The sequence below is a fragment of the Parenemella sanctibonifatiensis genome, assembly GCF_002250565.1.
Classification (GTDB): Bacteria; Actinomycetota; Actinomycetes; order Propionibacteriales; family Propionibacteriaceae; genus Parenemella; species Parenemella sanctibonifatiensis.
The window spans coordinates 56317-112927 of the sequence record NZ_NMVJ01000006.1; the positions used below are offsets into that span (position 1 = coordinate 56317).

General features: G+C 68.2%; 52 protein-coding genes, 1 tRNA gene, 1 other RNA gene and 1 pseudogene. 36 read left to right on the forward strand and 19 right to left on the reverse strand.

Annotated features, from left to right (window positions below; all coding sequences use genetic code 11):
* The first annotated feature begins 34 nt into the window (after positions 1 to 34).
* The gene (locus CGZ91_RS04915; RefSeq protein WP_229116438.1) at positions 35 to 1765 is read left to right on the forward strand and encodes an MDR family MFS transporter; all 1731 of its coding nucleotides are present in this window, start codon (positions 35 to 37) and stop codon (positions 1763 to 1765) included.
* Here the strand turns inward: CGZ91_RS04915 and CGZ91_RS13995 are convergent.
* Together CGZ91_RS13995 and CGZ91_RS04920 are read right to left on the reverse strand one after the other, a co-directional pair.
* Positions 1686 to 1979, reverse strand: coding sequence for a hypothetical protein (locus CGZ91_RS13995; protein ID WP_144276786.1), 294 nt, complete (start codon positions 1977 to 1979; stop codon positions 1686 to 1688). The two genes, CGZ91_RS04915 and CGZ91_RS13995, sit on opposite strands and share 80 nt — an antisense overlap.
* A 22-nt stretch (positions 1980 to 2001) precedes the next feature.
* A complete protein-coding gene (locus CGZ91_RS04920; RefSeq protein ID WP_094453120.1) occupies positions 2002 to 4695 on the reverse strand; it encodes an acyl-CoA dehydrogenase family protein in 2694 nt (897 codons plus the stop codon).
* A gap of 98 nt (positions 4696 to 4793) precedes the next feature.
* Between CGZ91_RS04920 and CGZ91_RS04925 the strand changes: the two genes are divergently transcribed.
* From CGZ91_RS04925 to CGZ91_RS04935, 3 genes are read left to right on the forward strand one after another with little or no spacing between them, the layout of a single operon-like run.
* Positions 4794 to 6089, forward strand: coding sequence for an acetyl-CoA C-acetyltransferase (locus CGZ91_RS04925; protein ID WP_094453122.1), 1296 nt, complete (start codon positions 4794 to 4796; stop codon positions 6087 to 6089).
* Entirely contained in the window at positions 6089 to 7414 is a 1326-nt protein-coding gene (locus tag CGZ91_RS04930; protein ID WP_094453124.1) for a 3-oxoacyl-ACP reductase, read from the forward strand. The genes CGZ91_RS04925 and CGZ91_RS04930 overlap by 1 nt, the downstream gene beginning before the upstream one ends.
* A complete protein-coding gene (locus tag CGZ91_RS04935; protein ID WP_094453126.1) occupies positions 7414 to 8286 on the forward strand; it encodes a MaoC/PaaZ C-terminal domain-containing protein in 873 nt (290 codons plus the stop codon). Before CGZ91_RS04930 ends, CGZ91_RS04935 begins: the two co-directional genes overlap by 1 nt.
* Here the strand turns inward: CGZ91_RS04935 and CGZ91_RS04940 are convergent.
* Complete coding sequence (locus CGZ91_RS04940; RefSeq protein ID WP_094451539.1) at positions 8258 to 8692, reverse strand: winged helix-turn-helix transcriptional regulator; 435 nt, start codon at positions 8690 to 8692, stop codon at positions 8258 to 8260. The two genes, CGZ91_RS04935 and CGZ91_RS04940, sit on opposite strands and share 29 nt — an antisense overlap.
* A gap of 85 nt (positions 8693 to 8777) precedes the next feature.
* Between CGZ91_RS04940 and CGZ91_RS04945 the strand changes: the two genes are divergently transcribed.
* Together CGZ91_RS04945 and CGZ91_RS04950 are read left to right on the forward strand one after the other, a co-directional pair.
* On the forward strand, positions 8778 to 9860 hold the full coding sequence (locus CGZ91_RS04945; protein WP_094453128.1) for a dihydrofolate reductase family protein: 1083 nt from the start codon (positions 8778 to 8780) through the stop codon (positions 9858 to 9860).
* The gene (locus tag CGZ91_RS04950) at positions 9860 to 10528 is read left to right on the forward strand and encodes a DNA alkylation repair protein (RefSeq protein WP_179229222.1); all 669 of its coding nucleotides are present in this window, start codon (positions 9860 to 9862) and stop codon (positions 10526 to 10528) included. Before CGZ91_RS04945 ends, CGZ91_RS04950 begins: the two co-directional genes overlap by 1 nt.
* Before the next feature lie 61 nt (positions 10529 to 10589).
* Here the strand turns inward: CGZ91_RS04950 and CGZ91_RS14530 are convergent, their stop codons facing one another.
* On the reverse strand, positions 10590 to 10913 hold the full coding sequence (locus CGZ91_RS14530) for a hypothetical protein (RefSeq protein WP_229116439.1): 324 nt from the start codon (positions 10911 to 10913) through the stop codon (positions 10590 to 10592).
* Between CGZ91_RS14530 and CGZ91_RS14930 the strand changes: the two genes are divergently transcribed.
* From CGZ91_RS14930 to CGZ91_RS14940, 4 genes and pseudogenes are all read left to right on the forward strand, one after another.
* Entirely contained in the window at positions 10907 to 11263 is a 357-nt protein-coding gene (locus CGZ91_RS14930; RefSeq protein WP_407670837.1) for a hypothetical protein, read from the forward strand. The genes CGZ91_RS14530 and CGZ91_RS14930 overlap by 7 nt on opposite strands.
* Before the next feature lie 48 nt (positions 11264 to 11311).
* Positions 11312 to 11692, forward strand: a complete 381-nt coding sequence (locus CGZ91_RS14935; protein WP_407670838.1) for a plasmid mobilization protein — start codon at positions 11312 to 11314, stop codon at positions 11690 to 11692.
* Positions 11623 to 11799 (forward strand): MobC domain-containing protein, encoded by a 177-nt coding sequence (locus CGZ91_RS14000; RefSeq protein WP_179229223.1) that lies wholly within the window; start codon positions 11623 to 11625, stop codon positions 11797 to 11799. Before CGZ91_RS14935 ends, CGZ91_RS14000 begins: the two co-directional genes overlap by 70 nt.
* Positions 11800 to 11895: 96 nt before the next feature.
* Positions 11896 to 12264, forward strand: a pseudogene (locus CGZ91_RS14940) (relaxase/mobilization nuclease domain-containing protein); the annotation flags it as partial.
* Between the two features lie 138 nt (positions 12265 to 12402).
* Here the strand turns inward: CGZ91_RS14940 and CGZ91_RS14540 are convergent.
* Entirely contained in the window at positions 12403 to 12588 is a 186-nt protein-coding gene (locus CGZ91_RS14540; protein WP_229116441.1) for a hypothetical protein, read from the reverse strand.
* A gap of 28 nt (positions 12589 to 12616) precedes the next feature.
* Between CGZ91_RS14540 and CGZ91_RS14545 the strand changes: the two genes are divergently transcribed.
* The 4 genes from CGZ91_RS14545 to CGZ91_RS04980 all read left to right on the forward strand — a co-directional run bounded on the left by CGZ91_RS14545 (position 12617) and on the right by CGZ91_RS04980 (position 16222).
* Positions 12617 to 13489: an AAA family ATPase gene (locus CGZ91_RS14545; RefSeq protein WP_229116442.1), complete on the forward strand. Its 873-nt coding sequence runs from the start codon at positions 12617 to 12619 to the stop codon at positions 13487 to 13489.
* Positions 13490 to 13577: 88 nt separating this feature from the next.
* On the forward strand, positions 13578 to 13946 hold the full coding sequence (gene cmtR / locus CGZ91_RS04970) for a Cd(II)/Pb(II)-sensing metalloregulatory transcriptional regulator CmtR (RefSeq protein WP_094454062.1): 369 nt from the start codon (positions 13578 to 13580) through the stop codon (positions 13944 to 13946).
* Positions 13943 to 15907: a heavy metal translocating P-type ATPase gene (locus tag CGZ91_RS04975; protein WP_094453132.1), complete on the forward strand. Its 1965-nt coding sequence runs from the start codon at positions 13943 to 13945 to the stop codon at positions 15905 to 15907. Before cmtR ends, CGZ91_RS04975 begins: the two co-directional genes overlap by 4 nt.
* Before the next feature lie 12 nt (positions 15908 to 15919).
* The gene (locus CGZ91_RS04980; RefSeq protein ID WP_007321360.1) at positions 15920 to 16222 is read left to right on the forward strand and encodes a hypothetical protein; all 303 of its coding nucleotides are present in this window, start codon (positions 15920 to 15922) and stop codon (positions 16220 to 16222) included.
* A 148-nt stretch (positions 16223 to 16370) separates the two neighbouring features.
* Here CGZ91_RS04980 and CGZ91_RS04985 read toward each other — a convergent pair whose 3' ends face one another.
* Positions 16371 to 16622, reverse strand: coding sequence for an LLM class flavin-dependent oxidoreductase (locus tag CGZ91_RS04985; RefSeq protein ID WP_094453134.1), 252 nt, complete (start codon positions 16620 to 16622; stop codon positions 16371 to 16373).
* Positions 16623 to 17085: 463 nt separating this feature from the next.
* On the opposite strand from CGZ91_RS04985, the gene CGZ91_RS04990 reads away from it, so the two are divergent.
* A complete protein-coding gene (locus tag CGZ91_RS04990; protein WP_179229225.1) occupies positions 17086 to 17922 on the forward strand; it encodes a CPBP family intramembrane glutamic endopeptidase in 837 nt (278 codons plus the stop codon).
* 19 nt (positions 17923 to 17941) lie between these two features.
* Here the strand turns inward: CGZ91_RS04990 and nadE are convergent, their stop codons facing one another.
* The gene (nadE, locus tag CGZ91_RS04995; protein WP_094453138.1) at positions 17942 to 18766 is read right to left on the reverse strand and encodes an ammonia-dependent NAD(+) synthetase; all 825 of its coding nucleotides are present in this window, start codon (positions 18764 to 18766) and stop codon (positions 17942 to 17944) included.
* Positions 18767 to 18855: 89 nt separating this feature from the next.
* Between nadE and CGZ91_RS05000 the strand changes: the two genes are divergently transcribed.
* From CGZ91_RS05000 to CGZ91_RS05010, 3 genes are all read left to right on the forward strand, one after another.
* On the forward strand, positions 18856 to 19359 hold the full coding sequence (locus tag CGZ91_RS05000; RefSeq protein ID WP_094453140.1) for a flavin reductase family protein: 504 nt from the start codon (positions 18856 to 18858) through the stop codon (positions 19357 to 19359).
* Positions 19360 to 19647: 288 nt separating this feature from the next.
* On the forward strand, positions 19648 to 20733 hold the full coding sequence (locus CGZ91_RS05005) for a hypothetical protein (RefSeq protein WP_144276788.1): 1086 nt from the start codon (positions 19648 to 19650) through the stop codon (positions 20731 to 20733).
* Between the two features lie 8 nt (positions 20734 to 20741).
* Entirely contained in the window at positions 20742 to 21233 is a 492-nt protein-coding gene (locus tag CGZ91_RS05010) for a hypothetical protein (protein WP_094453144.1), read from the forward strand.
* 119 nt (positions 21234 to 21352) lie between these two features.
* Here the strand turns inward: CGZ91_RS05010 and CGZ91_RS05015 are convergent.
* Positions 21353 to 21426, reverse strand: a tRNA-Val gene (locus tag CGZ91_RS05015).
* 88 nt (positions 21427 to 21514) lie between these two features.
* Here CGZ91_RS05015 and CGZ91_RS05020 point away from each other — a divergent pair.
* Positions 21515 to 23500 (forward strand): alpha-galactosidase, encoded by a 1986-nt coding sequence (locus CGZ91_RS05020; RefSeq protein ID WP_094453146.1) that lies wholly within the window; start codon positions 21515 to 21517, stop codon positions 23498 to 23500.
* A 76-nt stretch (positions 23501 to 23576) separates the two neighbouring features.
* Here CGZ91_RS05020 and CGZ91_RS05025 read toward each other — a convergent pair whose 3' ends face one another.
* Positions 23577 to 24071 carry a DUF6328 family protein gene (locus tag CGZ91_RS05025; RefSeq protein WP_144276789.1) on the reverse strand — a complete coding sequence of 165 codons (495 nt, stop codon included), beginning with the start codon at positions 24069 to 24071 and terminating at the stop codon, positions 23577 to 23579.
* Between the two features lie 97 nt (positions 24072 to 24168).
* Between CGZ91_RS05025 and CGZ91_RS05030 the strand changes: the two genes are divergently transcribed.
* Positions 24169 to 27660 carry a proline dehydrogenase family protein gene (locus CGZ91_RS05030; RefSeq protein ID WP_094453148.1) on the forward strand — a complete coding sequence of 1164 codons (3492 nt, stop codon included), beginning with the start codon at positions 24169 to 24171 and terminating at the stop codon, positions 27658 to 27660.
* Here CGZ91_RS05030 and CGZ91_RS05035 read toward each other — a convergent pair.
* From CGZ91_RS05035 to CGZ91_RS05045, 3 genes are all read right to left on the reverse strand, one after another.
* Entirely contained in the window at positions 27584 to 29179 is a 1596-nt protein-coding gene (locus CGZ91_RS05035; RefSeq protein WP_179229226.1) for a sensor histidine kinase, read from the reverse strand. The genes CGZ91_RS05030 and CGZ91_RS05035 overlap by 77 nt on opposite strands.
* Positions 29176 to 29913, reverse strand: a complete 738-nt coding sequence (locus CGZ91_RS05040; RefSeq protein ID WP_094453150.1) for a response regulator transcription factor — start codon at positions 29911 to 29913, stop codon at positions 29176 to 29178. Before CGZ91_RS05040 ends, CGZ91_RS05035 begins: the two co-directional genes overlap by 4 nt.
* 82 nt (positions 29914 to 29995) lie before the next feature.
* Positions 29996 to 30655: a hypothetical protein gene (locus CGZ91_RS05045; protein ID WP_179229227.1), complete on the reverse strand. Its 660-nt coding sequence runs from the start codon at positions 30653 to 30655 to the stop codon at positions 29996 to 29998.
* Positions 30656 to 30782: 127 nt separating this feature from the next.
* Between CGZ91_RS05045 and prfB the strand changes: the two genes are divergently transcribed.
* The gene (gene prfB, locus CGZ91_RS05055) at positions 30783 to 31898 is read left to right on the forward strand and encodes a peptide chain release factor 2 (protein WP_094451542.1); all 1116 of its coding nucleotides are present in this window, start codon (positions 30783 to 30785) and stop codon (positions 31896 to 31898) included.
* A 106-nt stretch (positions 31899 to 32004) separates the two neighbouring features.
* Here the strand turns inward: prfB and CGZ91_RS05060 are convergent, their stop codons facing one another.
* Positions 32005 to 33072: a GNAT family N-acetyltransferase gene (locus CGZ91_RS05060; RefSeq protein ID WP_094453156.1), complete on the reverse strand. Its 1068-nt coding sequence runs from the start codon at positions 33070 to 33072 to the stop codon at positions 32005 to 32007.
* Between the two features lie 170 nt (positions 33073 to 33242).
* Here CGZ91_RS05060 and ftsE point away from each other — a divergent pair, with 170 nt between their 5' ends.
* The 4 genes from ftsE to smpB all read left to right on the forward strand — a co-directional run bounded on the left by ftsE (position 33243) and on the right by smpB (position 37097).
* On the forward strand, positions 33243 to 33929 hold the full coding sequence (ftsE, locus tag CGZ91_RS05065) for a cell division ATP-binding protein FtsE (protein WP_094451490.1): 687 nt from the start codon (positions 33243 to 33245) through the stop codon (positions 33927 to 33929).
* Between the two features lie 48 nt (positions 33930 to 33977).
* On the forward strand, positions 33978 to 34895 hold the full coding sequence (gene ftsX, locus CGZ91_RS05070; protein WP_094453158.1) for a permease-like cell division protein FtsX: 918 nt from the start codon (positions 33978 to 33980) through the stop codon (positions 34893 to 34895).
* A gap of 41 nt (positions 34896 to 34936) precedes the next feature.
* On the forward strand, positions 34937 to 36406 hold the full coding sequence (locus CGZ91_RS05075; RefSeq protein ID WP_094453160.1) for a M23 family metallopeptidase: 1470 nt from the start codon (positions 34937 to 34939) through the stop codon (positions 36404 to 36406).
* A 214-nt stretch (positions 36407 to 36620) separates the two neighbouring features.
* Positions 36621 to 37097 (forward strand): SsrA-binding protein SmpB, encoded by a 477-nt coding sequence (smpB, locus tag CGZ91_RS05080; RefSeq protein WP_094451493.1) that lies wholly within the window; start codon positions 36621 to 36623, stop codon positions 37095 to 37097.
* A gap of 48 nt (positions 37098 to 37145) precedes the next feature.
* Here the strand turns inward: smpB and CGZ91_RS05085 are convergent, their stop codons facing one another.
* Complete coding sequence (locus tag CGZ91_RS05085) at positions 37146 to 39998, reverse strand: cation-translocating P-type ATPase (protein ID WP_229116443.1); 2853 nt, start codon at positions 39996 to 39998, stop codon at positions 37146 to 37148.
* Between the two features lie 137 nt (positions 39999 to 40135).
* Here CGZ91_RS05085 and CGZ91_RS05090 point away from each other — a divergent pair, with 137 nt between their 5' ends.
* From CGZ91_RS05090 to CGZ91_RS05130, 6 genes are all read left to right on the forward strand, one after another.
* Positions 40136 to 40849, forward strand: a complete 714-nt coding sequence (locus tag CGZ91_RS05090) for a DUF1707 and DUF4870 domain-containing protein (protein ID WP_094453162.1) — start codon at positions 40136 to 40138, stop codon at positions 40847 to 40849.
* 63 nt (positions 40850 to 40912) lie between these two features.
* Positions 40913 to 41280, forward strand: a transfer-messenger RNA (tmRNA) gene (gene ssrA / locus CGZ91_RS05095).
* Between the two features lie 143 nt (positions 41281 to 41423).
* Positions 41424 to 41987, forward strand: a complete 564-nt coding sequence (locus tag CGZ91_RS05100; RefSeq protein WP_324252652.1) for a YqgE/AlgH family protein — start codon at positions 41424 to 41426, stop codon at positions 41985 to 41987.
* 100 nt (positions 41988 to 42087) lie between these two features.
* On the forward strand, positions 42088 to 42900 hold the full coding sequence (locus CGZ91_RS05105; protein WP_144276791.1) for a hypothetical protein: 813 nt from the start codon (positions 42088 to 42090) through the stop codon (positions 42898 to 42900).
* Positions 42901 to 42917: 17 nt separating this feature from the next.
* Entirely contained in the window at positions 42918 to 44348 is a 1431-nt protein-coding gene (locus CGZ91_RS14235; protein WP_179229228.1) for a hypothetical protein, read from the forward strand.
* Positions 44349 to 44377: 29 nt separating this feature from the next.
* Complete coding sequence (locus tag CGZ91_RS05130; RefSeq protein ID WP_094453170.1) at positions 44378 to 45265, forward strand: hypothetical protein; 888 nt, start codon at positions 44378 to 44380, stop codon at positions 45263 to 45265.
* Positions 45266 to 45326: 61 nt separating this feature from the next.
* Here the strand turns inward: CGZ91_RS05130 and CGZ91_RS05135 are convergent, their stop codons facing one another.
* The 5 genes from CGZ91_RS05135 to CGZ91_RS05155 form a co-directional block, all read right to left on the reverse strand.
* Positions 45327 to 46619: a DUF58 domain-containing protein gene (locus CGZ91_RS05135; protein ID WP_094453172.1), complete on the reverse strand. Its 1293-nt coding sequence runs from the start codon at positions 46617 to 46619 to the stop codon at positions 45327 to 45329.
* Between the two features lie 4 nt (positions 46620 to 46623).
* Entirely contained in the window at positions 46624 to 47553 is a 930-nt protein-coding gene (locus CGZ91_RS05140) for an AAA family ATPase (RefSeq protein ID WP_094454072.1), read from the reverse strand.
* A 227-nt stretch (positions 47554 to 47780) separates the two neighbouring features.
* Positions 47781 to 48971 carry a DUF4350 domain-containing protein gene (locus CGZ91_RS05145; RefSeq protein WP_094453174.1) on the reverse strand — a complete coding sequence of 397 codons (1191 nt, stop codon included), beginning with the start codon at positions 48969 to 48971 and terminating at the stop codon, positions 47781 to 47783.
* Positions 48968 to 49642, reverse strand: coding sequence for a DUF4129 domain-containing protein (locus CGZ91_RS05150; protein WP_094451500.1), 675 nt, complete (start codon positions 49640 to 49642; stop codon positions 48968 to 48970). Before CGZ91_RS05150 ends, CGZ91_RS05145 begins: the two co-directional genes overlap by 4 nt.
* Complete coding sequence (locus tag CGZ91_RS05155; RefSeq protein ID WP_094451501.1) at positions 49639 to 50700, reverse strand: hypothetical protein; 1062 nt, start codon at positions 50698 to 50700, stop codon at positions 49639 to 49641. Before CGZ91_RS05155 ends, CGZ91_RS05150 begins: the two co-directional genes overlap by 4 nt.
* A 293-nt stretch (positions 50701 to 50993) precedes the next feature.
* On the opposite strand from CGZ91_RS05155, the gene mtrA reads away from it, so the two are divergent.
* From mtrA to hpf, 5 genes are all read left to right on the forward strand, one after another.
* Entirely contained in the window at positions 50994 to 51695 is a 702-nt protein-coding gene (gene mtrA, locus CGZ91_RS05160) for an MtrAB system response regulator MtrA (RefSeq protein ID WP_094451502.1), read from the forward strand.
* 63 nt (positions 51696 to 51758) lie between these two features.
* Positions 51759 to 53270, forward strand: a complete 1512-nt coding sequence (gene mtrB, locus CGZ91_RS05165; RefSeq protein WP_324252655.1) for an MtrAB system histidine kinase MtrB — start codon at positions 51759 to 51761, stop codon at positions 53268 to 53270.
* Positions 53267 to 55024: an LpqB family beta-propeller domain-containing protein gene (locus CGZ91_RS05170; RefSeq protein WP_179229229.1), complete on the forward strand. Its 1758-nt coding sequence runs from the start codon at positions 53267 to 53269 to the stop codon at positions 55022 to 55024. The genes mtrB and CGZ91_RS05170 overlap by 4 nt, the downstream gene beginning before the upstream one ends.
* 3 nt (positions 55025 to 55027) lie before the next feature.
* Positions 55028 to 55717: a ComF family protein gene (locus CGZ91_RS05175; RefSeq protein ID WP_094451504.1), complete on the forward strand. Its 690-nt coding sequence runs from the start codon at positions 55028 to 55030 to the stop codon at positions 55715 to 55717.
* A gap of 223 nt (positions 55718 to 55940) precedes the next feature.
* A complete protein-coding gene (gene hpf, locus CGZ91_RS05180; protein ID WP_094453178.1) occupies positions 55941 to 56582 on the forward strand; it encodes a ribosome hibernation-promoting factor, HPF/YfiA family in 642 nt (213 codons plus the stop codon).
* Positions 56583 to 56611: the final 29 nt, after the last annotated feature.

A 56611-nucleotide genomic window follows, 5' to 3' on the forward strand; every position in this document is an offset into this window, starting at 1 on the left:
TCCGTCAATGACCTCATCCTCTCGGGGCGAAGCTGTGTCGCGATCGACGACTGATCCGGCACCCTCGGCCGACGGCGAGTTCACCGGACTTGGCCCCACCGGGATGCGGGTGTTCATCGGCCTGATGCTGGGTATGTTTGTCGCCTCGATCAGCCAGACCATCGTCGCTCCGGCAATGCCGCGCATCGTGGCTGAGCTGGGCGGCATGGAGCACTACTCTTGGCTCGCCACCGCAGCCATGATGATGTCGGCGGTCACCGTGCCGGTCGCAGGCAAGCTGTCCGACATCTACGGCCGACGCACGTTCTTCCTCGGGGGCGTGGCCATCTTCATGCTGGGCTCGGTGATCTGCGGCATCTCGCTGGACTTCTGGATGCTGGTCGCTGGCCGAGCCGTCCAGGGCTTGGGCATGGGTGTGGTGATGCCGCTGTCGCAGACGATCATCGGCGACATCATCCCGCCCCGGCAGCGCGGGAAGTACCAGGGCTGGATGGGAGCCGTCTTCGGTGTCAGCTCGGTTGCCGGTCCGCTGCTGGGCGGGTTCATCACCGACAACCTGCACTGGCGGGCGCTGTTCTTCGTGACCCTGCCGATCGGTCTGATCGCATTCCTTTTCATTGCCCGCTTCCTGAACCTGCCGCACACGCCGCGCAAGGCAAAGATCGATTGGCTCGGCATCGGGCTGCTCGCCGTGACCCTGGTGGTGCTGTTGCTGGCGACCTCCTGGGGTGGCACCACCTACCCGTGGAGTTCGCCGGCCATCATCACGATGTACGCCGTCGGCGCCATTGGGGTGACGGCCTTCATCCTCGTCGAGCGTCGGGCCGAGGAACCGGTGATCCCGCTGCGCCTGTTCAAGATCCGCACCATCGCGTTGGCGATCCCGGCCAGCTTCCTGATCGCGGTGGCAATGTTCGGGGCCATCTTCTACGTGCCGGTCTATGTCCAGGCCGTGATGCAGGTGAGCGCCACGGAGTCGGGCCTGATCACCATGCCAATGATGATCGCGATGGTCCTGACCGGCATCGTGATCGGCAACCTGATCAGTCGCACCGGTCAGTACAAGCCCTTCATGCTCGGCGGCATCGTCCTGATGCTGGGGGCGGTCACGATCCTGGGCACCTTGGCGTACGGGGACTCGCCGCTGAAGGTGGTAGCGGCGATGCTGGTCTTTGGCCTCGGGCTGGGGGGCTGCATGCAGCCTTTCCTGCTGGTGGTCCAGAACGTGGTTGCCCCCAGTGAACTGGGCGTCGGCACCGCGGCCGTCCAGTTCTTCCGCAATGTCGGCTCAACCGTCGGCGTCGCCGTGCTGGGCACCGTGATGACCACCTCGGTCGCACCGGCGGTGCTGCGGCACTTGCCACCGGGGGCGGACCCGAGCGCTGCCGAGGGCCTCGACGCCGGCGCCGTGCTGGATCCGAGCGTGCTCAGCGCGTTGCCGGGCCCGGTGGCCGAAGCGGTCCGGATGGGCGTGGCAGATGCGCTGCACACCGTCTTCCTGACGGTGGCGCCGGCGCTGGTGATCGCCCTGATCCTGACCGCCTTCATCCCGCACGTCACCCTGCGCGACAAGCTCTACCTGAAGGTCGAGTCCGAGAAGCCCGAGGGCGCATCGGCTGACGGCCATCCCACCCCGGCAGCCATTGCTGATGCCGCCGCGGCTGCCGCGCCGGTCGATGGCACCCTCAGGCCGAGTAGCGACCCCGGCGCCCCGGCTGGTCGCGGGCCTGCGACAGGCGCTTCTGGTGCAGAAGGATCCGCCTGACCACCACCGCGCCACCCGTCAGCGTGACGACGGCAATCAGGATCAGCCCCGTGTTCTCGCTGATGACTTGGGCGACGAAGGTCGCCATCACCAGCACGGCCAACAGGGCCCCCATGATCGTGGAGTAGGCGATGAAGAACCGGGTCATCTCCTGCTGGGCGTCCCTGTTGGCCGCCGCGGTCCGGGCTCGGGTCCGCTGCTCGTCGCTGCTCATGTCGGCAGGCTAGTGGGTCGAGTCAGTCGCTCAGCATCTCGGCCTTCAGCCACGCTTCGGGAATCCCGAAACCGTCGATCAGGACGCCCAACTGGGCGCTGGTCTGCTGCGAGAGCCGATTGACCTCGGCCACGACATGCTTGGCGCGTTCCCCGCTCATCCGCCCCCGCTCCAGATACCAGGCGCGATGCTCCTCGATGGTGGACAGCGCGTAGAGGTCACACAGCTGGCCGAGCAGGTCCCTGGCGGGACCCTCTGGAGTGGCGTCGACCCCGTCGGCGAAGGCCTCCAACACCAGCCGCTCGACATGCGCCTGGGCGGTGGCGAGCAGGTGGTCCTGACCGTCGTTGAAGACCTCGAAGGCGTCGACGTCGGGTCGCTGCGCCCGGCGCATCCGCATTCCCAAGGTCTCCAGCATCCGGGTCTCGCGCTCGGTGAACAGGCGCAACTGCTCGGCGCGAACGGTGATGGCGTGGGTGCCGGGCCACAGTTCGCGCGCCCGTTGGGTGGCGCCGCGAAGGCTGGTGGCATCCACCACGGTGTCGGCAACCAGGCCGGAGGCCCAGCGCACCGTCTCCCTGGTGTCCATGCCTTGGAAGCTCTGCCGGAAGGCGGTCAGCAAGGTCTTGCCGACCAGTTGCAGCAGGACGGTGTTGTCGCCCTCGAACGTGGTGAACACGTCGGTGTCGGCCTTGAGCTGGGTGAGGCGGTTGGCCCACATGTAGCCCGCGCCGCCGCAGGCCTCGCGGCACATCTGGATCGTCTGGGTGGCGTTGGTGGTCGTGTACGCCTTGACGGCCGCAGCCAGGGTCTCCAGTGAGCGCTGGCGATCCTCGTCGACCACGGTGGCGCTCTGCACCGCGTCGAGTTCTTCGGTGAGCTGATTCTGCATGAACATCAGCGCGTACGCCCGGGCCATCGCCGGCATCAGCTTGCGCTGGTGGGCGCGGTAGTTGATCAGCAGCATCTCGCCGTCGCCGTCGCTGCCGTCGCCGAACTGGCGCCGCTTGAGGGCGTACCGACCGGCGATCGCCAGGGCGCTGCGGGTGGCGGCACCGGCAGCGCCGGCGACTGAGACCCGACCGCGGACCAGGGTGCCCAGCATCGTGAAGAATCGACGGTTCCGGCTCTCGATGGGGCTGGTGTAGGTGCCGTTCTCGTCGATGTCGCCGAACCGACCCAGCAGGTTGGTGCGGGGCACGCGGACCTGGTCGAAGACGATGCGGCCGTTGTCGACGCCGAGCAGTCCACCCTTGGCGCCGCAGTCCGACAGGGTGATGCCGGGCAGTGCCTCGCCTGTCTCATCGCGCAGCGGCACCAGGACGCAGTGCACGCCATGGTCCTCGCCGGCCACCACAAGCTGGGCGAAGACCGCTGCCATCCGGGCCGACTCAGCGGCGCCGCCGATGAAGTCCTTGCGACTGGTCGGCGTGGGGGAGTGCACCACGATCTCATCGGTGTCGGGGTCGTAGGTGGCGGTGGTCTCGATGGACTGCACGTCGGACCCGTGCCCGGTCTCGGTCATCGCGAAGCAGCCCAGTAGCGGCTGCTCCGCCATGATCGCCGTCATGATGTCGTGGTGACGTTCGAGGCCGAGGTTGGACACCGCGCCACCGAACAGGCCCCATTGGACACCCGCCTTCACCATCAGGGACAGGTCGGCGTGGCCGTAGGTCTCAAAGGCGGTGACGCAACCACCGACATCGTCGGTGCCGCCCTGGTCGACCCGGTAACCAGCCTGGACGTGACCGAACTGCAGCAGCTTGGGCAACTGCTCGCTGACCAGGTCACGGTGGCCGCGGATGTCCAGGAGTTCTTCAGGCAGCGGCAGCAACTCAGCGCCCTCGCGGAGCTCCTCGCGGACATGGCGCCAGCGCCCGCCGACGGCCTCCTGCAGGGCTTCGGCGGTGACCGCTGACGGCGCTGCGCTGCTGGCAGCGGCACTGGTGTCAGACGTGGTCGGTGTGTCGGTGCGGCTGTGGTCGGCGGTCTGGGACCTGCGATCGGTCGGCGTTGACGTGGTCATCTTGGATTCTCCTTGCTGCTGGTGTGAGATCGGGGTTCGTGGTTGGGGACGGCTGCGGTCCAGGTCGCCCAGGCCGCCCCAGATCAGGTCGGTCAGTTCAGCGGTCATCTCGGCTCGTTCGGGGCGGTCGGGGGAGGTGAGCCAGGCATCGGCGGCGGCCTGGATCGCGCCGACCATCGCGGTGGCCCAGCCGGTGACGGCGGGCGAAGTGGTCCAGCGGCCGAGCTGCTGGGCAATGATCGCGGCCGCTCGCCCCGAGATGTCGCCGACCTCGCGGCCGGCCACCGCGCTGTCGATCTGGGGCGGGCTGACGACGAAGCGGAAGACTTCCGAGTCGCTCTCGGCCAGCGCCAGGTAGCCGTCGGTGACAGACGAGATCAGGTCATGGACCGTGCCCTGGTCATCCATGGCCGACCGCAGCCGCCGGTCGATGCTGGCGGCGACCCGTTCGGTGACGGCTGCGTAGAGCCCGACCCGGTCGCCGAAATGGCGATAGATGGTGGGTTTGCGGGTGCCGGCCTCACGCGCGATGACGTCGATGCCGACTCCGGAGCCGTGCTTGCGGATGGCCGCGATGGTCGCGTCGACCAACTCGGCGCGGCGTTGCTCGTTGTGCTGCACCCAGCGCAGCGAGCGACCGTCCGCCGGCGTGGCGGAGGCCGAATCGGTGCTGCTTCGTTGCCGTGCCATGAGGGGATAGTACCTGTTACCGCGAGTATCAGGTAGTCTTTCGGTCAGGTGGTCACCGAAATTCGCCGCCGGCTCGATCAAAGGAGACAGGGAAGCGCATGATCGACACACCTCGCAGGGTCGCCGTTCTCGGCGGCAATCGAACGCCGTTCGCCCGCGCCAACACCGCGTACCGCGCCGCCAGCAACCACGACCTGCTCACCGCAGCCCTGGACGGGCTGGTGGCCCGATTCGGGCTGGCCGGCGAACGCCTGGGCCAGGTCACCGCCGGCGCCGTCCTCAAGCACAGCCGAGACTTCAACCTCACCAGGGAAGCCGTGCTCAGCACCTCCTTGGATCCAAGTACGCCCGCCTCCGACGTCCAGATGGCCTGCGCCACCGGGCTCGAGGCAACCATCACCATCGCCAACAAGATCGCCCTGGGGCAGATCGACGTCGGCGTCTCGGGCGGTTCGGACACCACCTCCGATGCCCCGATCGCCGTCAGTGAAGGACTGCGACGGCTGCTGCTCAACCTCGGTGCAGCCAAGACCGTGCCCCAACAGCTCAAGGCGATCGCGGGTTTCCGGCCCCAGCATCTGGCGCCGCTGACCCCCTCGGTGGCAGAGCCCCGCACTGGCCTGTCGATGGGGCAGCACATGGCCCGCACAGCCGAGCACTGGAAGCTCACCCGGGAGGCACAGGACGAGGTTGCTGCAGCGTCCCACCGCAATCTCGCAGCGGCGTACGAGCGGGGATTCTTCGATGACCTGATCACCCCTTACCTGGGCCTCGCCAAGGACAACACGCTGCGTCCCGACTCCACTGTCGACAAGCTCGCCAAGCTCAAGACCGTCTTCGGGGATCCCGCCACCGCAACGATGACCGCTGGCAACTCCACCCCGCTCACCGACGGCGCCTCGGCGGTGCTGCTGGCTGAGGAGACTTGGGCCGCCTCCCACGGCATCGCTGCGCTGGCCTGGCTGATTGATGCCGAGACTGCCGCCGTTGACTTCGTGCACGGAGCTGAGGGACTGCTGATGGCTCCGGTGCATGCGGTGCCGCGACTGTTGGCGCGCAACGACCTGAGCTTGGCCGACTTCGACATCGTCGAAATCCATGAGGCTTTCGCCGCGACCGTGCTCGCCACGCTGAGTGCCTGGGAGTCCGAGGAGTACTGCCGCGAGGAGCTCGGGCTGTCCTCGGCGCTGGGATCGGTGGATCGCAGCAAGCTGAACGTCAATGGTTCCTCGCTGGCCACCGGCCATCCCTTCGCCGCCACCGGTGGCCGGATTGTCGCCAGCGCCGCGAAGCAGTTGGCCCAGCTGAAGGCCGCCGACGGTGGCCCCAAGCGCGCGTTGATCTCCGTGTGTGCAGCCGGTGGCCAGGGTGCCGCCATGATTCTGGAGGCATGATGAGTGACCGCTACACGACCTTTGTCAGCGGCGGCTTCGGCAAGAAGCTCGCCAAGCAGTTGGGCCTGCCGACGCCGGTGCGGCTGCGCCGCTACGCGCCGGGCGAGCCGCTGTGTGAGGGGCCGGTCGCCGTTGTCGGCGAGGGCCCGTACGCCGCAGCCGTCACCGCGATGCTCGCCGAGCGTGACATCAGCACTGAGCCTGGCGACGGCAGCATCGGAGGCCTGGTCATCGACCTGGCCCACCTGCGTACGCCCGAGGGCCTGGTCGACCTGCGAGGCCAGGCCTCGGCGTTGGTGAAGCGGTTGGCCCGCAACGCTCGGGTGGTGGTCATCGGCACTGCCCATGAACTCCTCACCGATCCCAGCGAGGTCGCCACCCAGCGTGCCCTCGACGGGTTCACCCGGTCGCTGGCCAAGGAACTGCGCGCCGGCGCCACCGCGAATCTGATCGCCGGTCCGCTGGAGCCGAACATTGCCGCCGTGCTCGGCGCGGTGGAGTTCTTCCTGTCCGGGCGGTCGGCCTTCGTCGATGGTCAGCGAGTCCGGGTCGGCGAGGCCGACGCTTCGCAGGAGCAGGACGCCGAGCGGCCGCTGGCGGGCAAGGTCGCGGTGGTCACCGGCGCCGCCCGTGGCATCGGCGCGGCCATCGTCGAGGTGCTGGCCCGCGACGGTGCGACGGTGGTTGGCGTGGATGTCCCGGCTGCCCAGGAGGCGCTGGCGACGGTGGTCAACCAGGCTCGCGGTTCGGCGCTCGCACTCGATGTCACCAGCCCCGATGCCGGCCAGCGGATCTTGGATCATTGTCGGCAGCGGCACGGCGGTCTCGACGTCGTGGTCCACAACGCCGGCATCACCCGCGACAAGCTCTTCGTCAACATGGATGACCAGAAGTGGGCATCCGTGCTGGCGGTCAACCTGCAGAGCATCCTCACCATGAACCAGACCTTCCTGGCGCCCGACGGGTTGCCCGAGGGCGGCCGGATCGTGTGCCTGTCGTCCCAGTCCGGCTTCGCTGGCAACCGCGGCCAGACCAACTACGCGGCCACCAAGGCCGCCATCATTGGTCTGGTCGATGCTTCGGCGGCCCAGGTCGCTGACCGCAGGGTCACCGTCAACGCAGTCGCGCCGGGCCTGATCGAGACCGACATGACCGCCAAGATGCCCTTTGCCACCCGCGAGGTCGCCCGTCGGCTCAGCTCGCTGCAGCAGGGCGGCCAGCCCCGCGACGTCGCCGAGACGATCGCCTGGCTGGCGCAGCCGGCCTCGGCGGCCATCAGCGGTCAGACCGTACGCGTCTGCGGCCAGAACATGGTGGGTGCCTGATGGCTGCCGAGGCGAGTGCGGCCATCGACGTCCAGCAGCGGCCGTCGCTGGGGCCGACCTTCCTGCGGGCGATGCTGGTGCCGGGCCGGGCGGGCCCGACGGGTCAGCTGCCGGACCGCACCCTCCGGTGGGTGAGTGGCGTCGATCGGGGTGACCTGACGGCGTACCAGCGACTGTGTGGTTTCAAGGTCAACGACCGGCTCCCGCACACCTATCCGCACCTGCTCAGCTTCCGGCTGCAGGCGCTGCTGTTCGCCGACAAGGCCTTCCCGCTGCCGATGGCCGGCGTGGTCCACATCAGCAACGAGATCACCGCGCGTCGGGAGCTCATGGTTGATGATGAGTTGACCGTGGAGGTCTCGATGCGGGGATTCGGCGAACATCGCAGGGGAGTGACCATCGACTTCCTCACCAAGGTGAGCGTGGCCGGGGACGTCGCCTGGGAGTCCTGCAGCACCTATCTGCACCGGACCAGCACGAAGCCGAGCGTCGTGCTCGAGAACCAGACCGAAGAGCCCCCGCCGCTGCCCCAGCGCGAGGCGGCGGTCTGGCGACTGCCGGCCGACCTGGGACGCCAGTACGCCAAGGTCAGCGGCGACGTGAACCCGATCCACATGTCCGGTCTCACCGCCAAGCTGTTCGGCTTTCCCCGGGCCATCGCGCACGGCATGTGCACCTACGCCCGCACGCTGGCGGCGTTGGGCGATGACGTCAACGGGCCCGGCCGCTCGCAGGTCTGGTTTCGCAAGCCGGTGCTGTTGCCGGCCAGCGTGGCGCTGCGCACGAGCGAGGACCTCCGGGTCGCGGCGCTGACCGGGGCCAAGGACCCCGAGCGGGTCCACCTCATCCTGCAGCGGTCGACGCTGGGCTGAGGTGCCGGTCCCGTAGGTCCTGTTGGAAGGCGGCGATCTGGTCGGGGTGGCCGTAGAGGCCGGCGTACTGCGGGACCGTCGACTGGGTGGTCGGGTCGAGCATGGACCCGGCCGCAGCGAGTTCGAACAACAACGGTGCCAGTCCGATGCCCTGGTCGGTGAGTGAATAGCGTCCCTGCTTGCCGCGCGGGGCTGCCTCCTTGCTGAGCAGGCCGGCGGCGACCAAGTCGGTCAGCCGTTTCGAGAGGGTGGGGGCGGTGATGCGCTCCTGGGACCGGGTGAGCAACTCGCGGAAGGTTCGATGGTCGCAGAACATGATGTCTCTGATGATGACCAGGCTCCACGGGTCACCGAGCAGCTCAACGCCGCGATTGATCGGACAGTTCGAACGGGGATTGGAGATCACGTCACCCTCCTGACTGGTTGCGTTTCGATACTACCTTGGCCTACGGTTCCAGGTAGTACGAATTCGTAACCACTTGGGAGTGGGCATGAGTCGCAAGGTCATCGCCAACGTCGTCGTCACGATCGACGGTCGCATCACCGGTCCGGGAGGGGCTGCTGACATGTCGGTCATCGCGCCGCACGGCGTCTCCGAGCAGGCCCGGGATCGGCTGCTCGAGATGACCCGGGCCACCACCGCCGTGGTGGGTCGGAAGAACCACGAGGGGTTCGCCGGCTGGTGGCCCCAGGTGGCATCGATGCCGCAGGCCGATCCGCGCGACCAGGTGTTCTCTCGCTGGCTCACCTCGGTGCCCACCGTGGTCTTCTCCACGACCACCACCGAGGCGTCGCTGCCCAACGCGACCGTCGTCGACGAGGATCCCGCGGCGGTGATCACCCGGCTGAAGGCGGAGGGCGACGGGGACATCCGGGTGCTCAGCAGCATCTCGATCATCCGCGCACTGCTGGCGGCCGACCTGGTTGACCGGTTGGAGTTGACCATTGCCCCCGAGATCATCGGTGCCGGCGGCGCCCCACTGTTTGATGAGTCGCCTCGCTCGTCGTGGCAGATCGTCGACCATGTGGCGAGCGACAGCGGCGCCATCATGCTCACTCTGGATCGGACGCCGGCTCCGGACCGGGCGGCCGCCGAGATGACCGAACTGCCGGTGCGTCGGGTGCTGCGGGTGAGGGAGGTGGTTGAGTCCGAGCGCCTCACCGACTTCCAGGGACGTGCCTTCGGAGCGATCTGGCAGACTTTGGCCGCAGCGGGGAGTGCATCCGCAGAGCACCCCTATCTGCGCTGTCACCAGGAGACCGCCACCACCATGGATGTCGAGGTCGGCGTGCCAGTTGATGATGTCGACTATCAGGGACCGGCTGAGGTCGGCTCGTTGCCTGGTGGGCCTGCGCTGGTTCACACCCATGTAGGCAGCCACGCGAGTCTGGGTGAGGCGTACGCCGTGCTCGCCGCGGCCGACACTGGCGAACTGGTGCCGGCGGGAGCGCCGTGGGAGGTCTACCAATGGTGCGACCTGAGCACCGAGCTGGATCCGACCAGTTGGCCGATGCCCGAGGAATGGCGCACCCTGCTGGTTCAGCCGCTCCAGCAGGACGGATCGGAGGGATGATGACTGATCCGGGCAGCCCCGCCGAGGTGATCGCGCAGCTCGAGGCGCTCGCGAACCCGGAGCACAAGGCGAGCACCGCCAAGCGGATCCCGGAGGAGTTGGTGATCGGCGTACGCATGCGTGAGGTGTTCGACCTGGCCAAGCGCGCGAGGGATCTGCCCCTGGCTGACGTGCGTACGCTGCTGCGTCACGAGCTCTATGAACCGCGGCTGGTGGCCGTGTGCATCCTTGACTTCCGCGCCCGGCTGAAACGCATCTCCGAGGACGAGCGCAGGGGGCTGTATGAGCTTTATCTCGCCGAGCACGACCACATCGACAGCTGGGATTTGGTCGACCGAGCCGCGCCGAGGGTGATCGGCGGCTACGTGGTCGGCAAGGATCCCGAGCCGCTGTACGCCCTGGCGCAACATCCCTCGACCTGGCGTCGGCGTACCGCCATCACCGCGGCCTTCACCCTGATCCGCGCAGGGGAACTGGATGCCCCGGTGCGCCTGATCGACCTGCTGCTCGACGACCCGGAGCACTTCGTGCAGACCTCGGTCGGCGTGGCACTGCGCGAACTCAACCGTGCCTCGCCGAAGAGATGCGAGGAGTTCCTGGCCGGCAACCGCGACCGCCTCAGCAGCACGACGAAACGGCTGATGCGAGACTCGCGCCGGTCCAGCTAGCTGCCGCGCCGCCGGTGGTGCCCGTACGGCGCGGCGCCGATCGTTCAGTTGACCGGAACGCTCAGCTGACCGGGTCGCCCTCCACGGCACCTTCGGTGTTGGGCTGCCAGCCCAGCGCCGGGGCGACGTGAGTCGCGAAGTTCTCCAGGATGCTGAGGTTGATGGCGACCCCGACCTGGGACGGGATCGTGAGCATCAGCGTGTCGGCCGACATCACGGCTGCGTCCTGCTTCAGATCGGCAACCAGCTGGTCGGGCTCGCCGACGTAGGTCTTGCCGAAGGTGGAGCGGAAGCCGTCGATCACGCCGACCTGGTCCTGCCCGGGGCGGGAGCCGAACAGCATCCGGTCCTCATCGCGGACGAGCGGGAAGATGCTGCGTGACACCGACACCGTGGTTTGCCGGTGTGGCCAGCCTCGGCGTACGCGGCGCGGAACCGGGCAATCTGCTCGGCCTGCAGGTCGCCGAAGCTGGCGCCGGTGGCCTCGGTGAGCAGGGTGCTGCTCATCATGTTGAGGCCCATCCGACCAGTCCATTCGGCGGTGTCACGGCTGCCGGCGCCCCACCAGATCCGCTCGACCAAGCCGTCGGAGAGGGCTCCAAGGCGAGTCGGGCGCCGGGCGGATACTGCTCGGGGTTGGCCGCGACCAGCTTCTCGCCGCGGATGGCGTCGAGGAACAGGCCAAACTTCTCCCGGGCCAGATCAGCGCCCCGCGGGTCGGTCGAGCCGTGGTAGCCGAACGCCTCCCAACCGCGGTCGGCCGGCTCGGGCGATCCGCGCGAGATGCCGAGTGCGATCCGGTTGTCGGCGATCAGGTCCAGCGCGGCGGCCTCCTCAGCCAGCTGCAGCGGGTTCTCGTACAAGTACCCTGCTGGCCCTGACCGTACGGCTCCCAACACCAATGATGGTCATGGAGTCGATGAGCCCCAGGCGAATCGCGACGTGAGCATCGACGTGCGGGTCACGAAGGCGGAGCGCGAAGCGGTTCGGCGACGTGCTCGCAGGCTCGGTGTGAAGCCGAGCAAATGGGTACGCACGGTCATTCTCGATGCCTTGGACTCCCGCCGGGACGGTCTCGGGCATCTAGAGGTCGGGTGGCCTCCACGCCGTCGCCGGAGCTGGGTCAGGTGGTCGAGCAGGTGCGCCGAATCGGGATCAACCTGAACCAAGCAGTGCGTCGCGGCGGTGCCCTCGACGACGATCTGCTGCGCGAGGTCATGGAATCGATGGATGCCGTGCGAGCACAGCTCGGAGATCGGACGGCGCTATGAGTACGGTCAACGTGAAGCCGTCGCGGTCCGCCAGCGACTCGGTCGGGTACGCCCTCTACGGCAACGACAAGGACAAGCGCACAGAGCACGTCCAGAATGACACCAATCGAGCCGCGGCGATGTCGTGCTCGGTGCAGTCGCCGTGGGCCTTCGTCGCCCGCGCAGAGGCTCTGGCGAGGGCCCACGGGCGGGAAGAACGAGCTGTATTCGTACACGCAGAACTTCTCGCCGGACGAGTTCGACAAGAACAACCGGGGGCACGTGCAGCGTGTCAATGAGCTGGGCGAGAAGCTCGCTGGCCGGATGCACTCGGCCGATCACCTCGTGGTCACCCACGCCGACTCGGCCGGCGGGCACCTGCACAACCACATCTACGTCATCAACCACGACAACCTCACCGGGAAGTCGCTGCAGCGGAACACGTCGTGGAAGAACGGCCTGCGTCAGGCCAACGACGAACTGATGCAAGACGAGGGGTGCCAGGTCCTCCCGTCGCCGGAGCAAGCAAAGCCGGACTGGTCGCAGCGCCGGGAGGACTTCGCGTCAGGCGGATTCGAGCGCATCCTCGGGGACAAGGTCGCCGCCTCGCTGCGGGACAAGCGGTCAGTGGACCGGGCGGGATTCACCGAGGTACTCGACGAGCATGGCGTCGCCCTCGCAGAGACCCAGCGTGACGGCTGGACGTACAAGATGCGCCGGGCCGACAACGGCAAGCTCGGCCGGAAGAAAGCATCCGGGCTGACGCCCGAGTTCACCGCCGAGGGCGCACAGCAAATCTTCGAGTTCCACGAGAACAACCGACCGAAGGAGCAGAGCAATGAGCATTCTCGACGAGATGAGGAACGAGCAGCAGGAGACCGAGCCGAGCTCGACGGCGTCGAATCTGTCGGAGCCTACGAACGCCGACGTCATCGCAGCGGTCAACAGGCAGACGAAGGCCGTGAACGGACTGAAGTCGTATCTGCGGATCGCGATCGAGGAAACCGTCAAGGAGGAGCTGAAGGGCCTGCCGTCGACCTTGCAGCCGTCCGTCAACAAGTCGCCGCAGATCGAGAGCGTCGAGAGCAGACTGAGCGAGATCGAGAGCACGCTCAGAGAGTTCGCGCAGAGTCTCGACGGGAAGCAGCTGCAGAGCGCCTCGCAGAGCTTGATGGCCGAAGCGCAAATGAATCGAGCAGCTACGGCCTCGGCGACTGAGAAGCTCCAGTCCCTGGCCGAGGACAACCAGAAGCTCGTGAGCCAGGTCGGCGGTGCCGTGCAGCGGATCGAGAAGCGCACCGAGGAGCGGGTCGAGAAGGCGGTCGAGCAGGTCGCCGGGGAGGCCTCGGCCACGATGACGGCGAACATCGACGCGTCGAACGAGCGCGCCGAGCGGATCATCGCCGCCACGGCGACGCTGGGGGCCCGTCAGCTCTGGTCGGTCGCCGCGGCGATGTGCCTCGTCCTCTTTCCGGTGGTCGTGGTCGTCGCCGGGCTCTGGATGGGCATCGCCGGGCTCATTACGGGCGCTCAGTGGGCGGTGGACGTGGACGGGAGCGTGTGGCTCGGGATCGGGCGCTGGCTCGTGGTCGGCGCTGGCATCGCCGGGGCCGGTTACGCCCTCTTCGCGTCCGTTCGTTGGGTCGCCGGCTTGGTGGAGACGTGGAAGGGCCGCGGGATGCCGAAGTGGCCGAGCTGGCGCAAGAGGTGACCGCGATTCCCGAGGGCAAGCGCGCGGAGCGCGTGCGGCAGCCCCTGCATCTGGACGATTGGTCAGCGTGCACTGTATAGTGCAGTGCATGCTGACTATTGCTTCGCGCCTCGACGTCATGAACCGGCTTGGCCGGGCCATGGCCGACCCGACGCGCTCCAAGATCCTGATGTCCCTGCTCGACGGCCCGAGCCACCCTGCCGTGCTGTCGCGCGAGCTGGGGCTGACGCGCTCGAACGTGTCCAACCACCTGACGTGCCTGCGCGACTGCGGGATCGTGGTCGCCGAGCCCGAGGGCCGCCAGACCCGCTACGAGATCGCCGACCCGCACCTGGCCGGGGCGCTGACGGCGCTGGTGGACGTCACGCTCGCGGTGGACGAGAGCGCGCCGTGCATCGACCCGCACTGCTCGGTGCCCGGCTGCTGCGCCGCGACCGGTTCAGGGGACGCCTCGTGAGCGCCGCCTGCGGCTGCGACGAGCCGACCACCAGTGCCGCCGAAGAGGCCGAGGAGGCCGAGCGCCCGTGGTGGCGCGATCCGGGACTGGTGGTGCCGATCCTCTCCGGCGTCGCGTTCGGCACCGGCCTGGTGCTGGAGTGGTCGGGGCTGCACGTCGCGGCGCTGGTCGCGTTCTGGGCGGGCCTGCTGCTGGGCGCGTACACGTTCGTGCCCGGCGCTCTGCGGAACCTGTTCGTCAAGCGGAAGCTGGGGATCGCGCTGCTGATGACGATCAGCGCCGTCGGCGCAGTGCTCCTCGGCTACGCCGAGGAGGCCGCCGCACTGGCGTTCCTCTACTCGATCGCCGAGGCCCTGGAGGACAAGGCGATGGACCGCGCCCGCGGGGGCCTGCGCGCGCTGCTGAAGCTTGTGCCGGAGACCGTGACCGTGCTGCGCGACGATGTCTCGGTCGAAGTCCCGGCCAAGGAGATCGCCGTCGGCGACGTGCTGCTGGTCCGCCCCGGCGAGCGGGTCGCGACCGACGGGACTGTCCGGTCCGGTCGCTCCAGCTTGGACACCTCGGCGATCACCGGCGAGTCGATCCCGGTCGAGGTCGCCCCCGATGACGCAGTGTCGGCGGGCGCGATCAACACCGCCGGGGTTCTGGAGGTCGAGGCGACCGCGGCGGGCACCGACAACTCGCTGACCACCATCGTGGAGCTGGTCGAGCAGGCCCAGACCGAGAAGGGCGAACGCGCGCGCATCGCCGACCGGATCGCCCGTCCGCTGGTGCCCGGCGTGATGGTCCTCGCCGTCCTGGTCGGCGTGCTCGGCTCGCTGCTCGGCGACCCGGAGACCTGGATCACCCGCGCCCTGGTCGTGCTCGTCGCGGCCAGCCCGTGCGCGCTGGCGATCGCGGTGCCCGTCACGGTGGTGTCCGCGATCGGGGCTGCGACGAAGTTCGGCGTCGTCATCAAGAGCGGTGCCGCCTTCGAGCGCCTCGGCGGCATCCGCCACCTCGCCGTGGACAAGACCGGCACCCTGACCCGCAACCGGCCCGAGGTCACCGCCGTCGTCGCCGCCGACTGCTTCGACGACGCGCAGGTGCTCGCCTGGGCCGCGGCGGTGGAGCAGCACTCGACGCACCCTCTCGCCGCCGCCATCGCCGCCGCGGGCCAGGGAGCCCCCGCCGCGCAAGAGGTGACGGAGGAGGCCGGCCACGGCATCGGCGGCACCGTCGACGGCCTCCGGGTGAGCGTGGGCAGCCCCCGCTGGATCGACGCCGGACCGCTCAAGGCCCGGGTCGAGGACCTGGAGGCCGAGGGCCAGACCTGCGTGCTCGTCACCGTCGACGGCCGCCTGGCCGGGGCGATCGGGGTCCGCGACGAGCTGCGCCCCGAGGTCCCCGACGTCGTGCGCACGCTGAAGAGCCAGGGCGTCGAGGTGAGCATGCTCACCGGAGACAACGCCCGCACCGCCCACGCCCTGGCGCAGATCGCCGGGATCGGCGACGTGCACGCCGAGCTGCGGCCGGAGGGCAAGGCCCGCATCGTGGCCCAGCTCTCCGAGCAGTCACCCACCGCGATGATCGGCGACGGCATCAACGACGCCCCCGCCCTGGCCGGGGCGACCGTGGGCATCGCGATGGGCGCGACCGGCTCCGACGCCGCGATAGAGTCCGCCGACGTCGCCTTCACCGGACACGACCTCGGCCTGATCCCGCAGGCGCTGCGGCACGCCCGCCGCGGCCGGGCGATCATGAACCAGAACATCGTGTTGTCCCTGGCGATCATCACCGTGCTGCTGCCGCTGGCCATCACCGGCGTGCTCGGCCTGGCCGCAGTCGTGCTCGTCCACGAGGTCGCCGAGGTCGTCGTCATCGCCAACGGGCTGCGCGCCGCGCGTGCCCGCAAGAGCCAAGCGGCGGCCGGGTCGCCTGAGACGGCGTCACCGGCCGCGGTCCGCGCGGACAGAGCCTGAGAGGAGTGGATCATGGAGATCACGTTGCAGTACTTCGACGGGTGCCCGAACTGGGAGGTGCTCGACCGGCGGCTCACCGAGGCCCTCGACGGCCGATCGGACGTCCGCGTCGTGCATCAGCGAGTCGAGACTGCCGAGGACGCCGCCCGCCTCGGGTTCCACGGGTCCCCGACCGTCCTCATTGACGGTTCCGACCCCTTCGCCGACGAGCACACGCCGGTGGGGCTCGCCTGTCGAGTGTTCCGCACTCCTGCCGGGCTGGCTGGTTCGCCCACCGTCGATCAGCTGCGCGAAGTACTTGATGCGCCTCTATGAGGGTGGAGCACCGCCGGGTTGCGCGATCATCGCACCGACGCTCAGCGCAGGAAGAGCCGCCTTCATCGAAAACCAGCCAGGAGTGCCGTCAGCGTTGTGCTGTAAAGCGCGCCGACGCTGACAACGGGTGCTACAACCCGGGCATGCGCTAGCGTATGTCGATGACGCCGGTGCCCACCTCGATGTGGCGGGTGCGACCGGCGATCGCGGCCAGCAGTGGCATCGGTGAGGCCGACTGCTTGGCGAAGTGATGCACCCGGAAGTAGGTGCCGTTGACGCCCAACTCGTCGGCCCCGACGGCGATGTCGATCGCGTCGTGGAGCATCTGGCGTGCGGTCAGACCGCGTACGCCCGACGTGGCGCCGTAGTGACCGAAACTGAGGAATCCGAAGGCTCGCATGACATGTCAACTTTCAACGGGGTTGCTTCATTCCTGCACCGGCGCGGGCCGAGTCAGTCACGTCCGAATCAGTCACGTCCGACGCGGTAATGCAGGTGCACCATCCCGTTGCCGAATCCCGCCGTCGTTGATGTAACCGTCCAAGGACGCGAGGAAGGTGTAGGTCAGCTTGGCCATGGCCCTCCGCCTCTCCTGCCGCAGGCTCTGCGGCCATTGCGTATGGGGATGGTCAGCGACTCTAGACCGGCAAGTGTTCGCTCCGACGCGGGGGCTACGGTCAGGGGCGGTTCCGAGAGACATTGGAGACTTCGGCCAACGGTCCTCCATGACGCACCAGTGGAGCAACTCAAGGTTCTGGCGCTCCCCGCCCCCCGTGCTTCGCGCCCGGGACGGGGCTAGCCTGAGCCTCAAGTCATCGTCCGAGGCACCTCGGCCGCGACCCGGAAACTGATGGATGAAATCCTTGCTCTCTCGCCGACCCTTGACGTCCTTCTTCGTGCTGGCCTATCTCGGCTCCTGGCTGATGTGGAGCCCGTGGTGGCTGTCCCGCAACGGCATCGGGCTGCTGCCCTACGACTTGCCGTTCAGCGCGGTTGCCGGCATCAACCAACTCGGCCTCTTCGCCGGACCGTTCGCCGCCGCGCTGCTGATGACCCGGCTGACCGAGGGGCGTGAGGGCGTCGGCCGGTTCTGGCGTCGGATCATCCAGTGGCGGGTGCATGCCAGGTGGTACGCCGCGGCCTTGGTGGTGATCCCACTCGCCGCTGGCCTCGGCTATCTCCTGACAGGCTCTGTCGTCCCGGCGGTCGACAGGCGCATGCCGCCGGTGGCGATCACGCTGGCCATCACCTACGTCGTGTACCTGCTTGGCGGACCGTTCCAGGAGGAGCCTGGCTGGCGCGGGTTCGCGCTGCCCCGGCTGCAGGAACGACTCCACCCGGCGACCTCGGCCCTGCTCCTCGGCGTCATCCACTGCTGCTGGCACGCGCCGCTGTTCCTCACCGACGACTGGGACACCGCGCGAGACGAGCCCGGTCAGCTGCTGGCGTATCTGCTGCTCGTGGTCAGCCTGTCCTTCGTGATGTCCTGGCTGGCGAACGGGTCGAATCACTCAGTGTTGCTCGCGATCCTCGCGCACAATGGCGTCAACTGGGGCATCCACTCCGGTGGGGTGCTCGGTGGGAGCGGCACCGCCAGCAACTGGCCCGCAGCGATCGGAATGGCGGTGCTCGCGATCATCGCCGTTGTCGTGACGCGAGGTCGGTTGGCATACCGACCGGCCGCGGCCCAGAGTGCCTAGCGTGGCGTACGCCTCGACCTCAGGGGCGCCACCAGGTGTCGAGGATGGTGACCGGGGTGGTCCGCTTGTGGCGCGTACGCAGGTACTTCTGTTCGATCGACCCGGCGATGTCGTCGGGCACCTCGCGGCCCTCGAGGTAGTCATCGATCTGGTCATAGGACAGTCCCAGTTCGGACTCGTCGGTCTGCAGCGGCTTGCCGTCCAACAGGTCGGCGGTCGGGACCTTGGTCCACAGTCGCTCCTCGGCCCCCAGGTGCTGCAGCAGCTGCCTGTTCTGGCGCTTGTTCAGGCCAAACAGGGGCAGGATGTCGGCGCCGCCATCGCCGAACTTGGTGAAGAAGCCCACCACGGACTCAGCGCCGTGGTCGGTGCCGACCACCAAGAGGTTGCGTTCGCCAGCCAAGGCGTACTGCGCGAGCATCCGCATCCGCGCCTTCACGTTGCCTTGGTTGAAGTCGCTGATCGGGCGTCCGGTGGTCTTCTCGAACTCCTCGGCGACTCCGGCGACGCCGCCGGCGATGTTGAAGGTCCAGTCAGTCTTGGCGGCCACGAAGGCCATCGCGGCGGCTGCGTCGTCCTCGTCGGTCTGGACGCGGTGGGGCAGGCGTACGGCGACGAAGTCTGCCTCGACGCCCTGCCGGGTGAGGCGGTCCACGGCCAACTGGCACAGGCGCCCCGCCAAGGTCGAGTCGATGCCGCCGGAGATGCCCAACACGAAGCCGGCGGTGTGGCTGGCGGAGAGGTAGTCGCACAGGAACTGCACCCGCGCGTCGACCTCGGCGGCCGGATCGATGGTCGGCTTGACGCCCATCTCGGCGATGATCTGCTGCTGGAGCTCACGCATGTGAGAACCCTAATGGCTGCCTGCTGGGCGTGGACGCCAGACCGGTGATCTGTCACAAGGTCGTAGCCTGCAGGCAGGGAGGCGATTGAATGCCGTCGTTGTACGACAGCTTTGCCCGCTACGCCAGCGGGCTCACCGTGGTGAATGTGGCGGGCCCTGTCCCGGCATCATTCGTCGCGGGATCGGTGCTGACCGCATCGGTGGATCCCTTCACGATCGCGGTGTCGGTGGGGGAGCGGCGCGAGGGACTGGCCGCGATGCTTGCCGGGGAGCCATGGGCGGTCAGCGTCCTGGCCGGCCGGCACCTGCCGCTGGTGCGCGCCATGACCGCCAAGCTGCCGGCCGGCCTGACTGGCGCCGAGCGCAGGCAACGGCGTACCGAGGCGATGCTCGAGGCCGGTGCGGTCGCGTCGGAGGAGGGACCGCTGTGGTTGCCCGATGCGCTGGTGACCTTGTGGTGTCGCACCCATTCCTCGGTGCCGGTGCACGATCAGGTCATCGTTGTCGGCGACGTGATCCGAGGCGGCGAGCACGGCCAGGGGCAGCCGTTGGTGCGCTGGGACCACGGCTTCGGGGCGCTTGCCGACCGCTGACGGACGGATCCGAACTCGATCGGATCCTCGGCGAGTTGCCAACGGACTCACCAGGGTTCAGCCGGCTGAACACCCCCTTGACTCCGCTGGCGGAACGCGTTTACCGTCGTGCGCACCAGGTCGGACCGATGAGGGCCCGACCGAAACGAGAGGCACACCCCCATGACCGCTCGACACCCCATCAGCGACCCTTCGGGCGCCCCACCGAACCCGCCAGCCGCCCCCGATCGGAGGATCGGCCACGCACGCACGTCTCGGCGGACCGTCTTGTCCTTCACGGCCGCAGGCGTGGCCGCGGCTGCGTTCGGATCGCCGCTCAGGTCGGCGCGCGCGGACCCCGGCTTCGACGCCAGCGGCTGGATCGAGGAGCAGGAAGACTTCATCATCAGCAAGCAGGTGCCCTCCGGTGCTCTGCGGGGCCCGACGCAGTATGAGCTGCAGCCCTACTTCGGGAACTGGGCCGCGCAGGGACTCGCTGCCGCCAACAGTTCCCGCAGCCGGGAGGCGCTGGGCAACTACATCCAGTGGTTCCTGGACCACATGAACACCGCCGAGGAGGACCCCTACGGCATCCCCGGCACGGTGAGTGACTGGGTGTGGGACCCGGCAACCGGCGAGGAGACCGACACCGGCGAATACAGCTCGACTGACGCTGGCACCACCGTCGGCATGATCACGGCCCACGACGCCTTCCGGACCGGTGACCGGGACCTCCAGCACCTGGTGATGGAGAACATCGAGAAGTACGAGATCATGGCCTCGGCCACGACCGAGGTGAAGTGGGGCGTACGCAATCCGGATCACCTGTGCTGGGCACGCCCCAACTCCAAGATGAAGTACGTCCAGGACAACGCGGTCGTCTATCGGGGACTGAATTGTCTGGCGTGGCTGGAACGTCGCGCCCACCGCATGGAGCAGGCCCGGTACTACGACCGCAAGGCGCGTCAGACCCGCTCGGCCATGCTCTCGGTGCTGTGGAACGAGGAGTTGCAGAACTGGTCGTGGGGTCACGGCGAGAAGCTGCTGAAGGTCTCCGACCTGACCAAGGCCTTCATGCCCGACCAGTGGTGCCAGTACTGGCAGGTGCACCTGCAGGTGGTCAGCCCCGATGACCGCCGCTCGGTGGCCTCCTGGAAGGCGTACTCCGATGCCTGCCCCCGCTGGATGTACAACGAGATCGACAACAACTTCCCCCACACCGAGATGGCCCTGTCAGCCGTCCAGATGGGGGAGCCGGAGAACGCAGCGACGCTGCTGGAGACCTGCCGCGAGAAGTTCTCGGGCAACGGCTGGGCACTGCCCTGGTACCACGGGGAGGCCGGACACTCGATCCGTGCCGCCCGAGCCCTGATCGACACCGGATACGCCAAGTGAGGAAGATCATGACCACCAAGACCAACCCCCTGAACTCCGTACGCCGCATTGTCCTCGTCCTTGGCGCCGTGTTTGCGCTCGTCGCAGCCGGTGGTGTCGGTGCTGCCGCGGAGAACTTCATGCGCGACGCTGACGCCGACAATGCCGTGGCCATCCGCGGTTGCGTCATCCGCTTCGACGAGCGGGACGCCGAAGGCAACACCGTGCCCCGGATCCACGCCAACTCCTCCCACTACTGCGTTGGTGTCACCGAGGTGACGATCGAAAACGGCGACCTCGTTGTCTACTCCAACACGGTGGGCCCGATCGTGTCGCTGGCCGTGTCGCCGGATGAGTCACTGGCCAAGCTGGGGTTCACCTGTGGCGGCTCGGGTGGCGGACACCGGACCGCGGTGCGCTGCTATGACCGCGACGGCGTGAAGGTCGATGCCGACTCGCCGCGGATGTATGGCCAGTACAACAACCTGTGGCTGACCTGGTTCACCTGGCAGGACGACTGATCCGCCACGGTAGTGACCTGTGGTCGGGCTCTCGCCAGCTGCTGCTGGCGGGGGCCCGATTCCGTTGTCGGGTTGCGACACGGCGCTGGCTCGCTCGGCATCCGGTCCGGCAAGAGAGGTGGGCGCAGAGGGACTCGAACCCCCGACTCCCTGCTTGTAAGGCAGGTGCTCTAACCAACTGAGCTATGCGCCCTCGGCCCGTGAGGGCCCGCAACATCATACGGTCCCGCCCGATGCCAGACCAACCACAACCGTGGGTTCAGGTGTGATTGGATGCCAGCATGACCGCGAGCGTACGGCTGGACAATGGTGATCTGCTTTTGGAAAACGATGGTCTCAGCCATCGGGTGGGGTGGTCCGACGTCGGCCTGACCACGGTTGGGTTCACCGCCGACGACCACGCTTGGGTGCGCGACCCGGGGCGCCGGATCGAGGTCGAATGGCGGTTCGAGCAGGCCGAGGTCCGCTACGCGCCGGTCTCGGGCACAGCGCTACGCGTGGATGCATACGCCACGGTGAACGGCGCGAGCTGGCAGCACCGGTTCTGGCTCCCGCACGGCATTCCTGTCATCGGCTACCAGCTGGTGACGGCACCGAGCAGCTCGACCGAAACCGCTCACCACGCCAGCCGTGATTCCGCGCCGGACGGCGGCCCCGAAATCATTCGAGCTGGCACCGCTGACACCGCCGCCGGCCTTGCCGACCGGCTGGATGCCTGGCAGCTGACGTCGCAGCACCTCGAGCTCAGCCGGGTCCGGTTGCTCGCGGTCACGGACCGGACTGACAACCTCGTGCACGTCGACAGCTACCACGCCAGCCGCAAGGAGGACATCGAGCTGGCAGCCAACCTGGTCACACTGACCGACCCCGCCGACGGCGCCGCCCTGACGCTGGTCAAGGAAGCGCCCGCTCCCGAGCACCGACCGGTGGGCTGCGAGGCCGACGTCGGCCTCTACGGCGATCGGCTCGAGTTGGCCGGCAACGGCCGCCCAGACCGGCCAGTCGACGATCTTGCTGAAACCGCCGGCTACGTGACCTGGCTGATCCCGCATCGCGCTGGCGCCGAACAGACCACGGCACTGCACCGTTGGCAGCAGTGGCTGCGGCCCTACCAACCGGGGCGGGATGCGTTGGTGCTGTCGAACACCTGGGGTGACTTCAACCGGCACCTGCGGATGTCGCAGGACTTCATCGAACGCGAGATCGACGCGGCTGCGCGCATCGGCATCGAGGTGGTTCAACTCGACGACGGCTGGCAGCGCGGCGCCTCGCCCATGACGACCACCGGTGAGGACGAGGTCGGCATCTACCAAGGTTTCTGGGACAGCGACGACCAGTTCTGGGCCTTCCACGCCGAACGATTCCCGGACGGGTTGGCTCCGCTGGTGCAGCGGGCCAAGGCGGCCGGCGTACGCCTGGGCCTGTGGTACGCCCCGGACTCGGCCAGCGAATTCGCCAACTGGCAGCGTGACGTCGACACGATCGCCCGACTCTGGGCCGACCACGAGCTCGCCGACGTGAAGCTGGACGCCGTCAGTCTCACCAGCGCCGCCTCTGAACGCCGACTGGTGGCGTTCTATGAGGCCCTGCAGGAGCGGGTCGGCGACCAACTGCTGCTGGACACCGACGTGACTGCCGGCGTACGGCTGGGCTATTGGGGCACCCTGACGACCGGGCCACTGTTCGTCGAGAATCGCTATGTCGCCCGCGGGTCCTACTGGCCGCACCACACGCTGCGGAACCTGTGGCAGCTGGCGCACGTGGTGCATCCGCAGCGGCTGCGGATGGAGTTCGCCAACGTCAGCCTGCCGCGGCAGCACGAGTGGTATGCCGATGATCCGCTGGCACCAGGTCGATGGCGGCAGGTCGATGTTGCTGCCACCGTGCTGGCCGCCAGCCCGCTGGCGTGGCTCGAGGTGAGCGAACTGCCCATCGAGGACCAGCAGGCGCTCGCGGAGTTGCTCGAGGCCTGGCGGGAGCTGCGGGAGTGCTTCGCTGCTCCGGTGCATCCGGTGGGAGCTGCGCCCAACGGGTGGACCTGGGCCGGTTTCGTGACCGAACCGGTGTCGGGCAAATCGGCCCAGCTGGCGTACCGGCCCCTCGGTGATCAGGGCACCTGGCAGATTCCGCTGCCGGGCCACCTGCCGCCGGTCACCGGGGTCGAGGTGGCGCATGGCGACGCCACGGCGACGGTCGTCGACGGTGCGGTCGAGGTCAGCATCGGTCACCCGCTGGGTCACGCGCTGCTGCACGTCCGCCACGACTGACCCGCGCCGGTGGCGGCGGCTCGACTGGCGACCCCGCCGAGCGCGAGCGGGCCCGCACGATTGGGGCTTGCGCCCGTCAGACGGCCGCCGACGAGCCATTGAGCCGGCGCAGCAGCAGCGGTAGGGCGAACCAGGTCCCGCCGAAGACGACCAGCCCCAAGGCGCCCGCGACCCACCCGGCGCCGGCGCCGAGCACCACGCCGACCACCAGGCAGATCACCGCGGAGATGGCGAGGGCGAGGGTGAGCAGCCCCAGCCGGGCCATCACGTGCGCGGCCTGGACCGAGTCGGCCTTGCGGTGTCGACGGAACAGGCTGTGGTGGATGCTCACCGGGCCGACCAGCAGGGCCGTGGTGAGAAACGCCAGCGCGAAGGCGATGAGAAAGACCATGCGGTGCGCCTCGGACAGGTCCGCGAACCGGGACTGGAAGGGCACTGTGATGAGGAAGCCCGCGAGGATCTGGGTGCCGGTCTGCAGGACGCGCAGTTCCTGCAGGAGTTCCGCGAAGTTGCGGTCCATGCGCTGGTCGGGCGATTCGTCGCGCTCGTCGATCCACTCGGTGTTTGTCACACCCAACTGTGATCCGTCGCCTGCCGGATGTCCAGCCCTGGGGTGCTGTTTGGGGTCCTCAGCAGTGTCGGCCGCCCTGCCTCGATAAGGTACGCCCATGGTCGACGCCACTTACGTGAGTAGTTATCCCCACCCGGCCGAGCTAGCTGATGACGCCGTTGAGCTGGTACGTCGCTGGCTTGTCGAGAGCGAAGGCTCACAGGCCACCGGCCGGGCGGCGATGGCGGCTGATCTGCTCGCCGGAGTGCTCGCTCACCCCTCTGGGCTGCCCTTCACGATGGGCTTCGTCGATCGGGTGGTACGCCCGGAGGATCCGGTGACAGCGGCGGCCCAGTTTGCCGAGCTGGCCCGGATGGATCTCGACTTCCTGCCGGCGCCACTGGCAAAGCTGGTGCGCCTCGGCGGCGCCGTGGCATCCAGAGCACCGCACCAGGTCGTCCCGATCGCCCGCCGGGTGCTGCGTGAACTCGTCGGCCATCTGGTGCTGGACTCTCGTCCGCACGCGCTGAAGCGATCCTTGGCGCACCTGCGCCGCGACGGCGTACGGGTCAACCTCAACCTGCTGGGGGAGGCTGTCCTGGGTCAGGACGAGGCCGACCGCCGGCTCGCCGGGACGCTGGAGCTGCTGCGCCGCCCCGATGTCGACTATGTCTCCATCAAGGTGTCCTCGGTGGTGCCGCATCTGAATCTGTGGGCCTTCGAGCAGACCGTCGCAGCAGTGGTGGAACGTCTCACGCCGCTCTATCGGGAAGCAGCGCAGGCACGCGATTCCAGCGCTGCGGGCCCGACGTTCATCAATCTGGACATGGAGGAGTACCACGACCTCGACTTGACCCTGGCGGTCTTCATGACTCTGCTGGACCAGCCCGAGCTGCGTGGTCTGGAGGCCGGCATCGTTCTGCAGGCGTACCTGCCGGACAGTCTCGCGGCCCTGCAGCGGCTCACTGATTGGGCCCAGCGCCGCCTCGATGCCGGTGGCGCCGGAATCAAGGTGCGTCTGGTCAAGGGCGCCAACCTGCCGATGGAACGGGTCGACGCTGAACTGCACGGCTGGGAGTTGGCGACCTGGCCGAGCAAGGTCGAAACCGACCGGCAGTACAAGCGGGTGCTGGACTGGGCGCTGACGCCGGAACGGACCCGGGCGGTGCGCGTCGGCGTGGCCGGTCACAACCTGTTCGACCTGGCGTTGGCGCATCTGCTCAGTGAGGCGCGCGGTGTCGCGGACCGGGTCGAGTTCGAAATGTTGTTGGGGATGTCGCCGGACCAGGTGGAGGTGATCCGGCGCACCGTCGGAGGGCTGTTGCTCTACACCCCGGTGGTCCACCCCGCCCATTTCGACACTGCCATCAGCTATCTGGTGCGGCGCCTCGAAGAGAACTCCGCCAGCGACAACTTCATGTCCGCCGTCACGGAGATCGGCTCGGACCAGAGCCTGTTTGCCCGCGAGGAGGACCGTTTCCGCTCGGCGTTGCAGGGATTGGACCGGCGTACGCCCTCGCCTCGTCGCCGACAGGACAGCGCTAGGCACCCCGTGGTCGTGCCCGGCGGGGACCGCGGATTCAGCTCCGCGACCGACTCCGATCCCTCGCTGCGATCGACCCGGTCCTGGGCCCGGTCGCTGACCGACCAGATCCGTCGCGACGTCTCGGCTCCCACTGCCACCGGCCTGGGGCAGGACACTCTGGCCGGGTCCCAGTGCGCCAATCCGGCTGCGGTCATCGCCGTGCTGGCGCGGGCACGGGCCGCTCAACCGGGGTGGCACGACCTGGGAGCGAACGGTCGTGCCGAGGTCCTGCGCCGAGCCGCGGTCGAGCTCAGCGGGCGCCGCGGAGATCTGGTGGTTGTCGCCGCCGCAGAGACCGGAAAGGTGATCGCCGAGGGGGACGTCGAGGTCAGCGAGGCCGTCGACTTCGCCAATTGGTACGCCGACCAGGCCATCGCGCTGGAACAGGTCGCCGGCGCCGAACCGGTGCCACCGCAGGTCACCGTGGCGACGCCGCCGTGGAACTTTCCGCTCGCCATCACCGCTGGCTCGGTGCTGGCGCCGCTGGCGGTCGGATCCGCGACCGTGCTCAAGCCGGCACCGCAGGCCCGTCGCTGCGCCGCCGTCATCGCCGAATGTCTGTGGGCGGCCGGGGTGCCGACCGACGTCCTGCAGCTGGCCGATGCGGGCGAGGGGGAAGCCGGGCGCGCGCTGATCTGTCACCCCGACGTGGACCTGGTGCTGCTCACCGGCGCTCACGCCACCGCAGAACTGTTCCACGGCTGGCGTGCCGACCTGCGCCTGTATGCCGAGACCAGCGGCAAGAACGCCATCATCGTCACCCCGAGCGCTGACTATGACCTGGCGGCGGCCGACATCGTCCGCAGTGCTTTCGGACACGCCGGCCAGAAGTGTTCGGCTGCCTCGTTGGTGATCCTGGTCGGACAGGCAGCCCGCAGCACCCGGCTGCGCGACCAGATCCTCGACGGTGCCCGGTCGCTTCGGGTGGGCTGGCCGACCGATCCCAGGGCGGAGGTCGGCCCGGTGATCGAGCCGGTCGGCGGCAAGCTGCTGTCCGGGCTCACCGATCTGGCCGAGGGCGAGTCCTGGGCGCTGCGGCCACGCCAGCTCGACGGCACCGGACGACTGTGGAGCCCAGGCGTACGCGCAGGGGTCCAACCGGGTGCGGCATTCCACCGGACGGAGTGCTTCGGGCCGGTCACTGGGATCATGGAGGCCGCCTCGCTGGGGGAGGCGATCGCGTGGCAGAACAGCACCCCCTACGGTCTGACAGCCGGCCTGCACAGCCAGAATCCGACCGAGATCGAGGCTTGGCTGTCGGGGGTCGAGGCGGGCAACCTCTACGTCAACCGCGGCATCACCGGCGCGATCGTGGGTCGGCAGCCGTTCGGGGGTTGGAAGCAGTCGGTGGTGGGCCCGGGCGCCAAAGCCGGTGGCCCCAACCATCTCGCGTCGCTGGTGCGGTGGGCGCCGATGGGTCGGCCCCGGCGGGCGGCTGCCAGTTCGGCCGTCACCCTGACCGAGCCGGTGCAGAAACTGCTGGCTCGCTGGGCCGAGGACCCCGACCTGAGCGCCGATCTTGCCGCGCTGAGGTTGGCAGCCGAGAGTGACGACCTGGCCTGGCGAGACCATTTCTCGCCCCGAGATGTCACGGGTCTGGCGGCAGAGGCCAATGTGCTGCGGCACCTGCCGGCGGCCGTCACCGTCCGGGCCGCCGATGGCGCCGAACTTGGCGACCTCCTGCGGGTGGCGCTGGCAGCGGTCCGGGCCGGTGCGACCGTTGACTACTCGGTGGCCGACGAGAGTCTGGCGGCCGCGCTCCGGGCGGCCGGAACAGTCCGGGTCGAGTCGGACCAGGCAGCCACCCGGACCACCCGGTGCCGGCTGCGGTTGGTCGGTGCGACGCCACAGACGCCACGACCCAACAGCGTCGACGTGGCCGTCTGGGACGGCCCGGTGACACTGGCGGGCCGGGTGGAGCTGTTGCCCTTCCTGCAGGAGCAGGCCGTCAGTCTGACCGCCCATCGCTTCGGCAATCCGGATCCGGTGCTGCAGCAGGTACGCGAGCGGTTGGCGCAGGGCTGAGGTCGCCCGGCGTACTTGATCCAGCTCCGGCGCCGCCACCTGGCGGCAGCACCACGGTGAACTCGGTCAGGCCGGGGCGGCTGAGCAGCATCACCTTGCCGTCGTGGGCCGCGACGATCGCGGACACGATGGCCAGACCCAGGCCGGTGCTGGTGTTGCCGCCGGCTCGGCTGCGGCCGGCGTCGGCGCGCATGAACCGCTCGAAGACGCGCTCCTGCAGCTCAGCCGGTACGCCGGGACCGTCGTCGCGGACGGTCACCACCGCCTCACCGGCAGCAGACCGATCCAGGCCCACCTCGACCGTGGTGCCGGGCGGGGTGTGGACCCGGGCGTTGGCCAACAGGTTGACGAGCACCTGCTGCAGGCGTCGGGTGTCGGCGGGCACGACCACGGGGTCCGCCGAGGACAGCCGCAGCCGCCAGTGGTGGTCAGGGCCGGTGGCTCTCGCATCGCTCAGGGCATTGACCACGAGCTCGCTCAGGTCGGTGTCGGTGACCTCCAGGTCACGGCCGGCATCCAGGCGGGCCAACAGCAGCAGGTCATCGACCAGGGTGGACATCCGGGCCGCCTCGGACTCGATCCGGCCCAGGGCGTGGGCCGTGTCGGCGGGCAATTGGGTGCGATCGCGTTTGGTGAGTTCGGCGTAGCCGCGGATCGTGGCCAGCGGGTTGCGCAGCTCGTGGGAGGCGTCGGCGACGAAGGAACGCACTTGGGACTCGCTGGCCTCCCGCGCCGCGAAGGCCTGCTCGACATGGCTGAGCATCGCGTTGAGGGAGGCGCCGAGCTCGACGACCTCCGAACTCACCTCCGGACCCGGCTCGGGCACCCGCCCCAGTTCGACACTGCCGGTGTGCAGCGGGGTGGAGGCGACCTCGTGGGAGACGTGGGCGAGTCGGTTCAGGGGCCGCAATGACCGGACCACGACACTGCGGGTGATGAGGCCGGCCGCGAGCAGTGCGACCACGGTGATGCCGAGCTCGATCGAGATCAGGGTGCGGATGGTGCCGTCCACCCCGGACAGCGGGATCCCGATGATGAGCTGGCCGTCGGCCGAGGTGCTGACCCGGTAGCGGCCGAGCCCGTCGACGGTGACGGTGACGTGGCGCAGCGGGTCGCTCGCTGCCCGGACCTGTTCGGCCGCCTCGGCCGACATGGGGATCGCGGCGGGCCGGTGGTCGGTCGTCTCCGCCAGCACGGCGCCAGTGCTGGTGCCATTCGGATCGGTGCTCAACACCAGCGTGCCGATCGGCTGACCGGGCACGTCGATGCCCAGCGGCGGGCCGCCGCTCGGTCGGGGAGCGTGCTGCTGGCGTACGGACACGGCGTCCAGTTGCTCGTCGACCTGACTGAGCAGCAGCCGGTGGGTGACAAGGGTGGAAGCGGTGCCGAGCACGACGGCCAGCAGGGCGACGAGCAGGACGACCTGGCTCAGCAACCGGCGGCCCAGCGTGCCGGATGCCAGGGGCCCGCCCCGCGGCGGGGGAGTCGCGCCGTGCTCGCTCCGGTCGGAGAGGCTCATGCGTCAGCCGGGCGCAGCAGATAGCCGGCGCCACGCACCGTGTGGATCATCGGGGTCCGGCCGACGTCGATCTTCTTGCGCAGATAGGAGATGTAGAGCTCAACCACGTTGGCCTGGCCGCCGAAGTCGTACTGCCAGACCCGGTCCAGGATCTGTGCCTTGCTGAGCACCCGGCGGGGGTTGCGCATCAGATACCGCAGCAACTCGAATTCGGTGGCGGTCAAGGTGATCGGTTCGCCGCCGCGGGCCACGTCGTGGCTGTCCTCGTCCAGCACCAGGTCCCCGACGACCAGCTGCGCGGTGCTGCGGGCCGAGGTGGCGCCGGCGCGGCGCAGTAGTGCCCGAAGTCGAGCGATGAGTTCTTCGAGGCTGAAGGGTTTGGTGACGTAGTCATCGCCGCCGGCGGTCAATCCGCTGACCCGGTCGGCAACGGCGTCCCGGGCGGTGAGGAAGAGCACCGGCACCTCGGGGTCAGCGGCGCGGACCCGGCGCAGCACCTCCAACCCGTCGAGGTCGGGCAACATCATGTCCAGGACGATCGCGTCGGGCTGGAACTCCCGCGCCCTGCGAACCGCCAGTGTGCCGGTGTCAGCGGTGGTGACCTGCCAACCCTCGTAACGCATCGCCATCGCCAGCAGGTCGGTCAAGGACTCCTCGTCGTCGACGACCAGGATGCGCAGCGGTGACCCGTCGGCTCGGGCAAGCGGATCGGCGGCGGTGCGCAGCTGGTTCATGGGCACCATCTTTGCCTGCCCGGCTGGGTGCGCGCTGTGGCGTACCTGTGAATCAGCTGTGTCCGCCGCCGACCCGGGTCGGTCACAGTGCCGAGCACTGGCCTTCCTTGTCCCCGTCGACGGTGTTGTTGCCGCCGGTCGGGGCAGGGTCGTTGTCCTCGCACTGCAGGTTGCCGTCGACGCGGTTGTTGGTGATCGTCTGGGCTCCGCGGTTGCCTTCGGTTTGGATGTCGCCATCAACGGTGTTGTCGCTGATGGTCTGGTCACCCTGGTTGTCCTCGGCCTGGATGTTGCCATCCACCCGTACGCCGGTGATGGCGGCGTTGCCGCCATCCGCGAGCTGGATGTCGCCGCCGACGGTGCCACCGGTGACGCTGACGATGGCGTAGCCCTCGCCCTGGATCTTGCCGTCGACGGTGACATTGGTCAGTACGACCGAGCCATCGCGACCGACCTTGACGTCGCCGTCGATCGAGACGTCGCTGAGTTCGCAGGTCTCGCCGTCGCCGACCACCAGTTCGCCGTCGCGGACCTCGCAGTCCTCACCGCTGCCGGCGGGCGCACTGGAGGAGGGAGCGGCGCTGGGTTCGGTCGAGGTGCTGGGGGCACTGGTGGTGGCGGACGCACTGGTGGTGGCCGGAGCCTCGCTGGTCTGGCCCGGGTCGGCCGTCTGGTCGGAGCCGCCGCAGGCGGTGAGAGCGAGGACAGCGATGGAAGCGAGAGCAACAAGGTTCTTGGTCATGGCCACCATCGTGGCCGGTGCAGATGAAGCCATCATGAAAACCCCATGGAAGCCCTCTGAAGGTGGCGCACGCGCGGCGCCCAGCGGCGTACGGCGCGTTGTCGGTGAGGACAGGTACAGTGCTGCGGTGGCCATTGCTGATCTTTTGCACGAACATTCTGAACTCACGCACTCGATGGAGTCGATTGAGGCCGTCGTCGACCCGGCCGCGATGAAGGCCAAGATCACCGAGCTCGAGGAGCAGGTTGCCGCGCCAGACCTGTGGGACGACGCCGACCATGCCCGTGAAGTGACCTCCAAGTTGTCGCACCTGCAGGCAGATCTGGACCGGGTCGAGGGGCTGCGCAGCCGACTCGACGACGTTGAGGTGCTGTTGGAGCTGGCCGAGGAGGAGTCCGACGCGGAGTCCGAGGCCGAGGCAGCCCGCGAGATCGAGTCACTGCGCAAGGCACTGGATGCACTTGAGGTCCGCACCCTGCTGTCAGGCGAGTTCGACGAGCGGGATGCGCTGGTGACGATTCGCGCCGAGGCCGGTGGCGTCGACGCGGCTGACTTCGCGGCGATGCTGCAGCGGATGTATCTGCGCTGGTCCGAGCGGCACGGTTACGGCGCCGAGGTCTACGACACCTCCTATGCCGAAGAGGCCGGTATCAAGTCGGCGACCTTCACCATCAAGGCGCCATTCGCGTACGGCACCCTGTCGGTCGAGCAGGGCACCCATCGCCTGGTGCGGATCTCGCCCTTCGACAATCAGGGCCGCCGCCAGACCTCCTTCGCGGGCGTCGAGGTGCTGCCGGTGGTCGAGGCTGCCGACCACATCGACATCCCCGACAGCGACATCCGCGTCGACGTCTATCGCTCCTCGGGTCCCGGTGGTCAGTCGGTCAATACCACCGACTCCGCGGTCCGCATCACCCATGTGCCGACCGGGATCGTGGTGACCTGTCAGAACGAGAAGTCACAGATCCAGAACAAGGCTTCCGCGCTGCGCGTGCTGCAGGCCCGACTGCTGGAGCGGGAGCGGCAGGAACGCGAAGCCGCCATGAATGCGCTCAAGAGCGACGGCGGCAATTCCTGGGGCGCCCAGATGCGTTCCTACGTGCTGCATCCCTATCAGATGGTCAAGGACCTGCGGACCGACTTCGAGGTCGGCAACCCCGACGCCGTCTTTGACGGTGAGATCGATGGCTTCATTGATGCCGGCATCCGGTGGCGCAAGGCTTCGGAGACCGGCGAGGCCTGATCGGCGTACGCGAGCCCATTGATCGGCGTACGCGAGCCCATTGATCGGCGTACGCGAGCCCATTGATCGGCGTACGCGAGCCCATTGATCGGCGTACGCCGGCAGCTCACCCCAGCCGGAGCTGCCAGGCGACCTCGATGCCGGAGCGCTGGAAGCCCAGTGCCTCGTTGATGGCGACCATGTGGCCGTTCTCCTCGGCATTCCAGGTGTGGATCCGCGCCACGGTTGGGGCCACCCGGCGCAGCTGACGCAGGTTGTCGGCCTTCACTGACAGCCCCAGTCCGCGCCCCCGGTGGTCACTGCGAACGTAGGTGTCTTCCTGGTAGGCGATCGTCTCGTCGTGGCCCGGCGGCACGTCGAGCAGGGTGTACGCCACCAGTTCGCCGCTGGCCTCATGCACGGCAGCCGCGCAGAGACGTTGGTAGCCGCGGTCCAGGATGCGCTGATCCTGGGTGCGGATCCGGTCGGCGTCCCAGTCCTCTTCCTCGTTGTCCAGGTCGGCGTGGGGAAACTCGACGCTCATCCGGCGCCGCAGCGCCACCATCGCCTCGATGTGCTCCTCAGGTGTCAGTCCGATCCACCTGAGCAACCGGTAGCCCGCTGCAACGCCAGGCATCTGGGCTGTCAGCTCGGCTGCCCGGGAGCTGGTGACGGAGCGGACCACCTCGGTCTGCTCCGGAACGAAACCGTGGGCCAGATACCACCGCGCTGCCTCGTCGACGCCGAAGCTGCCGTGGCCATTGGCGGCGGCGTGCTGCGGCAGGTCCGGGTCGCTGGCGTGGGTCTCCCACGTCTGGACCACGGTGCGTCCGGCTTCGATCAGCCTCGGTTCGGCGGCCGCCCACAGAGCTTCGTAGACCTCGGTCAAGTCCGTGCCGGTGCCAGCCAACGGACCGAACTGAGCGACGTGACGGTTCTCCCGCAACGGCAGCGCCAGGTGCACGGCTCCGACGAGCTGGCCACGGTCATCGCTTGCCACCCAGTAGTGCTGCCGCGACGGGTCGCTGGTGCTCAGACTCTTGGCCAGGGTGAGGGCATCGTTGGCGAAGTCGTCGTGGCCATGCCACGCCAGATTCCACTGCCGGTTCAGCTCCGCGGCAGCCACGACGAGTGGGTCCGCGGTCGGGTTGGTGTCGGCGTCGTGCAGGGGAGTGGTGACCTCGGTAAGCGTCATGGGTCCATCATTGCGGACCAGCAGCGGCACCCGCCATGGATTTTCTGGCGGGACGATTCGTGACCCGTGGGCGAGTCGGAACCGGCAACGTTTGATGTGGCGACTTAGAGTGCTGATGGCCGTAGCCGCCCCGTTCCCGGGGCGGGAGCCGATCCCGGCCCATCAACATCGTGATTCGATTCGAGGACGTCACCAAGACGTACGCAGGGCAGCAGCGCGCTGCCCTGCGCAACGTGACCGTGGAGATCGACAAGGGCGAGTTCGTCTTCCTCGTCGGCTCGTCCGGGTCAGGCAAGTCAACTTTCCTGCGACTGGTGCTGCGCGAATACCGCGCCACCAGTGGCCAGGTGATGGTGGCAGGCTCGGACCTGGGCCGGTTGCCGGGGTGGAAGATCCCCAAGCTGCGCCGCCAGATCGGCACCGTCTTCCAGGACTTCCGGCTGTTGCCCGGCAAGACCGTGCACGAGAACGTCGCCTTTGCGCTGCAGGTGATCGGCAAGTCCAAGGCCCAGATCCGTGCGCTGGTGCCCGAAACCTTGGAGCTGGTCGGTTTGGCCGGCAAGGAGAACCGGCTCCCGGAGGAGCTGTCCGGCGGTGAGCAGCAGCGCGTCGCAATCGCGCGTGCCTTCGTGAACCGGCCCAAGATCCTCATCGCCGACGAGCCGACCGGCAACCTGGACCCCAACACCTCGGTGGGGATCATGAAGCTGTTGGACCGGATCAACCGTTCCGACACCACCGTGGTGATGGCCACCCACGACTCCGGCATCGTCAACCAGATGCGCAAGCGCGTCATCGAGCTCGACGACGGCCAGCTGGTGCGTGACCAGGCGCGAGGTGTCTATGGCCAGCACTGACCCCCGTCGACTTTCCGCCCACCCACGCTTCCTTGGGAGGACCCTCTGATGCGCCACACCTTCTCCGAGACCTGGTCGGGTCTGCGGCGCAATGTCAGCATGACCATCGCCGTCATCGTCACCATGTGGGTGTCGTTGGCCCTGTTCGGCGCCGGCCTGATGGCCAGCCAGCAGGTCGAGCTGATGAAGGGCAATTGGTATGACCGCATCGAGATCTCGGTCTTCCTGTGCTCGACCTACGCCGGCGGTCAGAACTGTGATCCGGGCGCCGATGGTCTGAGCCAGGACGTCACCGACGCCCAGAAGCAGGAGATCGAGGCCGCTCTGCGCGCCAACCCCGAAGTCGAAGAGGTCTTCTTCGAGTCCAAGGAGCAGGCGTACGCCGAGTTCCAGGAAGCCTTCGAGGGCAACCCGGTGGTCGATTCCGTGACCGTGGACCAGATGCAGGAATCCTACCGGATCAAGCTGAAGGACCCGCAGCAGTACGAGGGCGTCGTCTCGCAGATGCAGAGCACCCGCGGGGTCCAGGCCGTCCAGGACATGCGCGAATATCTGGACCCGTTCTTCAACGCCCTCAACGTCGTCCAGGTCGGCACTTGGGTGGCCAGCGGCCTGCTGTTGCTGGCCGCTGCCCTGCAGATCGCCAACACCATCCGGATTGCTGCGTTCTCGCGCCGACGCGAGCTCGGCATCATGCGACTGGTGGGCGCGAGCAACTTCTCCATCATGTTGCCGTTCCTGCTCGAATCGCTGGTCGCAGCGCTGATCGGAGCGGTGCTGGCCTGCGCCACGCTGGCCGGCATCCTGCACTTCGGCATCATCGAGCAGGCTCAAGTCTCACTTCAGGCTTTACCTTGGATTGGGTGGGCTGAGGCCGGTTTGGCCATGGTGGGGGTTGCGGTCGTCGGCATTGTTCTGGCGATAATCCCAACTGTGATTGCCACACGGCAATACCTCAGGGTCTGACCCTCGAGGGTGAACATCACCGAAACCCGAAGGGGGTAGCTGTGAACCGGGACCTTCCCTACGTCGCCTGTGACGTCCCGAGCAACAGTGAGCACGTCCAGCAGTTCGCGAACATCCGACGCATCAGCAAGAAGGTGGTCACGAGCATCGCTGGAGCCTTCCTGGCTTTCGCCGTGGTGGCACCGATCGCGTACGCCGACCCGCTGGATGACCAGCGCAACCGGGTCAACGAGCAGATCGAGCAGAACGAAGAGCACCTCCACGAGCACAACGCGGAGTTGGAGCACGCTACGCAGGTGCTCGACAGCAGCCGGCAGGAGCTGGCCGCCGCCCAGGAGAAGCTCGCGCAGACCCGCGCCGAGTTGGCTGCCGCCGAGGAAGCCGACCGGCAGGCCGCCGCCGACCTGCAGGCCGCCGAGATCGAACTGCGTCGTGCGATCTGGGTCGTGAACGTCAATCAGGTCAAGGTCGAGACCCAGCGTCGCATCGTCGGCGAGAACGTCCGCGCCAGCTACCAGCAGAATTCTGAACTGGTCGGCATGGCGCTGTGGGTCGACAACCTCAAGACCTCCGATCTGGCCAAGCGCAACCAGTGGACCAACCAGGCCCTGCGCGTGACTGACGCCGAATTCGAGCGTCTGGAGCGGTTGCAGGCCGAGCTGGACCAGGCCCGGGCTGCCCGAGCAACTGCTGAGCGGGAGGAAGCCGCCAAGCGTGCCGAGGCCGCGAAGGTGCTGACCGACAAGCAGCAGCTCGCCGAGCAGGCCGCCGCCGAGGAGACCGCCCTGTCGCAGGCTGTGGCCGCCAACGAGCAGGCCGAGGCCGATGCCCGTGCCGAGGTCGAGAAGGAACAGGCCCGCCGCGAGGAGCTGCTGCGTGAGCAGGCAGAGGTCGAGAAGCAGATCCAGGAGCGGATCGAGCGTGAGCGCGCCGAGGCCGCCCGCAAGGCGGAGGAGGAGCGTCTGGCTCGCGAGCGTGCCGCCCAGGAACGCGCCGAGCGTGAGGCTGCGGACCGTCGCGCTGCCGAGGATCGGGCCGCCGCTGACCGGCGCGCTTCGGCCAAGCCGAAGGAACAGCCCAGCGCTCCCCGTCAGTCGAACGCTGCCGCGCCGTCCTCCTCGATCGTGAACCCGGTCAGCAATGTCCGGATCACCTCGAAGTTCGGCTACCGCGTCCACCCGATCCTCAAGACCCGGCGGATGCATGACGGCACCGACTTCGGTGCCTCCTGTGGCACTCCGCTGATCGCCATCGCCGACGGCGTGGTGACCAGCAAGGTCTGGAACAACGCGTACGGCAACCGGATGATCGTGGACTTCGGGCGCATTGACGGCAAGAACGTCACCGCCGCTTACAACCACGCCACCCGCTACACCGTGGGCAAGGGCGACCGGGTCCGGAAGGGCCAGACCATCGGCTACGTCGGCACCACCGGCTGGTCGACCGGATGCCACCTCCACTTCACCACCTGGGTGAACGGCAACCTCACGGATCCGATGACGATCCTGTGACACCCGGCCTGCGTCCCATGAGTACGAGGGACGCCGGCCTGCCCGCCCGGGACCACCCGAGCTGAGAGAGGGCGACGAAGACCACGGGGAAGGGTCTTCGTCGCCCTCTTTCTTGTTCGGTGCTTGTCCGGCGACCAATGGGACTGGGCGGGGATGCTGACACCCGCCAGACAAATGACGAGACGCTGTCGCAGCGGTGTGAGAAACTGTCCCAATGGCCAAGGAGCAGGGGCGCAAGCTGGTTGCGCAGAACAAGAAGGCCCGCCACGACTACCACATCCACCAGACGGTGGAGGCGGGCATGGTGCTGACCGGCACCGAGGTGAAGTCGTTGCGGGAAGGACGCGCGTCCTTGGCCGATGCCTTCGCCACCGTCGACGACGGTGAGATCTGGCTGCGCAGCGCCCACATCCCTGAGTACAGCCACGGCACCTGGTCCAACCACACGGCCCGCCGCACCCGCAAGCTTCTGCTGCACCGTCGCGAGATCGACAAGTTGACCAAGGAACTCGACGCCAAGGGCCGCACGCTGATTCCGTTGGCGATCTATTTCAACAATGGGTACGCCAAGTGCGAGGTGGCCGTGGCCACCGGTAAGCGCGAGTGGGACAAGCGTCAGACTATCCGCGAGCGCGACGACAACCGGGAAGCTGCTCGGGCGTTGGCCGCCCGCAACAAGCGCGGCGGCTGAAACGCCGGCCGCTGCAGCGGCATACCCGCACTCAGGGCCTGACCGGGCTCATGCCGCGACCGAGCCGACCCTCCGCCGCAGGACGACCTTGCGGATCTCGTCGACCCACAGCACCAGCGAGGACATCCCCACGGCGATGGCCCAGTGCGCCAGGTCCAACGAGGTGGTGCCGAATGCGGTCTGGAGGAAGGGCACCTCGACCACGGCGACCTGCAACACCACCGCCAATGCCACGGAGCCCCACAGCCATCTGTTGGAGAAGAGCCGGTGGAAGGCGGAGGTGGTCTCCGATCGCGAGTTGAGCGCGTTGAAGAGCTGCGCGAAGACCAAGGTGGTGAAGGCGGCAGTCCGGGCCGTTTCCAGGTCGTCGGTGCCGCCGGGGATCAGCCCTCCGGGCAGGAAGATGTCCATGGTGGCCAACGTGATGGCACCCATTACCAGACCGATCAGCACGATGCCGCTCCACATCTGGCGATCGATGATCCGTTCGGACTGGTCGCGCGGCGGCAGCGCCATCGGGTCATCCACTTCCGGATCCACGCCCATCGCGAGCGCCGGCCCGGTGTCGGTGACCAGGTTGATCCACAGGATCTGGGTGGCGAGCAGCGGGATCACCATCTCGGCGCCGGGACTGGCCTGACTCAGTCCGATCACGCCGGCGAGCAGGACACCGAAGAAGACGGTGATGACCTCACCGACATTCGAGCTGAGCAGGTAGCGCAGAAACTTCTTGATGTTCGCGAAGATCGAGCGGCCCTGCCGGATCGCCGTCACGATGGTGGCGAAGTTGTCATCGCCCAGGATCATCCGGGCGGCCTGCTTGGTGACCTCGGTGCCGGTGATGCCCATCGCCACGCCGATGTCGGCGGTCTTCAGGGCGGGGGCGTCGTTGACGCCGTCGCCGGTCATCGCGACCACACTGCCGTCATGCTGCAAGGCGTTGACGATCCGCAGCTTGTGTTCCGGCGCCACGCGGGCATAGACCGAGTTGTCCTTCACGGTCTCGATCAGCGAGGCCTCGTCCATGGCCTGCAACGCGGCTCCGGTGACGGCTGGATGGACGCCGTCGGTGATGCCCAGGTCTGCGGCGATCCGGGACGCGGTGGTGGGATGGTCGCCGGTGATCATGATGGTGCGTACGCCCGCCCGGTGCGCCTCCGCAACGGCGGAGGCAGCTTCGTCCCGCGGCGGATCGATGATGCCGACGGTGCCGACGTAGACCAGATCGGACTCGTCCTCCTCGTCGAAGGGATCGGCATCCTGCGGGGTGATCTCGCGCCAGGCCACGCCCATCGTGCGGTACGCCTGGCCACTCAGATCCTCGACCGTCTGCAGCACCTCGGCGCGACGCCGGTCGTCCAGGTCCATGACCTTTTCGCCGACCTGGATCTTGACGCAGCGTCCCAGCAGCACGTCCGGCGCGCCCTTGGCCATCACCTTGAGGTTGCCGTCGGCGGCCCGGTCAGCCTGCAGCACCGACATCATCTTGCGGTCGGAGTTGAAAGGGACACTGTTGCGGCGTTCGAAGTCGGCTGCCCGGTCCGCGGCGCCCTCGAGTTTGCGCAGCGCGACCAGGAAGGAGGCCTCAGTCGGGTCGCCAATGATCTGCCAACTGCCGTCGTCGGCCTGCTGCAGGTCGGCGTCGTTGGCCAGCGAGGCCTCCACCAGCAACCGACGGGATTCGAAGTACAACGCGCCGGTGGGCGCCTGTCCGGTGGCTTCATCGAGGACCTCGCCCTCGGGGGCGTACCCGATGCCAGCCACGCTTACCGAGCCGCTGCTGGTGACGATCCTCTGGATGGTCATCTCGTTGCGAGTCAGGGTGCCGGTCTTGTCCGAGCAGATCACGGAGGCGGAGCCCAGCGTCTCGACCGAGTGGAGTTCGGTCACCACAGCCCGGTGTTCGGCGAGCTTCTGCACGCCGATCGCCAGCACCACGGTGAGAATCGCCGGCAACCCCTCCGGGACCGCGGCCACCGCCAGGGAGACGCCGAGCAGCAGCACCTCGACAGCTTCTGCCACGGTGCTGACGTTGTTGACGACGAAGAGCACCAGCATCGTCACCACAGCGATGCCGATGACCAGAATGCCGAGCATCTTGGAGACCGAGGAGATCTCCTTCTCCAGCGGGGACGGCTCAGAGACCGTGCTGTCGAGCATGGTCGCGATGGCGCCCATCTCGGTGTCCATTCCGGTCGCGACCACGATGGCGCGACCGGTGCCCTGAGAGACCGCAGTGCCCTTGAAGACCATGTTGGTGCGGTCGCCGATGCCGCTGAGCTCGGACAACGTCCGGTTGTCCTTGTCGACCGACTCAGCCTCGCCGGTGAGTGCGGACTCTTGTACGCGCAGCCCTTCCGCGTGGCCCAGTCGGGCGTCGGCGGCCACCGCATCGCCCTCACCGAGGATGAGGATGTCGCCGACGACGACGTCGGTAGCGGGAATCGTGGTCCGGCTGCCGTCGCGGAGCACCGTTGCGGTCGCGGCGGCCATGTTCTGCAGCGCGGCTACCGCGTCCGCGGCCCGGTTCTCCTGGATGTAGCCAACGATTGCGTTGAGGACGACGATGGCGCCAATGACGACGGCATCGATGGGTACGCCGTGGGCACCTTCGATGATCCAGGCGATCAGGGAGATCGCGATGGCGATGAGCAGCAGGAAGACCAGCGGGTCCTTGAACTGTGCCAAGAAGCGGAGCCAGGCCGGGGCCGCGGCAGTGCCGACCAGTTCGTTCGGGCCGTGGGCCGCCAGCCGACGCCGGGCTTCGTGCTGGGACAAGCCGGTGTCGGGGTTGACGCCCAGGTCGGCGGCCACCTCGGCAGCCGGCGTGAGGACGGCGTGCCGTTCGGTGTCGGAGCCATCGGCGGGAGTGATCTCAGAGGTCCGGGTTTGCTCTTCCACGCTTCCATTGTCGCTTGTCCGGTCGGAGAAACTGAGGGTCGGAGTAGTGAGATCGACCACTCGAATGTGGTCCGAATCGGGACCGGATCAGGGGCGTCCCTGATGAGGTGGGGACGAATGTGCAGCATCCTTGAGTCATGAGCGCCACCAGACCCGAAACCCGCCGGCCTTCTGCCACCTCCGGACTTTCCGTGGACTCCCTGCGCGGCCTGCAGGACCTCCGCAACCTTCACGACCTCGCCCGGCCTCGCCGGCTTCGCGCCGACCACGCCCAGCGGGAGCGCACCGTCGCCTTCCTCGGCGATGCGTACGCCGCCGGTCAACTCACCGAACCGGAACTGGACGAGCGCGTCACGGCGGCACTGGCGGCCACGTACGTCGACGACCTCACTCCGCTGACCGCGGATCTGATCGGTCCGCGCAGTGGGCTGGCGCGGATGACGGGTGCCCACCCGGTCCATCAGCCCTTCATCAGCCAGGAGCGGCAGTCCTCGCTGGGGAGCCTGGCGCTGGCCCTGACGCACTGGTCGGCGCTGTTCACCTGGCTGGCCGGTCCCGGCTTGGTCTATTTGCTCAGCCCGGTCGGGTCGCGAGTACGCCGGGGAGCACGGGAAGCGCTCAACTTCCAGATCACCGCGACCTTCATCATGATGGGCCTGACCATGATGGCTGCCGTCCTCGACCTGCCCTTCGTGCTGGGAGTGGCGGGCTTGGCGTGGGCGATCACCACGATCGTGGGCGGGGTACGGGCCGGACAGGGCGAGGAGTGGGTCAATCCCCTCAAGCGGCTGACCGGCTGGGAGCTCATCAAGGAGCCCAAGCCCGGCCGCCCGGGATATATCGCTCGATGACCGGCTGGGGTCTGCGCTACACTGGTCCCTTGCCGCGGCTCAGGTCTCGGTGACAACTCAACAGGGGGTGACTGGTTTCGACTTGGGGCGGTAGTTCCAGGGGAAGCGGGTCGAGGATCCAAGGTCAACTCGTGATGCTCCTTGGAAACCAATAAGTGCCGATGCAAAGCGCACTGACTTCGCTCTTGCTGCCTGAGCAGTAACCGAAGGGTCAGACCGGGCGAGCCTCCGTCCCGGACCCTGGCCTCATCAAGGAGGCTCGCTGCTGATTGCCTGTTCCCGGCGGTCAGTGGGACTTGAGGGGAACTGGGTCCGTCTGCAACCTGCCGATAGGAGTGCAGGGACCGAGTAAAACGACGTAATCGGCTGCACCCGGAGAAGTCCTGGTTCACCCTTCGAGGACGCGGGTTCGAATCCCGCCACCTCCACCCCTGTGTAGAGCAGCGGCCCGGATCATCGGATCCGGGCCGCTGTTGCGTTCGGAGCCGAGCACGGGGGCGGCGGACGACGCGCCGGGTGCTGCCGCCCGGGCCACCTTGGCCAGGTCTGAGCGAGGCCGTGACACGATGGGGGCGTGTTGAGCAGCACTCCTGTCCTGCCCGGTCGGCTGTTGGTGGCCACGACCGAGCTCAGCAGCGGGTACTTCAAGCGCAGCGTGGTGCTGATGCTCGACCACGATGACAGCGGCAGCCTGGGCGTGGTCATCAATCGGATCTCGGCGCTCCCGCTGCAGACGGTGCTGCCGGATTGGGCAGCGACGGTCGGCCCGCCGGGGTTCATGTTCGACGGCGGCCCGGTCTCCACCACCGGCGCGATCTGCTTGGCGCGCCTGACGGGTGAGGACGAACCGCCGGGGTGGCGGCGCGTCTACGGTGAGATGGGACTACTTCACCTCGACACGCCGGTCGAGTTGGTCGATGGTGCTTTCGGGCGGCTGCGGGTCTTCGCAGGGTACGCCGGTTGGGGTGCTGGCCAGTTGGAGGATGAGCTGGCCGCCGACAAGTGGGCGGTGGTGTCCGGAACCAGCCAGGACCCCTTCACCGACGACCCCGACGGCCTGTGGCGAGCAGTGTTGCGCCGACAGCGCAACGTGTTGGCGATGATGGCGACCTGGACCGAGGACCCCGACCAGAACTGACCCACGTGCGTGGCAAGATCGTGCGCGTGATCGCGAGTGGTGCACTGACCCCGACACAGCCACGGAGGTGTTCGGTTCGATGATGGGACGCGAGGAGCAGGTGTCTGACGATCTGGACCCGATGTCAACGGCCGGCTACGACGAACCCGCCGAGTCCACCGCTGAGGGGGACGATTCGGAGCCCGATGTCGACGACCCGACCGCGATCGTGGCCGACGAGGTCGGCGAGGTCGGCGAGGTCGATCCCGACCCTGATGAGGACGAGGATGATCCGTTTGCGCCGGTCTTCGGTGAGCCCGAGGAGGACGAGGCCGACGAGGGGCTGTGGGACGAGAGTGGAGCGATTCGGATCGTGCTGCAGGAGGGTCGCCTGACTGAGGTCTTCGTGCGGAATCGGTGGCGCAAGCGATTGGGCTCGGCGAGCAAGTTTCCCAAGACCTTCCTGCGGCTGATGCGCTTCCACCAGACCTCCGTCCCGGCTGGGCCCGCTACGGCGGAGGGACTGCCGGAGTTCGAGGATCTGGCGCCCGGGATCATGCTCAATCGAGAGAGTCTGGGACGACTTCAGGAGCGCTTGAACAAGAATCGGGACGAGATGGAGCGGCTGAACCAGCTCAATCCCTCCGAGATCGAGCCCGATCGGATCGTGGGTGAACCGGCCACCGGGCAGAATGCTGGTGGGCACGTGAAGGTGAGGCTCGATCCGCAGGGCAACACCGAGGAGATCGAGTGCAGCTCCACGTGGCTGGAAAAGGTTCGGACAGAGGAGTTGTGCGAAGCGATCATGGCAGCGCACCGACAGGCGTACGCGCGACACCAGCCGCCGACCGTTGAGCCAGGTGCCTACACGAAGCTGTCCTGGGAGGCAGCGGCGGTCCAGCATCAAATCCTGCAACTGATGAAGCGACTCTGAGCGAGGTAGTGGAGAACATGAACCAGGGACCGATTCGCGAGCCGAAGCGCGCAGCGCTGTCCGGCTACGAGGGCATCGACCACCGTGACGATGCTCTCGAAGACCTCGAGATGTATGAGGTGCTGGTGAACCCCCATGAGGGTGGTGGCAGCAGCTCGGGTGGTCGCGGTGGCGGCATGATGATGCCGCCCATGATGGGCATGGGCGGTGGCGGCATGGGCCGCGCCGGCGGCGCCGGAGCAGGTGCTGGTGGCATGGGCTCGGCCGGTTTGGGCGGCGGTGGCATGGGCGGCACCGGTGCGGCAGGTCTGGGCGGACGTCCGATCGGTGTTGGCGGCGGCGCTGGCATGGGCGGTCCCGGCGCGGGCGGCGGTATTGGTGCGGGCCCGGGCGCTGGCGGCATCGGCGGCGGTGCTGGTGGTATCGGTGGCGGTGCTGGTGGCCTCGGCGCCGGTGGCGTCGGCGGTCTCGGCGGTGGTCCGATTGGGGCCGGTGGCGGTGGTACGTTCGCCGCCGGTAGTGACCCGCGTAGCGACCCCAACCATCCGGACTACGACCCGAGGTATGACCCGAATCATCCCGATTACGAGGGCCCGGACTTCGGCGGCGGTGACCGGCCGAAGATCGAGGATCCGTTCCCCGGCGGTGGCGGTGACGGCCCCGGCATGGACGACTACCCCGAGTTCCCGGGCGGCGGCGGTGGCAGCAACCCCGGCGGTCCCGGCGGTAACCCCGGCGGCCCTGGGTACCCCGGCCCCGGCGGGCCTGGTGACGGACCCGGGATCGATCCCGGCGACTACCCCGAGTTCCCTGGTGGTGGCGGCGGCGGTGGCAGCAACCCCGGCGGTCCCGGCGGCAACCCCGGCGGCCCTGGGTACCCCGGCCCCGGCGGGCCTGGTGACGGACCCGGGATCGATCCCGGCGACTACCCCGAGTTCCCTGGTGGTGGTGGCGGCATCGGCGACCTGCCCGGTGGTGGTGGCATCGGCGGTGGTGGCGGTGTCGGCACCCCCGGTGGCGGTGGCGGCGGCATCGGTGGCGGTGGCGGCGGCATCGGTGGCGGTGGCGGCGGCATCGGTGGCGGTGGCGGCGGCACCGGCGGTGGTGGCGGTGTCGGCACCGGTGGCGGTGGCGGTGGCGGTGGCCACGACAACCTCAACCCCGACGACCTGATGGCCGACGCCGAGCACTGGAAGGATCTCCAGAAGATCCTCAAGAAGGTGCCCGACCACTCCCACTACATGACCGACACCGAAGGCGAGGTGTTCGGGCTGCTGGAGTTGGGTAGCTCCTACACCGGCCTGACCGACTTCCTCGACCAGCGCGGCGTGGAGGGCGTTGACCAGTTCAAGGAGATGGCGACCTCGTTGGAGAAGGCAGCGCAGGCGTACACCACTACCGAACAGAACAACACTGACCTCGCTGGCAGCCAGGACACCGGCGCCTGAGGCGCGACGACAAAGCAAAGGACTGTTTGATGAGCAGGAAGATTGCCGGAGAGATCGAGTCGCTGCTGTCGTCGTGGTCGGCGTACGAAGCCACGACGCAGGCCGAGATCACCGCGCTGGAGACCAACCGGGCGGCCATCGAGGCGGCGGGGTACGACGTCGACAGCGCGAAGACGACGCTGACGACCCGCCGCACCACCGCGCTGGCGAAGCTGGGCGACCCGGGCGGTCGCGGCTACGGCTCCACGGTGTTCGGACAGTGGCAGGCCTTCAACGATCACAAGTCACAGACCGAGGCCATGCAGTCACACAGCGACGGCTGGGACGACCTCCTCAAGGAGGTCGCCGATCTGGATGCCAAGGTCCAGCAGAGCAAGGCCAAGGACGGTGGCTGGTCCAGCGCCTCCGCCGAGGCCTTCTATGGCCAGTTGCCCGTCCAGGCTCAGGCCGTCATGGATGCCAAGACGATCATGACCGGCCTCAAGCAGGGCATGCAGAACGCTTCCACCTTGCACGAGTCGATCTTCAGCAACCTCCACGGCCTGGTGCAGCAGTACGTGAATCATTACAACCAGATGGGTTGTACCGCCTTCGTCGCGACCAATCCCTCCACCTGGGGCAAGGCCATTTCGTGGGGCGCCACCAACTTCGGGCCGTTGGTCTCGGCGATGGAGAAGCTCTATCAGGGTGACGGCTCCTGGCGACCGGGCAACAACCAGATCGCCACGGGCTTCGAGAACAACACCAGCTCCTTCTACACCGAGGGGAACTGGCCGATCTCGGCCAACCCCAATGTCAACCCGGAGCAGCAGGCCAGCAACCAGGCCTCGAGTGCCGCGAACATGGCCAACCCCAACGCCGGGGGCCCGGGTCCGCAGGACTCCGACGGCATGGCAGGTGACGCCAAGAAGAAGTGATCCACCACTGGCCGTGCCCGTACCCTCGTGGGTGCGGGCACGGAGTGTTTCTGGGCCTGCCTCAGAGCAGTCCTTGGCGCTTGAGTGCGAGGTAGTGGTCGGCCACGGCGGGCGCGAACTCCTCGGGGTCGGCTGACACCACGGTGATCCCCGCGCGCTGCAGCAGCACGGAGGTGTCGCGGGAGCGGGCCAGGTCGTATTCGGCGGCTGCTGCGGCGTACGCCTGGGAGCTGTCCTCGTCTCCCTTGCGCAGTTCGACAACTCGGGGATCGGTCACTGAGGCGATGACCACCCGGTGCCGTCGCAGCAGCGGTCCGACGACCGGCAGTAGGCCCTCCTCGATCACGGCCGGATCGAGGGCAGTGAAGAACACCACCAGCGACCGCGGCGACACCCTCGCCATGATCTCCGACACCAGCATCCGGTGGTCGGCCTCGGCCAGCACCGCATCAACTGGTGCCATGGCCTCCACGAACCGGTTCAGCACCACGCTGGCCGGATGTCGCAGTTCACTGGCGCGTACGTCGCGATCACCGATCAACAGATCCACCCGGTCGCCGGCGCGCGAGGCCAACGCCGTGAGCAACAGGGCAGCGTCCATGGCGTGATCCAGCCGCGGTTGGTCCCCGACCCGAGCTGCCCCCGTACGCCCGGAGTCCAGCACCACCAGAACGTGCCGGTCCCGCTCGGGACGCCAGGTCTTGACCACGACCGTGGTGGACCGGGCGGTGCCGCGCCAATCAATGGCGCGGACGTCGTCGCCGGGAACGTACTCCCGCAGACTGTCGAATTCAGTGCCCTCACCGCGGTGCAGCACGCGTGAGCGACCATCCAACTCGCGCAGCTGCTTGATCCGGCTCGGCAGGTGCTTGCGGGCTTCAAAAGGAGGCAGCGCGCGTACGGTCCACGGCGCATCGAGCTTGCGTTCCCGCCCGGCCAGGCGCAGCGGGCCCAGATGCCGCACCACGACGGGGCCGGCATGGCGGTCGCCTCGTCGGGTGGGGTGCACCGTGGTGGTGTGGCTGCGGCGTTGTCGACCAGGAATCGTGACGGTGAAGACGTTCTGGCTGGCGCCGGCCGAAGGCAGCCAGGCATCACGCACCCGCAACCGCGCGGTGCGGGAGCCGAAGTTGCTGAGTGTGAGGGTGGTCTGGGTTCGATCGCCGAGCCGCACCCGATCCTCGCCGCCGCGTTCCGCGACGATGCGCTTCGGGCTCGGGGCGAGGGCGACGTCGACCAGCACCGCCAGCAGCCACAACCCGGCCACCGCCCAGCCGACCACGGCCTGGCCCGAGACCACGGTCAGCAGGATGGGCACCAGCGTGAGGACGGCCCCCAACCGGGTCAACAGCATGCCGTCACCGCGGCACCGGGACAGTCGCGAGCACCGACTCCAGCACGGAGTCGGCCGTGGCACCGTCGAGCTCTGCCTCGGGACGCAACGCCACCCGGTGTCGCAGCACCGGGAAGGCGAGCGCTTTCACGTCGTCAGGACCGACATAGTCGCGGCCCTGCAACCAGGCCCACGCCCGGGTGGTCGCCAGCAGTGCAGTGGCACCACGCGGCGACACGCCCAACTGCAGCGAGGGGGACTCCCGGGTGGCGCGGACCACATCGACGATGTACCCCAACACCGCCGGAGTGACGCGTACCCGGGCCGCTTCGGTGCGCGCGGCGCTCAGGTCGGCCGGGGTCGCGACCTCGGTGACCCCCGCGGTGCTGAGGTCGCGCGGGTCGAAACCGTGGGCGTGCCGATTCAGCACCTCGATCTCGGCGTCACGGGCCGGCAGGTCGATGCGTACCTTCATCAGGAACCGGTCCAGCTGGGCCTCCGGCAGGGGATAGGTGCCCTCGAACTCGACAGGATTCTGGGTGGCGGCGACGATGAACGGGTCCGGCAACGGCAGCGATTCGCCCTCCACCGTGACGGTCCGTTCCTCCATGGATTCCAGCAGCGCGGCCTGGGTCTTGGGTGGGGTGCGGTTGATCTCGTCGGCCAGCAGCAGATTGGTGAAGACCGGACCCTCTCGGAAGGCGAAGTCACCAGTGCGGGAGTCATAGATCTGGGAGCCGGTGATGTCACCGGGCATCAGGTCAGGGGTGAACTGGACCCGCTTGGTCTCCACCGACAGCGCCCGGGCGAAGGCCCGCACCATCAGCGTCTTCGCCGTGCCCGGGACCCCCTCCAGCAGGATGTGGCCGCGCGCAATCAGACACAGCACGATCGCGGTGACGGCTGATTCCTGACCGACCACCACCTTGCCGACCTCGTGCCGCAAGGCGTTCAAGGAGGCCCGAGGGCCCCGGGCATCGCCGGGCGGGGCGGGGACGGCGGTGCCGAGCTCGGGGGACGGCTGGGGCGACCGGTCGTAGGCGGGCGGCCTGCCCTGGTCGAAAGTGCCCTTGCCGAAGCTGGGCTGGCCGACATTGGGCTGGCCGTAGTCGGGCTGGCCGGTTGCCGGCTGGTGCCCGGACGGGGGCTGTCCTGGTGCCGGGTGCTGCTCGTGCGGGTCGGTCACTGTCGTTCTGCTTCCTTCTCGAGGGTGGCCAGATCGTGGCGCAACTGCACCAGTTCGTCATCGGTCGTCGGTGGGCCGCCCAGCAGGGTCTGCTGGATCCAGCTCCGGTCGCGGCCGGTGCGCGACATCAGGCCCGCGACCAGGGCATCGGGGTCCTCGACGCCAAGTCGTTTGCCCAGGCGTTGCCGGGCGGCGCCGCGGAGCAACTGGGCAGCGCGGTCCCGGGCGCGGATCCGGTGATAGAGCCGGCCGTGGCCCTCGACGGTCTCCGAGGCCGGCACCACTGCGGGCAGCGGTTCGACCAGGATCGGGCCGAACCGGCCGGGGCGTGAGGCAGCAAAGGCGATCAGCGACACCAGGCCCAAGGCAAGGGCATGGGGCCACCAACCGGGCAGCAGGGTCGGTCCGTCCTCATCGCGGGAGGAGCCGCCGGGGCCGTCGGCGATGGCCAGATCGCGACCGTTGGTCATCACCCAGTGCAGGTCATCGGTGCCGCCCAGCGCCGTCATCCACAGCGCCGCATTGCCCTCCTCGGCAAGGCTGGCGTTGTCCAGACCGCCAGCCAGCATCACCACGTCGATGTCGCCGACCGGGACGCGCACCATGGCGTACGAGTCACCGTCCGGGTAGCACAGGACAGTGCCGGGCGGGGCGGCTCCGTTTGCGCGGAAGGTCTGGCCCTCGGCTTCACCGGTGCGCATGGAACCGGCGTTGGCGGCAAGCGGGTCGCTGCAGTCGGGGTACAGCACGTGTGGATCGGTGGGTGCGCTGAGACGGAAGGGAAGGCTCAGCGGTCCGTCCACGGGCGGACTCAGCATCACGATGCGCTCCGGTGTGGCGGCGACCAGGCGTTCCTGCAGCAGCGCGTTGGGTCGCTTGGTCAGCAGCACGGTGCTGCCGCGCAGGTCCGGCGCCAACGCTTCGGCGTCCTCGACGACGACAATCTGTTGCCCCTGCTCCCGCAGCAGGGCAGCGAGGGCGGCGGCACCGTCGGGTTCGGTGCTGTCAGGCCCCAGCGTGGCGCTCCGCTCGGCGCTGCTCGACAGCCACACCATGCCGAAGCCGATGATCAACAGCAGCACCAGTGCGCCGGCCAGCCGGCGTACCCAACGCCGCCGCCACCATGGCACGGTGACGGGCCGGTCCTCCTCGCGTACGGACTGGTCTGGGGTGACGGTCTCAGTCATGGGCGTACGCCCTCGGCTTCGGTGGGGACGCCGAGCAGGTCGGCGCCGCTGAGCCCGGTCTCGACCTGCTGACACAGGCCGTCGAACCACAACCAGGCGTCACGATCGGCGGGATGATCCCCGTAGAGGACGTCATTGAAGAAGGTTGCGGTGGCGCTGAGGTTGGCCGCCTGACTGGGGACTGCCCGACCGGCCAGGGTGGCCACCTCGGTCGCCGTGCGCCCGATCCGCCGCTGCAGCAGGGTCCGGTCCTCCAGGTCACGCACCATCGCCCGGAACCGTTCGGTGACCGCCCCGATCCAGTCGCCCTTGCTGGCGGCGTCCTCGGCCCGGCTCCGGTAGTCCACCGGCGAGAGATGCGCTTCGGTCTCGACGACCTTGTCGCGGGAGGCGGTGAGCCGCGGGATGCCCACGCGCCACACCAGAATGATCACGCCGACCAGCAGCACGCCGATGACGATCCACGCCACCACACTGCCGGAGGACTGCTCGAGCCGGGTCGGGTCGGTGAAGGACAACAGGTCGTTGAGCATCCGGTCCAGCCACCGGATCAGGTCGGTGAACCACGCCCACGGGTCGGTGTACTTGCCCTTCTGCAGCTCGGCCTGAGCCAACTGCTGGGCTTCCTCGCGGGACAGCTCGACCGGGATCTCGAGCGGAACCGGGGTCACAGGTCGTCCTCCTGATCGGGGCGTCGTCGGGTCAGGCCATCGGGCTGGGGCGGCGCCAGCAGCGGGAAGCGGATGGCCAGGTCGATGCCTTCCCGACGCATCCGCAGATCAAGGTAGGCGATGGTCTGGACGGCGGCGAGGTAGCCGGCGAACAGGGTCATCGACAGCACGAGCACGATGGCGTACGCCACCGCCACGCCGGTCCCGAAGAAGGGATTGAAGACCGCCCCGTAGCCCACGATGCTGATGATGTAGAGCTCGATCAGGGAACTGATGCCGACCTGGAGCAGCGAGGCGACCACGCTCAGCAGGATCGCTGCCGACAGGATCGCGGCCACCAGTCGCCACGAGTTGCGCCAGCCCACCAGCGCGATCGATCGGGTGGCGGCGGTGACGACCGTGGTGGGGTGGTGCGGCTTGCCGGGCCATTGGGGGGCGCGACGGTTCTCGGCGATGTAGGTGGGGACCATCAGCGAGATCATGGCGTACCCCCACAGCCCGACGAGCGAGGCCACCAGGGCCACGCCGATCAGCGCCAGGTCCAGCTGGGCGGTGGGCACCCAGCGGGCAGCCAGCAGCATGCCGCCGATCGAGATGCCGCCGGCGACCGAGGAGATGACCAGGCTGAACAGATAGGTGAACAGCCCCAGTCCCAGCATCGGCAGGATGCTGGCGAGCGCCGTACGCCAAGTCTGCGGCGCGGAGCGGACCAGGTCTTCGCCAAGCACGGTCACCAGGCTGGAACGGGTCAGCATCGCGGTGAGCCACATCAGCGCCCCGATCATGACGGCGATGCCGATGAGTACCAGGAGCACCGCGATGACCTGTTGCGCCTGCGGGTCGCTCCACTCGGCGACCGCGGCCATCACCAGGGCGCTGATGATGCTGTAGATGAGCAGGCACAGCGCGACCACCAGCGGCGCCAGCACCATCCGACCGGCGTTGCGGCGGACGATCAGGAAGGAGGCATCCATGACCTCGCCGATCGTCAGTGGTCGCAGCGGGATCAGTGCCGAACGGGCAGCGTCGAGGCGACGGGCTCGGCTGCGCTGATGCATTCGTTCAGTCTGCCATGGAGGCCGGTCCGGCGACCTGCTCACCAAGGCTCGTGGTGGTAATCGATCGTCACCAACACGTGCGCCATCAGTTCGCCCTGGTGCTGGCCCAGCGCCCGGGCGGCTTCCTCAGGCGTCGAGGTCTGGCATTCGATCTGCTGTTCGGACGTCGGGCGGTCCGGGTAGCCACCCTACGACCCAGCGCGTGCGCCCGTGCTCCGGCAGTTTGTCGGTCCGACGGACTAGGATGAGGGTCCGGTCGGCCGAGCGCGCCGCCGGGAGCTGATCGGAGGACCATGGCCGAGGTGAGCCCACCGCAGATTCTTGTTGTCGACGATGATCCCGGAGTCTCCGAGATGCTCCAGATCGTGTTGCGTCAGGAGGGTTACGAGACCCACTGGTGCGGCCGTGGTGACCAGGCGCTGTTGGCGTTCCGCCGCGTCAAGCCGGATCTGGTGCTGCTGGACCTGATGCTGCCGGGCCGCGACGGCGTCGACGTGTGTCGCGACATCCGCGCCGAATCCGGGGTGCCGATCGTGATGCTGACCGCCCGGTCCGAGACCAACGACATCGTCACCGGTCTGGAGGCCGGCGCCGATGACTACATCGCCAAGCCGCCGAAGGCCAAGGAGCTGCTGGCCCGGATCCGGACCCGGTTGCGGCGCAGTCAGCCCGACCAGGGCGAGGAGGACCTGCGCATCGGGGACGTGACGATCAATGTCGCAGCCCACACCGTCAAGCGGGGCGAGGAGCAGGTCAACCTGACCCCGCTGGAGTTCGAGCTGCTGTTGGCGTTGGCCCGCAAGCCCCACACCGTCTTCAGCCGAGAAGCGCTGTTGTCGCAGGTGTGGGGTTATCGCCATGCCGCCGACACCCGACTGGTGAATGTGCACGTGCAGCGGCTGCGGTCCAAGGTGGAACGCGACCCCGAGCATCCCAGCATCGTCGTCACGGTCCGAGGAGTCGGCTATCGCGCCGGCGACGTGCCGCAGGACTGAGGTCTGGTGAGTCGAGGCTGGCGGCGGTGGTGGCGCGCACCCATCACGGTGTGGCGCAGTTCGCTGCCGCTGCGGGTGGTGGGCGGCACCCTGGTGCTGTCCACCGTGATCTCGCTGCTGGGCGGCTGGTTCCTGGTGGGGCAGGCCCGACAGGGCGTACTGGAGGGCAAAGAGCGTACGGCCGTGGCCGAGGCGACCACAGCGCTGGACAATGCGCAGCGGCAGTTGCGCTCCAGCGAACTGCGTACCTCCAATGTCAACGAGCGGCTCACCCAGCTCGCATTCGACGTCGCCGCCCAGGGACACGCGTCCGGCCAGTACCAGGTGGTCCTGGAAGGGCCGGTCTCCGACATCTATTCGGGACGGATCTCGCCGACATCAGTGCCGGCCGGACTGCGTGAGGAAGTCGGGACGTCTGGCGGCATGGTGATGACCTACACCAGCATCGACTACACCGACCAGTCAGCCGCCGAGCCCGGACTCGTGGTGGGTGGGGTTCTGGTCGCGCCCGGCGTGGGCCGGTTCCCGGTCTATTTCATCTTCCCGCTCAGCCAGGAGGTCGACACGCTGCGGGTGATGCAGCAGGCCGTCATCACCACGGTGGCATTGCTGATCGTGGCGATGACCGGAGTCGCGTTTCTGATCTCCCAGCAGGTCGTCGCGCCGATCCGCCGGGCCCGCCGCGCCGCCGAATCCCTGGCGAGCGGGCACTGGGAGGACCGGATGGAGGTCAAGGGCACCGACGACCTGGCCAGCCTGGCCGACTCGATGAACAACATGGCCTCCGAGCTGCACAAACAGATCACCCAGCTGGAGGACCTGTCGCGGGTGCAGCAACGATTCGTCTCCGATGTCTCCCACGAGCTGCGTACGCCGCTGACGACGGTCCGGATGGCCGCCGAGATGATGTACGAGGGGCGTGACGAACTCGACCCGATGATGGCCCGGTGCGCCGAACTGCTCTATGACGAGTTGGACCGTTTCGAGGAACTGCTCTCGGACCTGTTGGAGATCTCCCGTTTCGACGCCGGCGCGGCGGTGCTGACGTTGGAGGAGACCGACCTGGTCACCGTGGTGTTGGCGGAGGTCGCTGCGCAGGAAGCCTTCGCCCAGCGGCAGGGCTGCGAGTTGCGGACCCACCTGCCAGCCAGTTGCACCGCCGAGGTGGACGAGCGGCGGGTACGCCGGATCCTGCGCAACCTCATCACCAACGCCATCGAGCACGGCGAACAGCGCCCGATCGACATCCGCCTGGTCGCGACCGAGGAAGCCGCAGCCATCGCGGTGCGCGACCACGGCATCGGCTTCCAGGCCTCCCAGGTGCGGCAGGTGTTCGTACGCTTCTGGCGCGCCGACCCGTCCCGCGCCCGGACCGTGGGCGGCAACGGGCTGGGACTGGCGATCTCGATGGAGGATGCGCTGCTGCACGGTGGCTGGCTGAACGCATGGGGCCGCCCGGGACAGGGCGCCCAGTTCCGGCTGACATTGCCGCGTCACGCCGGGGCGGACCTCACGGTGTCACCGATGCCCGTGATGCCGCAGGATCTCACCGAATCAGTGGAGGCCAAACGATGACGGGGGCGTGGAGCCGGCGCGGTTTCCTCGCCGGGTTGGGGGTTTTCGGGCTGGCGGCCGCCGGCTGCGTACGGGTGCCCACCGAGGGTCCGATCGAGCAGGTCAACCCGACCCCCCGCAATGAGGATGCGACCGTCCAGATCAATCCCGAGCCGCCCGCACCCGATGCCAGCCCGGCACTGATCATCGACGGTTTCCTGCATGCGATGGCGACCTTCGAGCCCGGTTATGTCACGGCCCGGGCCTACCTCACCGAGGGTGGTGGGGAGCGGTGGAAGCCGGAGATCGGGGTCCGGATCCCGCGCGACGGCTATCCGGCCAGCATCTCCCAGGGACGAGCGGTGCTGGACGCCCCGTTGGTGGCGACCGTGTCGAGCGCCGGCGTGTACCGACGCTCCAGCGAACGCGTCAGCCACGACTTCGGCCTGGTGCAGGACCCCGCCGGTCAGTGGCGCATCGATTCGCCGCCCGATGGTCTGTTGGTGCCGCAGTATCTCTTCGACCGCTCCTATGTGGCGATCCCGCTCTACTTCTTCGAACGGGGGCTGCGCAACCTGGTTGCGAGCCCGATCCATCTGCCGAGTCGGCTTGCTGAACCGTTCACGATCTTCGACCGGCTTCTCAAGGGCCCCAGTGGGGGACTTGCCGAAGCCCTGGTGTCGTTACTGCCTGCCGACGCCAGCCAGTCGACCCTTACCGTGGCCGAGGGCATCGCGCAGATCAACCTGCCGACGGCGGCGCAGGAGTTGCCCGATGATGTCCGGACGCGGTTGGCGGCGCAACTGGTGTGGAGCCTGCGGTCGTGGGGCGAACTGCGGGCGATCCGGCTGTTCGCCGGCACCGAACCACTGACGGTGCCCGAACAGGGTGCCCAAGGTCTGATCGGGCTGCAGTCGATGGAACGGTTCGCACCAGTGCAGGCGCGTTTGGCGACCCAGACCTTCGCGGTGATCGACGGCCGGGTGGTGCGCCAGGAGCAGGCCGACAGTGACCCGGTGCCGGTGGCCGGTGCGCTGGGCCGGGGCGAGATTCCGATCGGCACGCTGGGCGTGAGCTATGACGGATTCACCATGGCGGTGGTTGATCCGGATCGCCGCTCGCTGTCCAGGGTGACGGTGTCGGGCGAGGCCGCTCCCGAACCCATGCTGGTCGATCTGCATCGGGTGCTACGGCCCCAGTTCAGCCGGTTCGACGAGATCTGGACATTCGCCACCGACCCGGCGGGGCAGCAACGGCTCTGGTCGGTCTTCCCGGGCGCCAGCGAGGCGACCGAGGTGCCGGCTCCGGCCCTGACTGAACGGGACGTGATCGGTTTCTGCCTGTCTCCCGACGGCGTACGCCTGGCGGTTCTGGTGCGGGGTCCGGACGGGATGGTTCGGGTGGGCGTGGCGCCGGTGATCCGGGAGGGCGAGCTGCGCCTGGGGGAGTGGCAAGCATTGGAACTGGCCAATGCTGACGTGGACCCGGACCGGTTGGTGGATCTGGCCTGGGCCTCGGACACCGAGCTGTTGCTGGTCGGTCAGGACCGCGATGACCTGCGCTCCACGGTGCATCTGTTGGGGGTGGACAGCCAGGAGTTCCGCCAGATCTCCCAGTCTGAGGACTGGGGGGCGCCGCGATTGTCGGCGGCCCCGCGTACGGCGGGCATCCGGGCCGTGGTGGTGTCCCAGGACGGTCGGCTGTGGCGCTATGAGGACGACTACCGCTGGACACTGTCAGCCTCCTCGGTAGAGCTGGCCGTCTTCCCGGGCTGAGCCGTGCGACTCATCGATGCGGCCGCCGACCTGCTGCTGGGAGCCTCCTGTCCCGGCTGTGAGCACCCCGGCTGGGGCCTGTGCCAGGCCTGTCGCGCTCATCTTGAGCACCACCGGATCAACCGGCATCGACCCGATCCCTGTCCGGATCGTTTTCCGGACACGTGGGCCGCTGCCGAATATGACGTGGTGCTGCAGCGGCTGCTGCGTCAGTACAAAGAGCGGGGTGCGTGGCAGTTGCAACGCCGGCTGGGCGCATGTCTGGCGCGATCAGTGGGGGCGCTGCTGCTCGAGACGGCGGCCGGCGACGCTGCTGGTGCCCGGGTGGTGTTGGTGCCGGCGCCGTCGGCCGATGCCGCCGTACGCGAGCGGGGCCTGGATGCCACGGCGGTGTTGGCCCGGTCTGCGGCGGCTCAGCTGGGCCGGATCGGCGTACGCATGCAGGTCAGGCAACTGCTGCGGCAAGGGTCGCTGGTGGCGGATCAGTCCGGTCTCGATGCCCAGCAGCGGGCAGCGAACCTGGCTGGCGGTCTGCGCCTGCGCGGGTCGGTGCCGACGGGAGCGGGCGCCATCCTCGTTGACGATCTGGTCACCACAGGGGCCACCTTGGTGGAGATGCGGCGAGTGGTGGAGGCCGCAGGGATGCACGTGCTCGGGGCAGCGGTGGTGGCCGCCACCCAGCGTCGAAGCTGAAGCCGCGTTGCTGAAGCAGGTGTCGACTGTGAGATTGCTCACGACCCGGCGCGGCCCCCTGTTGCGGTCGGCGTCGGGAGCGGTAATGTTTCGTCATGGAGCGACACAGCGCCAGCCCTCATCACCTTTGATGGGGGCTTTTGCGGTTCCGCTCCTGTCCCTGATCACGTTGGCAGGGGCCCGCGGTTGCCGGGGACGGCGACCAGAGCAAGGAGGTACACCCATGGACGTTCAGGTCACCGGGCGGCATTGCAAGCTCAGTGCGGATTTCCAGGAACAGGTCATCGAGCGCATGCAGGCCGTCGAGCGACTGCGTGACCGCGTGATCCGCGCCGAGGTCATGGTGTCGCCGACGACACGGACCAAGGATCCCGACGACGCCGTCAAGGTGGAGATCACGCTCCACAGCAAGGGTCCCGTGGTGCGAGCCGAGGGCCGCAACCAGGACAAGCAGGTCGCCTTCGACCAAGCGATGGAGCGCCTCAAGACCCAGCTGCGCAAGGCCGCCGACCGCCGCAAGGTGAGTCGCGGCAACCATCGACCGATCTCGGTGGCCGAAGCCACCGCAGCGCTCAACCAGCTCGACCTGATCGAGGGGTTGCCCGACGAAGAGCAGGTGCCGACCCAGACCATTGCCGGGCTCGAGGTGCAAGGCGATGGCCCGCTGGTGGTCCGGGAGAAGGTCTTCCCTGCGACGCCGCTCACCCTGGCGCAGGCGCTGGATGAGATGGAGCTGGTCGGCCACGACTTCTTCCTCTACGTCGACGCCGAGACCCGCCGGCCGAGCGTGGTCTACAAGCGCAAGGCTTACAGCTACGGCGTCATCCACCTTGACGTCGAGGACTCCTTGGAGGCCAGCGCCTGAGTGACTCCCGGCGGCCCCCTCGCGCATGG

Coding starts and splice junctions, on each gene's coding strand:
- CGZ91_RS05020 (WP_094453146.1), top strand. CDS start 21,515: ATGACCGCGAGCGTACGGCTGGACAATGGTGATCTGCTTTTGGAAAAC.
- CGZ91_RS05170 (WP_179229229.1), top strand. CDS start 53,267: ATGACGGGGGCGTGGAGCCGGCGCGGTTTCCTCGCCGGGTTGGGGGTT.
- CGZ91_RS04930 (WP_094453124.1), top strand. CDS start 6,089: ATGAGTGACCGCTACACGACCTTTGTCAGCGGCGGCTTCGGCAAGAAG.
- CGZ91_RS05045 (WP_179229227.1), bottom strand. CDS start 30,655: ATGACCAAGAACCTTGTTGCTCTCGCTTCCATCGCTGTCCTCGCTCTC.
- CGZ91_RS04945 (WP_094453128.1), top strand. CDS start 8,778: ATGAGTCGCAAGGTCATCGCCAACGTCGTCGTCACGATCGACGGTCGC.
- smpB (WP_094451493.1), top strand. CDS start 36,621: ATGGCCAAGGAGCAGGGGCGCAAGCTGGTTGCGCAGAACAAGAAGGCC.
- CGZ91_RS05030 (WP_094453148.1), top strand. CDS start 24,169: ATGGTCGACGCCACTTACGTGAGTAGTTATCCCCACCCGGCCGAGCTA.
- CGZ91_RS04980 (WP_007321360.1), top strand. CDS start 15,920: ATGGAGATCACGTTGCAGTACTTCGACGGGTGCCCGAACTGGGAGGTG.
- CGZ91_RS04950 (WP_179229222.1), top strand. CDS start 9,860: ATGACTGATCCGGGCAGCCCCGCCGAGGTGATCGCGCAGCTCGAGGCG.
- CGZ91_RS05000 (WP_094453140.1), top strand. CDS start 18,856: ATGCCGTCGTTGTACGACAGCTTTGCCCGCTACGCCAGCGGGCTCACC.
- hpf (WP_094453178.1), top strand. CDS start 55,941: ATGGACGTTCAGGTCACCGGGCGGCATTGCAAGCTCAGTGCGGATTTC.
- CGZ91_RS05060 (WP_094453156.1), bottom strand. CDS start 33,072: ATGACGCTTACCGAGGTCACCACTCCCCTGCACGACGCCGACACCAAC.
- CGZ91_RS05130 (WP_094453170.1), top strand. CDS start 44,378: ATGAGCAGGAAGATTGCCGGAGAGATCGAGTCGCTGCTGTCGTCGTGG.
- CGZ91_RS04925 (WP_094453122.1), top strand. CDS start 4,794: ATGATCGACACACCTCGCAGGGTCGCCGTTCTCGGCGGCAATCGAACG.
- mtrA (WP_094451502.1), top strand. CDS start 50,994: ATGGCCGAGGTGAGCCCACCGCAGATTCTTGTTGTCGACGATGATCCC.
- ftsX (WP_094453158.1), top strand. CDS start 33,978: ATGCGCCACACCTTCTCCGAGACCTGGTCGGGTCTGCGGCGCAATGTC.
- CGZ91_RS05040 (WP_094453150.1), bottom strand. CDS start 29,913: ATGAACCAGCTGCGCACCGCCGCCGATCCGCTTGCCCGAGCCGACGGG.
- cmtR (WP_094454062.1), top strand. CDS start 13,578: ATGCTGACTATTGCTTCGCGCCTCGACGTCATGAACCGGCTTGGCCGG.
- CGZ91_RS05155 (WP_094451501.1), bottom strand. CDS start 50,700: ATGCATCAGCGCAGCCGAGCCCGTCGCCTCGACGCTGCCCGTTCGGCA.
- CGZ91_RS05135 (WP_094453172.1), bottom strand. CDS start 46,619: ATGCTGTTGACCCGGTTGGGGGCCGTCCTCACGCTGGTGCCCATCCTG.
- nadE (WP_094453138.1), bottom strand. CDS start 18,766: ATGCGTGAGCTCCAGCAGCAGATCATCGCCGAGATGGGCGTCAAGCCG.
- CGZ91_RS04920 (WP_094453120.1), bottom strand. CDS start 4,695: ATGGCACGGCAACGAAGCAGCACCGATTCGGCCTCCGCCACGCCGGCG.
- CGZ91_RS05035 (WP_179229226.1), bottom strand. CDS start 29,179: ATGAGCCTCTCCGACCGGAGCGAGCACGGCGCGACTCCCCCGCCGCGG.
- CGZ91_RS05145 (WP_094453174.1), bottom strand. CDS start 48,971: ATGACTGAGACCGTCACCCCAGACCAGTCCGTACGCGAGGAGGACCGG.
- CGZ91_RS14545 (WP_229116442.1), top strand. CDS start 12,617: ATGAGCATTCTCGACGAGATGAGGAACGAGCAGCAGGAGACCGAGCCG.
- CGZ91_RS05090 (WP_094453162.1), top strand. CDS start 40,136: ATGAGCGCCACCAGACCCGAAACCCGCCGGCCTTCTGCCACCTCCGGA.
- CGZ91_RS04935 (WP_094453126.1), top strand. CDS start 7,414: ATGGCTGCCGAGGCGAGTGCGGCCATCGACGTCCAGCAGCGGCCGTCG.
- CGZ91_RS14935 (WP_407670838.1), top strand. CDS start 11,312: ATGCCGAGTGCGATCCGGTTGTCGGCGATCAGGTCCAGCGCGGCGGCC.
- CGZ91_RS04985 (WP_094453134.1), bottom strand. CDS start 16,622: ATGCGAGCCTTCGGATTCCTCAGTTTCGGTCACTACGGCGCCACGTCG.
- CGZ91_RS14235 (WP_179229228.1), top strand. CDS start 42,918: ATGAACCAGGGACCGATTCGCGAGCCGAAGCGCGCAGCGCTGTCCGGC.
- CGZ91_RS05010 (WP_094453144.1), top strand. CDS start 20,742: ATGACCACCAAGACCAACCCCCTGAACTCCGTACGCCGCATTGTCCTC.
- CGZ91_RS13995 (WP_144276786.1), bottom strand. CDS start 1,979: ATGAGCAGCGACGAGCAGCGGACCCGAGCCCGGACCGCGGCGGCCAAC.